This is a genomic window from Pedobacter sp. T50_32 (genome assembly GCF_057652195.1).
In genome coordinates this window covers 346029-403699 of record NZ_JBYFBY010000003.1, presented here as the reverse complement: position 1 = coordinate 403699, position 57671 = coordinate 346029, and the positions used below count along the sequence as shown (strand labels likewise).

Annotated in this window: 41 protein-coding genes, 1 tRNA gene, 1 other RNA gene and 1 pseudogene (2 of these 44 cut by a window edge); 29 read left to right on the top strand and 15 right to left on the bottom strand. The window is 36.8% G+C overall.

Translation table 11 applies throughout. From position 1 onward, the window contains the following. From AC23ME_RS12380 to AC23ME_RS12365, 4 genes are all read right to left on the bottom strand, one after another. Window positions 1-195 carry the 5' portion of a tetratricopeptide repeat protein gene (locus AC23ME_RS12380; RefSeq protein WP_487728078.1) on the bottom strand. Its footprint begins 1287 nt before the window's first position, so the window shows 195 of its 1482 coding nt (coding positions 1-195); its start codon is at window positions 193-195; its stop codon lies off the left edge, out of view. Window positions 196-739: 544 nt separating this feature from the next. Next, window positions 740-2968, bottom strand: a complete 2229-nt coding sequence (locus tag AC23ME_RS12375) for a S41 family peptidase (protein ID WP_487728077.1) — start codon at window positions 2966-2968, stop codon at window positions 740-742. 468 nt (window positions 2969-3436) lie between these two features. After that, window positions 3437-4561 carry a peroxiredoxin family protein gene (locus AC23ME_RS12370; RefSeq protein WP_487728076.1) on the bottom strand — a complete coding sequence of 375 codons (1125 nt, stop codon included), beginning with the start codon at window positions 4559-4561 and terminating at the stop codon, window positions 3437-3439. A gap of 55 nt (window positions 4562-4616) precedes the next feature. Then, a complete protein-coding gene (locus tag AC23ME_RS12365) occupies window positions 4617-5630 on the bottom strand; it encodes a redoxin domain-containing protein (protein WP_487728075.1) in 1014 nt (337 codons plus the stop codon). Window positions 5631-6548: 918 nt separating this feature from the next. Here AC23ME_RS12365 and AC23ME_RS12360 point away from each other — a divergent pair. The 3 genes and pseudogenes from AC23ME_RS12360 (at window position 6549) to AC23ME_RS12350 (ending at window position 7837) form a co-directional block, all read left to right on the top strand. Next, complete coding sequence (locus AC23ME_RS12360; protein WP_487728074.1) at window positions 6549-6812, top strand: hypothetical protein; 264 nt, start codon at window positions 6549-6551, stop codon at window positions 6810-6812. Beyond that, window positions 6761-7093: pseudogene (locus tag AC23ME_RS12355) on the top strand (OmpA family protein); the annotation flags it as partial. The gene AC23ME_RS12360 and the pseudogene AC23ME_RS12355, both read left to right, overlap by 52 nt. Window positions 7094-7120: 27 nt before the next feature. Continuing rightward, the gene (locus tag AC23ME_RS12350) at window positions 7121-7837 is read left to right on the top strand and encodes a Rossmann-fold NAD(P)-binding domain-containing protein (RefSeq protein ID WP_487728073.1); all 717 of its coding nucleotides are present in this window, start codon (window positions 7121-7123) and stop codon (window positions 7835-7837) included. 101 nt (window positions 7838-7938) lie between these two features. Here the strand turns inward: AC23ME_RS12350 and AC23ME_RS12345 are convergent, their stop codons facing one another. Together AC23ME_RS12345 and AC23ME_RS12340 are read right to left on the bottom strand one after the other, a co-directional pair. Continuing rightward, window positions 7939-8478, bottom strand: coding sequence for a M15 family metallopeptidase domain-containing protein (locus AC23ME_RS12345; protein ID WP_487728072.1), 540 nt, complete (start codon window positions 8476-8478; stop codon window positions 7939-7941). Between the two features lie 261 nt (window positions 8479-8739). Further along, window positions 8740-9411, bottom strand: a complete 672-nt coding sequence (locus tag AC23ME_RS12340; protein ID WP_487728071.1) for a response regulator transcription factor — start codon at window positions 9409-9411, stop codon at window positions 8740-8742. 219 nt (window positions 9412-9630) lie between these two features. Here AC23ME_RS12340 and AC23ME_RS12335 point away from each other — a divergent pair, with 219 nt between their 5' ends. The 8 genes from AC23ME_RS12335 (at window position 9631) to AC23ME_RS12300 (ending at window position 19474) form a co-directional block, all read left to right on the top strand. Next, window positions 9631-10044 carry a hypothetical protein gene (locus tag AC23ME_RS12335; RefSeq protein ID WP_487728070.1) on the top strand — a complete coding sequence of 138 codons (414 nt, stop codon included), beginning with the start codon at window positions 9631-9633 and terminating at the stop codon, window positions 10042-10044. Between the two features lie 2 nt (window positions 10045-10046). Further along, window positions 10047-10691 (top strand): hypothetical protein, encoded by a 645-nt coding sequence (locus AC23ME_RS12330; RefSeq protein WP_487728069.1) that lies wholly within the window; start codon window positions 10047-10049, stop codon window positions 10689-10691. Between the two features lie 22 nt (window positions 10692-10713). After that, window positions 10714-11331 (top strand): hypothetical protein, encoded by a 618-nt coding sequence (locus tag AC23ME_RS12325; RefSeq protein WP_487728068.1) that lies wholly within the window; start codon window positions 10714-10716, stop codon window positions 11329-11331. After that, entirely contained in the window at window positions 11324-12109 is a 786-nt protein-coding gene (locus tag AC23ME_RS12320; RefSeq protein ID WP_487728067.1) for a sensor histidine kinase, read from the top strand. Before AC23ME_RS12325 ends, AC23ME_RS12320 begins: the two co-directional genes overlap by 8 nt. 191 nt (window positions 12110-12300) lie before the next feature. Continuing rightward, a complete protein-coding gene (locus tag AC23ME_RS12315; RefSeq protein WP_487728066.1) occupies window positions 12301-15306 on the top strand; it encodes a TonB-dependent receptor in 3006 nt (1001 codons plus the stop codon). Window positions 15307-15340: 34 nt separating this feature from the next. After that, window positions 15341-16645, top strand: a complete 1305-nt coding sequence (locus tag AC23ME_RS12310) for a DUF4876 domain-containing protein (RefSeq protein WP_487728065.1) — start codon at window positions 15341-15343, stop codon at window positions 16643-16645. A 6-nt stretch (window positions 16646-16651) separates the two neighbouring features. Further along, window positions 16652-18265 (top strand): DUF6850 family outer membrane beta-barrel protein, encoded by a 1614-nt coding sequence (locus AC23ME_RS12305; RefSeq protein WP_487728064.1) that lies wholly within the window; start codon window positions 16652-16654, stop codon window positions 18263-18265. Between the two features lie 48 nt (window positions 18266-18313). Further along, window positions 18314-19474 carry a cytochrome-c peroxidase gene (locus AC23ME_RS12300; protein ID WP_487728063.1) on the top strand — a complete coding sequence of 387 codons (1161 nt, stop codon included), beginning with the start codon at window positions 18314-18316 and terminating at the stop codon, window positions 19472-19474. Window positions 19475-19547: 73 nt separating this feature from the next. Here the strand turns inward: AC23ME_RS12300 and AC23ME_RS12295 are convergent, their stop codons facing one another. Further along, the gene (locus AC23ME_RS12295) at window positions 19548-21323 is read right to left on the bottom strand and encodes an aminopeptidase P family protein (RefSeq protein ID WP_487728062.1); all 1776 of its coding nucleotides are present in this window, start codon (window positions 21321-21323) and stop codon (window positions 19548-19550) included. Between the two features lie 216 nt (window positions 21324-21539). Between AC23ME_RS12295 and AC23ME_RS12290 the strand changes: the two genes are divergently transcribed. Next, entirely contained in the window at window positions 21540-23021 is a 1482-nt protein-coding gene (locus AC23ME_RS12290) for an aldehyde dehydrogenase (NADP(+)) (protein WP_487728061.1), read from the top strand. 152 nt (window positions 23022-23173) lie between these two features. Next, window positions 23174-24394, top strand: a complete 1221-nt coding sequence (locus tag AC23ME_RS12285) for a sterol desaturase family protein (RefSeq protein WP_487728060.1) — start codon at window positions 23174-23176, stop codon at window positions 24392-24394. 127 nt (window positions 24395-24521) lie between these two features. Here the strand turns inward: AC23ME_RS12285 and AC23ME_RS12280 are convergent, their stop codons facing one another. After that, window positions 24522-24971, bottom strand: a complete 450-nt coding sequence (locus tag AC23ME_RS12280; protein ID WP_487728059.1) for a universal stress protein — start codon at window positions 24969-24971, stop codon at window positions 24522-24524. Between the two features lie 124 nt (window positions 24972-25095). On the opposite strand from AC23ME_RS12280, the gene AC23ME_RS12275 reads away from it, so the two are divergent. Next, window positions 25096-25875 (top strand): C40 family peptidase, encoded by a 780-nt coding sequence (locus AC23ME_RS12275; protein WP_487728058.1) that lies wholly within the window; start codon window positions 25096-25098, stop codon window positions 25873-25875. Window positions 25876-26020: 145 nt separating this feature from the next. Here AC23ME_RS12275 and AC23ME_RS12270 read toward each other — a convergent pair whose 3' ends face one another. Together AC23ME_RS12270 and AC23ME_RS12265 are read right to left on the bottom strand one after the other, a co-directional pair. Next, on the bottom strand, window positions 26021-26746 hold the full coding sequence (locus tag AC23ME_RS12270) for a carboxypeptidase-like regulatory domain-containing protein (protein WP_487728057.1): 726 nt from the start codon (window positions 26744-26746) through the stop codon (window positions 26021-26023). Window positions 26747-26787: 41 nt separating this feature from the next. Then, window positions 26788-27435 (bottom strand): YceH family protein, encoded by a 648-nt coding sequence (locus tag AC23ME_RS12265; RefSeq protein ID WP_487728056.1) that lies wholly within the window; start codon window positions 27433-27435, stop codon window positions 26788-26790. 161 nt (window positions 27436-27596) lie between these two features. On the opposite strand from AC23ME_RS12265, the gene AC23ME_RS12260 reads away from it, so the two are divergent. From AC23ME_RS12260 to AC23ME_RS12200, 13 genes are all read left to right on the top strand, one after another. Beyond that, entirely contained in the window at window positions 27597-28874 is a 1278-nt protein-coding gene (locus tag AC23ME_RS12260) for a hypothetical protein (RefSeq protein ID WP_487728055.1), read from the top strand. A 129-nt stretch (window positions 28875-29003) separates the two neighbouring features. After that, the gene (locus AC23ME_RS12255) at window positions 29004-33473 is read left to right on the top strand and encodes an alpha-2-macroglobulin family protein (RefSeq protein WP_487728054.1); all 4470 of its coding nucleotides are present in this window, start codon (window positions 29004-29006) and stop codon (window positions 33471-33473) included. 617 nt (window positions 33474-34090) lie between these two features. After that, window positions 34091-35605 carry a tagaturonate reductase gene (locus tag AC23ME_RS12250; RefSeq protein WP_487728053.1) on the top strand — a complete coding sequence of 505 codons (1515 nt, stop codon included), beginning with the start codon at window positions 34091-34093 and terminating at the stop codon, window positions 35603-35605. 78 nt (window positions 35606-35683) lie between these two features. Then, window positions 35684-37327, top strand: coding sequence for a UxaA family hydrolase (locus AC23ME_RS12245; protein WP_487728052.1), 1644 nt, complete (start codon window positions 35684-35686; stop codon window positions 37325-37327). Between the two features lie 145 nt (window positions 37328-37472). Beyond that, entirely contained in the window at window positions 37473-38303 is an 831-nt protein-coding gene (kduI, locus tag AC23ME_RS12240) for a 5-dehydro-4-deoxy-D-glucuronate isomerase (RefSeq protein WP_487728051.1), read from the top strand. A gap of 154 nt (window positions 38304-38457) precedes the next feature. Beyond that, complete coding sequence (locus AC23ME_RS12235; protein ID WP_487728050.1) at window positions 38458-39273, top strand: SDR family oxidoreductase; 816 nt, start codon at window positions 38458-38460, stop codon at window positions 39271-39273. Window positions 39274-39364: 91 nt separating this feature from the next. Further along, window positions 39365-40765: a glucuronate isomerase gene (gene uxaC, locus AC23ME_RS12230; RefSeq protein WP_487728049.1), complete on the top strand. Its 1401-nt coding sequence runs from the start codon at window positions 39365-39367 to the stop codon at window positions 40763-40765. A gap of 67 nt (window positions 40766-40832) precedes the next feature. Continuing rightward, window positions 40833-41846, top strand: a complete 1014-nt coding sequence (locus AC23ME_RS12225; protein WP_487728048.1) for a PfkB family carbohydrate kinase — start codon at window positions 40833-40835, stop codon at window positions 41844-41846. Further along, window positions 41839-42504 (top strand): bifunctional 4-hydroxy-2-oxoglutarate aldolase/2-dehydro-3-deoxy-phosphogluconate aldolase, encoded by a 666-nt coding sequence (locus AC23ME_RS12220; protein WP_487728047.1) that lies wholly within the window; start codon window positions 41839-41841, stop codon window positions 42502-42504. The genes AC23ME_RS12225 and AC23ME_RS12220 overlap by 8 nt, the downstream gene beginning before the upstream one ends. A 100-nt stretch (window positions 42505-42604) precedes the next feature. Continuing rightward, window positions 42605-44041: an MFS transporter gene (locus tag AC23ME_RS12215; RefSeq protein WP_487728046.1), complete on the top strand. Its 1437-nt coding sequence runs from the start codon at window positions 42605-42607 to the stop codon at window positions 44039-44041. A 90-nt stretch (window positions 44042-44131) separates the two neighbouring features. Next, complete coding sequence (locus AC23ME_RS12210; protein WP_487728045.1) at window positions 44132-45751, top strand: NADP-dependent glyceraldehyde-3-phosphate dehydrogenase; 1620 nt, start codon at window positions 44132-44134, stop codon at window positions 45749-45751. A 372-nt stretch (window positions 45752-46123) separates the two neighbouring features. Continuing rightward, window positions 46124-46196 (top strand) — tRNA-Lys (locus AC23ME_RS12205). A gap of 579 nt (window positions 46197-46775) precedes the next feature. Beyond that, a complete protein-coding gene (locus AC23ME_RS12200; RefSeq protein WP_487728044.1) occupies window positions 46776-49712 on the top strand; it encodes an N-acetylmuramoyl-L-alanine amidase in 2937 nt (978 codons plus the stop codon). Window positions 49713-49920: 208 nt separating this feature from the next. Here the strand turns inward: AC23ME_RS12200 and AC23ME_RS12195 are convergent, their stop codons facing one another. Next, window positions 49921-52125 (bottom strand): TonB-dependent receptor domain-containing protein, encoded by a 2205-nt coding sequence (locus tag AC23ME_RS12195; RefSeq protein WP_487728043.1) that lies wholly within the window; start codon window positions 52123-52125, stop codon window positions 49921-49923. 295 nt (window positions 52126-52420) lie between these two features. Beyond that, on the bottom strand, window positions 52421-53140 hold the full coding sequence (locus AC23ME_RS12190) for a helix-turn-helix domain-containing protein (protein WP_487728042.1): 720 nt from the start codon (window positions 53138-53140) through the stop codon (window positions 52421-52423). Window positions 53141-53662: 522 nt separating this feature from the next. On the opposite strand from AC23ME_RS12190, the gene AC23ME_RS12185 reads away from it, so the two are divergent. Further along, window positions 53663-53893: a hypothetical protein gene (locus AC23ME_RS12185; protein ID WP_487728041.1), complete on the top strand. Its 231-nt coding sequence runs from the start codon at window positions 53663-53665 to the stop codon at window positions 53891-53893. A gap of 8 nt (window positions 53894-53901) precedes the next feature. Here the strand turns inward: AC23ME_RS12185 and AC23ME_RS12180 are convergent, their stop codons facing one another. From AC23ME_RS12180 to ffs, 3 genes are all read right to left on the bottom strand, one after another. After that, complete coding sequence (locus AC23ME_RS12180; protein ID WP_487728040.1) at window positions 53902-54738, bottom strand: SMP-30/gluconolactonase/LRE family protein; 837 nt, start codon at window positions 54736-54738, stop codon at window positions 53902-53904. 112 nt (window positions 54739-54850) lie between these two features. Then, on the bottom strand, window positions 54851-55510 hold the full coding sequence (gene fsa / locus AC23ME_RS12175) for a fructose-6-phosphate aldolase (RefSeq protein ID WP_487728039.1): 660 nt from the start codon (window positions 55508-55510) through the stop codon (window positions 54851-54853). A gap of 124 nt (window positions 55511-55634) precedes the next feature. Beyond that, window positions 55635-55734, bottom strand: an RNA gene (gene ffs / locus AC23ME_RS12170) — signal recognition particle sRNA small type. Window positions 55735-56275: 541 nt separating this feature from the next. Between ffs and gltB the strand changes: the two genes are divergently transcribed. Then, window positions 56276-57671, top strand: the 5' portion of a protein-coding gene (gene gltB, locus AC23ME_RS12165) for a glutamate synthase large subunit (RefSeq protein WP_487728038.1). Its footprint extends 3113 nt past the window's final position; the window shows 1396 of its 4509 coding nt (coding positions 1-1396); the start codon lies at window positions 56276-56278; its stop codon lies beyond the right edge, outside the window.

Sequence of the window (57671 nt, the reverse complement as noted above, 5' to 3'; positions counted from 1 at the left end):
GGTTAAGCCGTCTTCGTATTTAATTGCTTTAGACATCTTAATCACCTCGTTGAGGATAAGCCTGCTTGAATCGAAATCAGTTGTTTGTTTGGCGAGAATATTTAAGCTGTCAATCTTTTTTGGAATAATTTGAGCCTGTCCCAAACCTATCTGGAAAATAACGCAGAATAAAACAAGTTTTAGGCGTAATTTCATATTTGTCTGGAATATTATCAAATATAATCATCATCAAGTTACAAAATAACTTCTAAATTATAAAAATGTAATTTTAAAAGATATTACTTTATTGAGATGTTGGTCTGTAGAAAATCTATTTTTTATTTGATAATAGGTTGTTTTTGTCCTGTCTTAATTTTTGTTAAGAAAAAAGTGTTATATCTTAATTCAGAAGTTTAGAGCTTGGGATGAATAAGCAATATGAGTTTTAACCTTGGTGATCATATTTAGGTTTAAACCATTTAGGTATTAAAAAATGTGAAATATAACTTGAATTGAAAAAATGAAATGCCATATAAACATCATTTGCGGAAATTCAATCTGATTAGATGATAGCACAGGAAGCATCTAAACATAACTAACTGAAGACGCAAAACGATATTTTAGCGATTGTTCTCGATTTCCTGAAACTGCAATTTGAACTGTTTTTGTTCCAGACCATAATTTGCACCGTTATCTTTTGCCGATAATGAGATTATTCAAATATCGTCAAATGTAAATGATAGCACTTTATGGCCAGTGGCTAGTTGTCTATCTCCCTAATTGCTTTTTCAAGCACTTCGTCTTTACCTTTTTTAATACCATCAATGGTCGGATTAACTACTATGTCTGGTACAATACCTACCCGCTGGGTGTCTTTTCCATCTGGATAATAAACACCAATTCCTGAAATCATAGTGCTAAGTCCACCTGGTAGGCTAATGTTAGAAACATTACCATCTGCGCCTGCAGTAGTGCTGCCAATAATTAAAGAGTTTTTTACTGCCCTAAAAGCCATTGCCGTATATTCCGATTGACTTTGGGAACTTTCATTTACCAAAACCACAAGTTTCCCCTGATAACGGTTCCTGTCGCTAGTGATTTTTGGCCCATCTCTAAATATAAATTCGCCAGGATGATCTGGGTTTCCGAAGCTGAATTTTACAAAAGACGTTGGCTCGGTTACAAAATACCCCCCTAAAGAAAAGGGAACAAAAGTAGTTGGATAGTTACGGATATCGATAATAATGCCTTTGGTGTTTTTAAATAGTTTCTTGATTTCGGGAATATCTTCATTCTTGATGTTGCCCAAGGTTAAATAACCTATATTTCCATCAAGCAATTTATAGCACTTTTCATTTTTGTCTACTTTCCAACGATAAATGTTCAGTTGCTTCATTTCATAAGTAGGTACTTCAAATTGTAGTTTCTTTGTCGCTGAAATATAAGCTAAGTGAACTGTATTCCCTGTAGTACGTAATAGATTGGCAGAAATGTCTCTTAACATTGCTGCACTATTAGAGGCAGGGTAGTAGGGTTTCAGACTATCAACAAGCGAAGTAACTGATTTTCCATTGATATGTGTAATGACATCTCCAACTTTTAATTTAGCAGCTTCGGAAAACTCTGGATTAAAGTAATCAGTTACTACCAATTGATCTTCAACAAAGGCAACTTTAAAAGGAGCATAGCGGCTTCCACGTAATTCTGCAATTTTGTTGCCCCCTCCCCAAAGATTGGCGTGAGTATCATTCACTTCGCCAATGAGTTGCAGCGCCGCAAGTTCGTAGGCAAGCTCATCTTTGGGATTAATAAATTTAGCTACATAATCTCTAAGTACTGTATCCCATTTTTTATCGGTTAGATGTTTATTAGGAAAAAAATAGTTGATCATGTTCCAGTAGCGATACAACGATAATAGCCTGAAGCCCGCATCTGGGTAAGGTATATCCGCGTAAGCACTTTCATTCGTAAAACTAGGATTGCCTATGCCTTGGTGCATACCAATATAGTATTGTTTGCCCTGGTGCCTATTCTCATAAATATTCATCAGCGATTTTTTTAATTCGATCGACAGGTCAGAAGCTCCAATCCACGTCAGGTCTGGCTTTAATATGGCATTGCTTGCCACGGGTTTGCAGGATTTACAAGTTGGAACTTCACCATATTTAGCAATCCAATTGGTTAACACTTTGTCACGTTGTAGTTTGTCTTTAACCTTAGCGTACTCGGGCAACAATCTAAACAGTTCATAGTCCCAGTTGTAATTACCTTTGGCAATCGCCGGATGATGATATTTCATTAATCCCCAGATTTTACCCAATAACTCTAAATTATCAAGTTGGGTCTGGTCTAAGTTGCTAAGAGTGATATTAGAGCCCTTATCAAAAGCTTTGTCTGTTTGTGCTGGTAACACTTCTTTAACACGGATTTTTAGTTTTGGATCATCCAGTTCCATTCCGTCGATAGTTACTTTCAGATCGTCTACCCACATTTTTCCGTGCCCCGCTAACAGTGCGCCTATAACAATCTGCTCGGTGGCGTTAGGGTTTAGGTTAAGGTTGATCTCGCAGGCGGTCCAATCTTGGGTTCCGGTAATTCCTCTTTTAGCCATGTTGTCAAAACCAACATTTGGATCAATCCTTACCCAAAGTCCGGCGTAACCTTGGCTCACATTCTCCGTTTTGATATATCCTGTTAACCGTATAGACTTTCCTTCATAATTGGCTGGAAGGTTAATGGATATTGCTCTAAAATCAGTCTTGGTCCCTTTATTTTCAATCATAGCAGAAAACTTACCACTCTTCCGATGTATAGAGTCGGCAGAAACCAAATAGTCTTTATCTCCATAACCCGTCCATTTAGAAGGATATCCTTTGTAAACTTGTTCAAAATCTAAATTTAGCTTTTCACTAGTTTTACTTGGGTTGTTCTGAGAGCAGGCGTTTAAAACGTAAAACGCGAATAGTAGGGTTAGGGCAAATCTATTCATGGGAATTTAATTTTTGTTGATTGGCTTTGATTGCTTTTAATCCGTAGATGATTGCTACTAATTGTAAGAGTAGTTGAATGATAAACGCAGTATAGAAAAAAGGAAATCGATCCAATACACTAAAATAGTATAGCAAATGATATAGGTTATAAGTAGTTAAGGCGATGAATAGATAGGTGCCCCATCTTTTCTTATTTTTTGTCAGTAGGGCACAACTAATATAAACCGTGGCATATAAAATTAGATTGAAGAAAAAAGATATTCTAAAATTACTGGTATGGATGGCAGTATTAATTATATAGATCGCAAGGGCAGCCATTATCAGGTAATAACTGATGAGTTGGTTTTGATTTATTGTTTCTTGAGGCATAGCGTTAAAATGACGGTCTCCAAATATAGGGGTTTTGTTCAATTGCCTTCTTGGTATTTAGCAGTTGTTTATGTTAAATTAACTGGTCACAATCAGAATCATTTAATTACTTTTCCCAAAACCTCCAACAATTCTTTGCCTCTTAAGTTCTTTGCAATGATCTTCCCGGAAGGATCTAATAGAAAATTTGCAGGTATCGCAAAAATGCCATAGTTCACGGAGACTTCATTGTCATATTTCTTCAGATCAGAAACTTGTGTCCAATTTAACCCATCGGCTTTTATGGCATCTAACCAAGCCTTTTTATTGTCGTCCAACGATACGCCTATAATACTAAAGTTCTTTTTGCCGTAAGTGTCAATAGCTGTTACCAAATGAGGGTTTTCGGCCCTGCAAGGTACACACCAGGATGCCCAAAAATCTATTAATACATATTTACCTCGAAAACTGTCTAGTCTCACTGCATTGCCTGCGGTGTCATTTTGTGTAAACCGAGGTGCATAACTGCCGATGAACAAGCTATCAATATAAAATCTTAAATTATCTCCATAGCTATTGTCGGCAATGCTTTTTGGAAATGAATTAAAGATTTCCTTTTTCTCTTGCTCGCTGAAACCTTGAGAGTTTAAGAGTGCTGCATTAGCATAAGAATTTGGATAGGCTTTAAAATGTGCCATGGCATTTTTCCTAGACACCTTATTCAGCGAATCCATCAGTTTTTCCGACAAGCTGATATCCTTGGCACTGTTCGAAACCTTGGCCGCTATCCTCGCATTGCCAGCGGCCTTATATATGTCACTTCCAAAGTAGTTTTTATAGTAGCTTTCGTAAGCCGCTGCAGTTTCGTTGCCCGTAAAAGTCGCTTCGCTTAAGCTTGTCCCTGGGATGTTAAATGCTATTGCTCCTTCGGCCAAACAGACTGTTTTGAATCCTTTAATATTCTTACCTCGTAAAGTATAGACTTCGCCATTTCTAACATTAACGGTTGTATTGAACTGTCCATTTTTAACAATCATTGATGGTTTTTCCATCACAGCTTTGCTTTCCCGTTTTTGCCTTTCTGTATATCGGTTAGGATACAAAGGCAAGAGGTAGATTTCGGTACTATCTGCCAAATTTGGTGCATGTCCAGTAATTTTCAACTGTTTTTGGGCATAACAGATTTCTGTGCAGATGGCTAGGAATAGGATAAGGGTGTTTCTGAATATGAATGTTGTTGGCATAAGAATGTTAATTAAATGTGATGGATTTTTAAGGTTATGCTTTGATAGGTTAAACTTATTTTGTTTCAAACACTTCCTTTAGTTTCTTTTCAAGTTCATTTCCTCTGAGATTTCTAGCTATGATTTTCCCGGTTGGATCAAGTAGAAAGCTTGCTGGGATCGAACCCAGTTTATAAAGTTTCCTAGAAACTACGTTTTCCCATCCGTTGAGATCTGAAACGTTAGCCCACACCATCTGATCCTTCTCAATAGCTTGAAGCCACAAACTGGCGTTATCATCCAGAGAAACACTTAGGATATCAAACCCCTTACTTTTAAAATTTTGATGGACTTTAATCAGATAGGGAGTTTCTGCTCTACAAGGTACACACCACGATGCCCAAAAGTCGATAAGGACATATTTACCACGATAATCTAATAAGGAAACTACCTTATGTTCACTGCTATTTTGAGAAAAAAGAGGCGCAGTTGCACCAATGCTTAAGTTTTCAACGTGATATTGTAATGCTGACCCAATTGAACCGAGAAGGTTTTCTTTTGGAATTAATTGATAAAAACGTTTCAGTTCAACGTCGGTTAGCCGTGGTATCAGTCCAAAGAGAATGCTTGAGGATAGTGGAGATGAGAGGTTTTCCTGTAGCCATTTTATTCTAGAAGCATGCTGTTCGTGTTTTGGTAATGAGGATAACTTAAGGTTGAATTCTTGTATTTCTTGATGAATGCTATTTCCCGTTAACTCATAAAGACTAAGGTCTGTGTTCTTAAAGTCTATCCTAGTATTTTGTGGAAGTAGGCGAAAGATTTTGCTGTGTCTTTCCTTGTTGCTGGTAATCTTGATCACATAAGCTTCGAGGCCATCTGCTTTAACTGTAAATTCAAATTTTCCATCTAGAATAGTGCACTCAGTTTCCTTGCTTTCCAAGCCTAACGAAGGTTGGTAAATAGGAAAGATGACCATTTTTTCGTTGTTGAGTTTAGGATCTATTGTACCACTAACGGTAAAGTTTGTAATCGCCATTACATTTATAATCCCAAAAAGCATTAGTAATAGAAGAGCAGTTTTTTTCATTTGTTTTCCATTAGTGCCCAACATCAGAGAAGGAGCAGTTTATTTGTCTCATAAATATGTATAATGCAAGCAGTTATCTAAACTAAGGATTTAGTTTTTTATTCGCAAGAAAAGCTTTACGAATAAATCACTTACGACCTTAAAATGCTTGTATTTGCTTATCTTTCTCTTCGGCCGTCTATCACTATTTTATGGGATACGTGCTTCACACTTTTTTACTTTAGAGAAGAAACTTTACTAGTTGTAGAATTGACATTGGATCTAGGGGCTTATGTTGTTGTAACGCAACTAATTTTGTTGTACCATTTCTTAATAGTTGGATAGAACAAAATTAATCCATTAAGCGGATAGAACACTTTTTAAAATATTGGTTTTCTAGCTAAGGAAATTGATATATCCTAATACACGCTATCCATATTCCCTAAATCTCTCATATTTTGCTAAAAATAAGCCTAGTGTGCTTAAACAAGGTTTTGCGTAGGAATAAAAATTTGAAAAGGATAGTACAATGATCTTACAGTTATCGTCAAGCGCTCCCCAACTCGATGGCAAAATGCAAAACGTCGAAGAAACAATATAGATACAATACCTGTGGAAACGAATCTATCCACCTTAAATGTCTCATTTTTCTTAAAACCTCAAGCTATAACTGGTAGGCGACTAATGCTGTTTAACTTGTTGATTATCATAGTGTTTATGAGGTGTGTGTAGATGTGAGTAGTCAAATTTTTTGTAGCCGATTTTATTCTATTTTTCTTTGCATCGTCAAAAAAAAGTTACAGTCTGTTGGGCTGTATAAACAAGATTAGCGATCACATTCTCGTCACTCTCTTAACAATTGATAAATGTTCCTAAGAACAGGTTTCAGAAAAGTAAAGGTTTTGATTTAGAAATGTGAGTTTAAGATAAAGATGATATATGAACAAACGTTTATTATTTGGTTTTAGTTTATTCTTCAGTTTTACTGTTGCGTTTGCGCAGCAAAAAGTAAAAGATGGGACAGCTGGTAATTCAAATTTACCAAACAAAGATGCATTGCTAGAATTGGAAAGCACAAAGAGAGGCTTGCTCCATGCAAGACTTCCTCTTGTAGCTACTACAAATCCAGCACCTTTGTCGGCTCACGTTGCTGGTATGATTTTGATAAATCTAACATCAGAAAAGATGCAGCTGTGGAACTAGATAAGTTAGTGAAAATTATGAAAGACAATCCTAACATTTGGATTGAGTTAGGTTCTCATACAGATAGCCGTGGAAATGATCAGTACAACCAGTGGTTATCGCAAAGTAGAGCAAATTCTGCTGTACAGTATATCATAGATAGGGGTGTTTCTAAAAACAGAATTACAGCTAAGGGCTATGGCGAAAGTAGATTGAAAAATAAATGTGCCAATGGAGTTAAATGTACAGAAGCTCAACATCAGTTAAACAGACGTACAGAATTCACAATTGTGAAGCAGTAGTGGTATTAACGCTTAAATTTTGAATCTATGACATATAAGGTAATCATAACTGGTGCCAATAATTTCGTTGGCGAGGGCATATTGCTAGAGTGTCTAAACGATGCATCTATCTCCGAAATTTTGCTGGTGAGCAGATGGGAAAATCCAGTACGGCATCCAAAGGTTAAGCAAGTGCTTATTCCAGATTTTTTAAATCTTGATGATTTTGAAAAGGAATTGACCGGTTATGATGCTTGCTTCTATTGTGCATCTATAGATTCGATGTATCTAAGTGAGCATATCTATAAACAGATTGTGTTTGATATTACACTGAATTTTGCAGTGAAATTATTGATGCTTAATCCAGATATCAAATTCAATTACCTATCACATAGCAAAGCAGATAGAACAGAAACCAGTAAACTAGCTTCGGCTAGAATGATAGGTAGAACGGAAGATGCGCTAAATAAACTACTCTTCAAAAGGCTGCATCATTTTAGACCGGGATGGATAAAACCTCTCCAATCACAGAAAATTTTTGGTTTTCGCCGTAACTTCAAAAAAATCTTACATCCATTTGCTGAAATTTTAATGCCAAATAAGGTGGTTACCATGAAACAAATTGCAGCAGCGATGATAAATGTTTTGACGAAAGAATATCCGGAAAGAACAATTAGATCAAAAGACATTAAGTTTTTAGAAAAACGTCATTACGATAAACTTTATCAAGTGAACAAGTTTAGCGAAGATGCTTTCGATTTGTGACTGGCTGATAAAATCGATTAAAACGTTAAAAGCTCTGACGGATCAGAGCTTTGGAAGTGGTTCTTTATAGGAACCGGTTGAGAGCTAAATATTTGAATGCTTTATGAAGCAATTAAGCTTATTTGAGCATCTTTTCTTCGATATAATTCACTGATCATTTCTTTTTCGCTCATGCTTGTAGCCCAAGTTGGACGAAGTTCGAAGTAACGTAAGTTAGATAAGAAAGGATGATTGCCAGCCCAGGTTAATCCTATAGTTTCTCCTATTCTACCAACCTTGTCATAAAACACCTGATGGTCTAAATACTTAAGCTGACCGCAAGCAGAACTTTCATATATGCCAATGCCGAAAGCTAAACCAAAATTGTGATAGGTAAAATCCATCTGGTTTTCAGTAGCTTCATAAGCTGCAGAAATATCAAAATTCAGATCGTTGATTAAGCATCTTCTTATCACCGTGTTCCTACTTAATATCTTAATGAAAAGCCCGTGGGCCGCACAATGGCTGATCAGTTCTTTCACTATCGGAAGAATCTCGTTCGAGATGTTACGAAATTGATCTTCTTCTGCGGTAAAACTACCTACAGATACCATATCATCGGCAACATGGTTGCTCATTGGGTAAGAAAAGTAATGCTTCATTTTATTCCTTGTTTGTTTAGCTGAGAGCCTTATTTTCAACACTACTAAGTGACAAAGAATAAAATGAGTTAACTAGAGCGGTTTTGCTTGTAGTGCTAAACAGGTAAGTTTACGTGATAACTAGGTAAAATTACGTGGTGGTAATCAGATAGGAATAAATTTGTGGGAAATATGAGTTTTATGGTCAAATTTCTAAAATCTTTTTCATTGCAAGGGAGAGGTCAATAGACGATCATCAAGATAAACTATTTTGGGAATGCTTTAGTTAGAAAGCTCGTCTATTTCTACTAGTTTATGTTTAAGTGCATACAAAACAAGACCAGCGGTATTTCTGCTGCCCGTTTTCGCTAAAAGGTTATTTCTATGTCCCTCTACGGTTCTATTACTTAAAAATAATTTTTCCGCAATTTCTACACTGCTGAACTGTTTACAAATCAGTTGCAGTACTTCAAGTTCTCGTGGCGAAAGCGGGTTTTCATTTTGATCTAGACTTAAAGGTTGAGGTTTTTTTATCAGCCCTTTTCTCATGATCTCTAACATTGGCATCGTGAAATAGAAATCATTTTTGTGAACTTCTCTAATTGCTTTTTCCACTTCTTCTGGTTCGGCATTCTTGGCAAGGTATGCATTTGCGCCCGCTTGTATGGTTGCTAAGATGTGGTGTTCAGCTTCGTGAATAGTTAAAATAATAACGCCAATAGAAGGATGTGTTTCCTTAATAACTTTTAAAGCTTCTAAGCCATTCATCTCTGGCATAGACAAATCCAATAAAATGATATTTGGTATTACTTCTGCTTGTTCCAAATTTGTTAACAGCTGTCTTCCGTTTTCAGCTTCGAATAATATCTTCATGCTTTCGAACGAATTAACTAATGCAATCATTCCTTTTCTGAATAATTTTTGATCATCTGCTATTGCTACGTTAATTGTCATTTAGAAATACGGCTAAAAAATTATTTTAAATATGAATTTGTGCAAATAAGCCTAAAAAAATTATTTATTAATTAAATTAATATGCTTGATATGCAACGATGAATAAAAACAAGTATTTTATTTCAATTGCAAATATCATTTTTTTATTAGATTCGACAAAAAATAAACCAAACTTAAAACTTTTAAAAGTGAGTTTTAAGCTACCCTCAATAACAAACGATGAAGTCTAAAATTAACATACCAACAGTTCCTCTTCAAGAGGCTATCGATCGCGTAACACGCTTTCGCAATCAATTAATTGACAAAGTTCCAGAAACCAACATTCCGAGAGCTGTATTTATTCCAATTGCAGATTTGATGGCTATTATCGAAAAATTTCAAAGTTTGGACGATCATGGCAATATCAGAAATTCGCTAACTGGCGTAAGGGCATATTTTGCAGTGAAAGAAGGTGATGAGGATTTGGCAGATGATGTTACAGCACTTATTGTACCTGTAGATCTAGCCGGATCAGACATTGTTGCCCATACAAATGGATTAGGAGGCGATGAAGAAGACGATAGTGATATCTATGATTTTACACAGCCCTGCCCAAGTAAATGTGATGAAGATAGTCCGCTTTTTATCCAGTAGTTTTGAATAATTTTTTCATGGGAATTCTCGTTCCCCTAACTATACTTTTGCCTATCGGTATGTTTATCTATAAGAACAACTATTCCGATAGGCCATTAACAATTATTTTTTGTTATTTAGTTGCCGCTGGACTTATTAATGCTGCCGCCGTTACTTTGGCAAAAAACGGCATACGTAACCTGCCCTTATTGCACCTTTATACTGTAGTAGAAACTGTTTTTTTTCTTAGTTATTTCTATCTTATTTTTAATAGTGCTAAAATTAAAAGGTTTTTAATATATGTGATGATTGCTTTTGCGATTTTTTGCATCATTAATTTAGCTTTCATTCAGAGTATCTTTACGCACAATACCCACACCCGGCCCTTAGAAGCCTTAATTATCACTTCAACTTGTTTATTGTACCTTTATAGAACTGGCTTTTCTGAAGATTGGTTGGGTTCGCCTATTAACTGGATAAATGTGGGAATACTAATGTATTTTCCCGCAGCTAGTCTCATTTTTATTCTGTCTAATTACTTTACTTTCATCATGACAGATGACGAGATGACCAGCTTAATCTGGAACTTGCATGCGTTTATGGTATTTGGTATGTATCTATTCTTTACAAAGGCTTTTAGTCTAATTAGGCGAAAGAAGAATGTTTAGGAGTATTTTGACCGGGTTTTTGGTGCCTTTAAGTATTCTTATTCCGATAGGCGTTTTTTTGCCAAAATATATTTATGCAAGTAGGGCAGAAAAGACACTGTTCTTTTATCTAGTTACTGCTGGTATCATCAATGCAATTGGGATATGTTTAAGTAATTATGGTATTAAAAATCTCTTCCTATTACACATTTACACTATATTAGAGACTGTTTTTTTTCTGCGGTTTTTTTTCTTTGCGTTTCAAGATAGTGGTATAAAAAAGGTTCTGCTTGTTGCTATTTTTGTATTACCCTTGCTATTTATTGCTAATTTTCTGTTTCTCCAAAGTATCAACGAGTTTAATACCTATACCAGACCAGTAGAGGCTATTATGATAACGACTATTAGTTTGTTATTTTTATATAGAAGCGGTTTTGTAGAAGATTGGTTGAAACACTCAAGTAGTTGGATTAATATTGGTATTTTAGTTTATTTTCCGGCAGCAACGCTCATATTTATACTTTCCAATTATTTTGTATTTGTAACCTCTAACAGACAGTTAAATCTTATAATTTGGGATATACACTCCATTTTAGTTTTGGGAATGTATTTAGCATTTGCCAAGGCTTTTGGTTTGATAAAAAGAAGTACAAATGGTTGATAACGTTTATTTGCTGGTATTCTACGGAGTAGTGTTGTTACTTGTTTTGGTGGCATCCTTTTTATTGTTCTATATTAGAAACCAAGGCGTGGTTTGGCGCCAGAAGAGAGAGATGCAAGAAACGCAGTTAGCGCAACAAAAGGAATTGCTAAGTGCGGTTATCGATTCGCAGGAGGTTGAACGTAAAAGGATAGGTCAAGATTTGCATGACGAAATTGGTGGAACGCTTTCTGCCATCAAATTAATGCTCAATTCCTTAAAAAACAAAGTAACCGAGCCCCAAGAAGAGGTGCTTACAGACGCCAAAGAACTAATAGATAAGATGATTGTTGATGTGAGACATATTTCGCATGATTTATCGCCTCCGGGTTTAGCTGTGTTTGGAGTTTTTGCATCTGTAGAAGCTTTTGTAGCACTGATTAACAATACTGGTGAAATTTCGATTTTATTGGAAAGTGACAGCGAAGTAGAGAATGTACAGCTGCCAGAAAAATCTTCATTGGCGTTGTTTAGGGTGCTTACCCAATTAGTTAATAACACGCTGAAGCATGCGCATGCCACTGAGATTGCTATTAAATTTACACTGTCTGATACGGAACTTTCTATTTTTTATAAGGATAACGGTAGGGGATTTGATATGCAGATTTTGGATCAGAGAAATGGTATGGGGATGCAGAATATCCAAAGTAGGTTGCAAATGATTAATGCTAATTATCAAATAACTACCGCCGTAGGCCAAGGTTTTGCGATATCAATGCAATGCCCCCTAGTTAATTAGTTAACTTAATTCTAAAAGATGTTTTCTCGATTGGTGTTGTCACATTGTACTTCTAAAAGTATGGCATCTAGCAATCTACATTAAATTAGTGGATTTTTATTTTGACTTAGTCTAAATAACCTTATATTTGCGGCAATTTGCTACGTAGCTATGCGCTCTCTAGTCTACTAGGCAAAATGATTTGCCGATAAATGAGTGTATTTACAAACTTTTCTGACGAAACTAAAAGAACTGATATAAAAAGTATTCTGCTTTTTTTTGCGGTTTTTGTTGGGTTTGTGGGTAGTGCTTCTGCGCAGTTTTCTATTTCAGGAAAGGTGCTTAATAGACGTAATCAAGAGCCTGTAGATTTCGCTATCGTAGCTGTTCCGAATAGCGGACTTTGGGCAAATGCAAATGCTAAAGGCGAATTCATCATTAAAAATATCCCTGCTGGTAAAGTAAAATTGAGTGTGCAATACCTAGGTTTTGTAAAACGCGAATATGAATATACACTTGATAAAAACATAAGCGGTTTAATTTTATTGATGGATGAAGACAACCTGACCTTGTCTCAAATTGAAATTACCGCAAAAAAAGGAACTGATTTAGCGACTTCGTTTCTGATGGATAGAACGGCGTTGGATCATATCCAGATCCAAAGTGTAACGGATGCTGCTGCATTATTGCCTGGTGGTAAAACAAGACAGCCTGTATCGCTCGCATCTACATCTGAGCAACGTTTTCAAATTAATGGGTACTCTTTAGAAAGAGGAAATGCAACATTTGGTGTGGGAGTAGAGGTTGATGGTGTGCGACTATCTAACAATGGTTTACGGGATCTATCTGCTTCTACTTCGGTTGTACAAGGCGTTGATACTAAGAATATTTCTACCAGCAATATCGAATCGATAGAAATAATCACAGGAATTCCGTCTGTAGAACATGGTGATATGACCAATGGAATGGTGAAGATTAATACGCGTAAAGGTTTGTCACCTTATTTATTAGAATTAGCTGCACGACCAAATACAAAACAAGTTGCGCTAAATAAAGGAATTAGTTTGGGCGAAAATAACGGGGTGCTCAATTTTGGAATTGATCATACCAAATCGATTGCTAACCTAGCTTCCCCGTTTACTATTTATGATAGAAATACTATCTCTCTCAACTATAACAACACCTTTAATAGAAAAAACGAACAGCCAATTACTTTTAACGTTGGTATTACTGGAAATAAAGGTGGATTTAATTCTAAACGTGATCCAGATTTGCTAAGAAATACTTACGAAAAACAAAATGATAACACAATTAGGGCCAATGTTTCTGCAAAATGGTTGTTGAATAAACCTTGGATTACCAATTTAGAAGCCTCTGGTAATATCAACTATAATGATAGAATAAGTGAGGTTAGCGTTCTTAAAGAAACGTCTTCCTCTACACCTTCTGTTCGTACCAGGCAAGAAGGATATCATGTAGGCCAGCCCTACGCCATTAATCCAAATGCGCCAATCATTTTAATTCCATTGGGCAGGTGGTACGAGGTAGAATTTCTCGACAACAAACTCATCAATTACAATGCCCGTTTAAAAGGGAACTGGTTCAAAAAAATCGGTAAAATAGATAATAACTTTTTGTTAGGTGGCGATTTCAGTGTTAGTGGTAACAATGGCCGCGGTAGGTATTATGGTGACATTGCTACCGCACCATCTTGGCGTGAATATCCTTATAGCCTAGAATCGTTTACCAATAACTATGCTGCTTACGCAGAAAACTCGATAACTATTCCCATCAATAAATCTACGTTACAAATAGTTGGAGGTGTACGTTCTGAAGTTACTTCTATCGGTGGATCAGAATATGGGGATATTTTAAACTGGTCGCCTAGAGCTAATGTGAAATATACGTTTTGGGAAAAGGAAAGTGGTTTGATGGAAGATCTGAGCGTAAAAGTTTCATGGGGTAAGACTGTGAAGTTGCCTGGGTTTGATGCCTTGTATCCAACACCTTCATTTAAAGATGTTAGAACTTTCGAGGCAGGTACAACTGCGAGTGGAGAAACTTTCTATGGTTACTACACGCTTCCAAGAACTAGGATTTTTAATTCTAATTTACAGTGGCAGAACAATGTGCAGCAAGAAATTGCAATAAGCACGACTATTGCCGGTAATCGTATTTACGTAACGGCTTCAAGAGATCGAACGAATAATCCTTATATATCGGGTAGTACTTATGAGCCCTTTTATCACAAATTCACTAGTCAAAAAGACTTAGAGGCATCTACAATTCCTCAAAACAACAGAATTTATACTGTAGATGCTACTGGAGTAGTCACTGTAACAGACGCTACCGGAGCAAGGCCTAGCGAGACGCTTTCATACACTGATAGGTATGAGTTTTTATCAAATGGATTTTATCAGAACGGTTCGCCCGTTACACGACATAGAATTACTTGGACCGTGGATTTTAAACAGATCAAAGCACTTCGGACAGCATTTAGGATAGATGGAAATTATTATCAATATAAAGGATTGGAAGAAACTGTAATAGCTTCTATGCCAAATTCTACCCAATTGATGAAAAATGGACTGGCTTATAAATATATTGGATTTTACGTTGGTGGTGCAAATTCAGCCAATGGCAGTATTACTAGATCTGTAGATATGAATTTTACTGTTACTACACATATTCCCGCAATTAGATTAGTTTTATCAGCTAGGTTGGAAGGCTCATTTTATAGCTTTTCTAGAAGTTTAAGCGAAGCCAATGGAAAAGAAAGAGGCATTGTATTAGATAATAGAGATGCTTATGAACCATCAACTACAATGTCCGGAATTTATGGAGGCAATCGCTTTGTAGCCACTTATCCGGATTACTACACTAGTCTTGACGATTTATCAGCCAAAATTCCATTTGCAGAAAAATTCTTGTGGGCAAAAACCAACGATCCAGATCTATATAATGAGTTGGCAAAACTGGTAGTTAAAAGTAATTACAATTATAACTTCAATGTAAATACTACATCTAACTATTATTCGGCCAACCTTAACGTAACAAAAGAGATCGGACGATTTGCTTCGCTATCGTTTTTTGCAAATAATTTCTTTCACAATATGGGCAAGGTACGCTTTTTAAATAACGGAAATGTGGCGTCTTTATTTAATAGCAGTTTTATCCCTGCATTTAATTACGGCGCATCATTAAGATTAAAATTTTAAACTCAATTATACAATATATATAAACTCAATTATTATGAAAAAAATAGCATACTTAATGCTTTTTACGGTTGCAGTTCTTTTTTCTTGTAAGAAAGACAAAGGCATCAGTGTACATTCAGTAACAGTTCAATTAACGTATCCTTCAGCAAGTGCCTTTAGTGTGGCCGAAGGTGTAACTGTAAAGTTAACAGGAAAAGGTACAGCTTTCGAAGCTACGACTAACGCTGAAGGTAAAGCAACACTTTCGGTACCAACGGATATCTATGAAATTTCTGCGAGTGATGTAAGATCTAGTGCGGGAACAGCATTTGTTTATAACGGATTAAAATCTAATGTAGCAATTGTTGATGGTTGGAATTCGAATGAAGTGATTAAGTTAGAGCTTACTGAAGCAAAAACATCACAATTGGTAATTAAGGAAGTTTTTGTTGGTGGTACTCCAAAAGGAGATGGTACTGCTTTTAGTTATGATGGCTACATCGTAATTTACAACAATTCAAATTACGTTGCAAACACTAATAATTTATGTATTGGTGCTATCGGTGCATTAAATGCACATGGAACAAATGCTTTTTATGTAAACGATAAGTTAATGTATGAGAACGAAGGCTGGATACCTGCAAACTCTGGTTTCTGGTATTTCCAACAAAACGTAACCATTAAACCAGGCGAACAAATTGTAGTGGCTTTATATAATGCTGTAAATAATACGCTTACGTTTGCCAACTCTATTAATTTTGATAATAAGGATTACTATGTAACCTATGATGTTGCTGGTCAATATAGGAACGTTAATTATTATGTTACTCCAGCTGCATCAATACCAACTTCACATTACTTAAAATCTGTAAGTTATGCAGCAGGTAATGCTTGGGTACCAAGTTTCTTAACACCAGGTGTATTTCTTTTCGAAACTAAAGATACAACTCCAGCAGCTTTCGGAGCTGATGTAACTAATGTTGTTTTATCTTCTAATAAGAAAGTGCCTGTAAGTTGGGTGGTTGATGGTATCGAGTCTTTCTTATTAAACAATACAAATAATAGAAAGCGCTTTTTGCCTTCTATTGATGCAGGTTATGTTTACCACGTTAATAGAGAAGGTTATTCTATTTACAGAAACGTAGATGAGGCTGCTACCAAAGCTATTGCCGGAAACGAAGCTAAATTGAAATACGGTTATGCATTGGGTACTACCGCAGCAGGAGGTACAACAGATCCAAGCGGTATTGATGCTGAAGCGTCTATCAAGAATGGTGCTCGTATCATTTACAAAGACACAAATAATTCTACCAACGATACGCATTTGCGTAGCAAAGCATCATTAAGAACTAACTGGTAGCTCGTAATGGGTTTAGGAAAAATATATAGTGCTTTATTGTTATTTATTGGCGGAGTATTTTGCTCCGCCAATATTATGGCGCAATCAAGCGATAGTACTTTTGCGGATATAGACTTTGTGCGCAAAAGTAACGTTTGGTCATTTTCGGATAATGCGGCAGGTTTGAAGTACTTTTCTATATCCCAAATATCCGAGGCACAGTTATTTTTTAGTAAAGCTGATGGAGATTTTAGAAATTACCATCAGTCTAGTAATAGCTATCAATATGGTCTACGTGCGCAATCTATTTATCGTATTAATCCCAAAATTGTTTTTAGTGGCGAAGTAGATTACACTAATTTTAAAGGAAAGCAAATGGGAGGATCTTCTTTTATCGATCCCTATTTGAATGCCATAGATATTACTGAGACAGATTTGGCGGATATAGGCACGAAACAATTAGAAAACTACCATTTAAAAGGAGCAGTTAGTGCCCAATTGAGCTCTAGGTTTACACTTGGAGGAAAAATTGATTACCAAACAGCAAATTTTGCGAAGATGAAAGATATCCGACATATTAATAAATTGTTGGATATGAATTTATCTGTAGGAGCTGCTTACAAATTGAGTGAGGCGATAGAATTTGGCGCAAATTACACTTACGATAGAAGGATTGAAAGCGTGATCTTCCGTGTGTTTGGAAACAGGGTGAAAGTATTCACTTCCTTGGTGAACCTTGGTGCCTTTTTTGGTAGATCAGAAACGTTTAGCGATTATGGATACACCGCAGATGGCAGTCTAAGACCCTTAACAAATTTTAGTCAAGGAGGTTCACTACAACTTAATCTTAAACTCAATGATAGAGTGAGATGGTTTAATGATTTTGGTTACAGCAAAATAAATGGCTTTTTTGGTGAAGAAGGCACGTCAGATATTAAATTTACGGACCATTCTGCAGATCAATTTGCTTATAAAGGTGTGATTTCAGTGTTGGGAAATAAAGATCAGCATTTTATTTCCGTTAATGCAACTTACCGAAACTTAATAAACTTAGAAAATGTGCATCGTAGAGAAACATCTGCCGGTGGTAATTCGGTTATTATTTATTACGGTACAAGTGAGGCTTTAGACCAACAGCAATTTAATGCCAATTTAGCATATAGTTTTTTCAGAGATGTGCAATCCAATAATCCAAAATGGGCTTTTGATGCTGCAGTAGATTATTTTCGTCGTCAACAAACCACAACTTTATACCCATTTTATCGAGATCAAACCATAAATAGTTACCAAGCTAAAGCAAATGTGAAACGAAATATCGTTAAAGCAAATGCGATGTACAGCTTTGCTATTGGTTTAGGCTATGGATCTGGTAGCGGTATTGCTAAGTATGATGGTTTATATGTTACGCCATCATCTTCCCAAGCGGCTCCAACTAGCATGGATATATACCTTTACCAAGAATTCGAATACTTTACCAAGCCTCGAGTAATGGCCAATGTAAGTTTACAATACACCAAAAAGATGAAGCAAAATATTGCTCCCTATGCGAAATTGAGCTACAATTACACTAAAGCTTTTGATACCCAATTTTTAGGCGGTAGTTTTGGCATTGCTGGAGCAAGTGTGGGCTGTAATTTTTAGTGCTCAAAATCAAAATTTTAAACAAAACATATTCTTATTTTTGCGGGGATGAACAAGATGAAGTTTTTTGTAGCGGCTGGATTATTAGTCATTTTTAGTTTGCTGCATTTTTCGTTTAGAGAAATTGCTTATACATCTAGCGGTGTGCTGGTGGATAGCTTACGTAATTTATATGAACGACCAGTTGCACAATGGCCAAAGCCAAATGTAGATAGTGGGGTAAAATGGCAAGAATTTAAAGCACTGCCAGAAGTTGATAGTAAAAAATACTTCACTACAATGGAGAGCGCACAAGTTGTGCTGGGCAAAAATCTTTTCTTCGATCCGATACTTTCTGGCTCGAATCAGATTTCTTGTAGCAGTTGCCATAACCCGCAAACTTCATGGGCCGATAAACTTTCTGTTTCTATTGGCCACGATCATGCTTCTGGTAACCGAAATACACCATCGCTCTTAAACGTAGCCGAGCGTAAAACTTTCTTTTGGGATGGTAGAGCTACTACTTTAGAAGACCAGGTGAAAAGTCCGATAGAGGCGCACAATGAAATGGCAATGAACTTAAAAGAATTGCCAACAAAGTTGAATAAAATAAAAGCCTATAAGGAACTAGTTAAGAAAGCTTACGGTACAGATAAAATTACTTTTGATCATGTAGCAAAAGCATTAGCGAGTTTTCAACGTACATTAACAAGTAGAAGAAGTCGTTTTGATAGGTTTCTAGAAGGCGAGTACAAGCAGTTAACAGATAAAGAAGTAGAGGGATTGCACTTGTTTCGCACCAAAGCTAGGTGTATCAATTGCCATAATGGACAGTATTTTACCGACGAAAGTTTCCACAACATTGGCTTAACTTACTATAAACGTAAGTACGAGGATTTAGGGAGGTACAATGTGACTAAAGATCCAAATGATGTGGGGAAATTCCGTACTCCATCGTTAAGAGATGTAATGAACACAAGCCCATGGATGCACAACGGTTTGTTTGATAACATTACAGGTTTGCTGAATTTGTACAACAGCGGTATGCAGATGAATACGGCAAAGCCAGAGCAAAAAGCCGCTGATCCAATGCATCCGGTTACCGACCCCTTGATGAAGAAATTGAACCTTACCAAAGACGAAATACAAGCGGTAGTTGCATTTTTAGATGCGATAACAGCAACACAATATAAAATGCATAGGCCAGAGCAACTGCCTAGAGACAAATAAAAAAAGCCGAGCAATTGCTCGGCTTTTTTTATTATTTAGCCCTCTGTGGCTACGCAATCTCTCCCGGAGGGGCTTATATCTCCTTCGTCATTTCCTTTAAAAAAGCTTTCTCATCATCATTTAATAAAGGACTTACCTTTTCATAAACCTCTTGATGATATTGATTTAACCAATTGATGTGCGAAGTTTCCAATAATTCCTTTTTAACTAATGTAGTATCGATAGGAGCTAGGGTCAAACTTTCGAAAGCATAAAATTCGTTAAATTCATTTGTTTCATCTTTAATCGTTAACACTAGGTTTTCGATACGGATACCATGTTTACCGTTACGATAAATGCCAGGTTCGATAGAAGTGATAGTGCCTAGCTCAATAGCAATTGGCGTTGCCGAAGCATTAAACACATGCGGACCTTCGTGAACATTTAAATAATAACCTACACCATGTCCGGTGCCGTGACCATAATTTAAAGCATAATCCCACATTGGTCTGCGGGTAATCGCATCAATTTGGTAGCCGCAAGTTCCTTTCGGGAAACGATTTTTACAGCCTTCAATCATCGCTTTTAGCACCAAAGTATAGTCTGTACTTTCTTCATCAGTGTTATTTCCCATTGGTATTACACGGGTAATATCTGTTGTTCCGTAAAGATACTGACCACCAGAGTCTACCAAGAACAAACCATCGGCTTCAATAGCTACATCGCTTTCTGGGGTAGCTGCATAATGCGGCAAAGCACCATGCGCTTTGTAACCTGCAATGGTATTGAAACTTTCACCCACAAAACCTTCTTGCTCAGCTCTAAAGTTTTTCAAAACCTCTGCAGAAGAAAGCTCCGTGATTTCAACCTTACCAATATTTTCTTTCACCCATTTAAAGAACTTGGTCATTGCTGCTCCGTCTTTAATCATCGCTTTGCGGGTATTGGCAATTTCAACTTCGTTTTTAACTGCTTTTAAGTAGGTAGATGGATTGGTTTCTATCACCTTTTGTACGGCAGCAGGTACCTGCTTATACATAAAATAGCAGTTACGTTTTGGGTCTATTAAGATATTGCTGTTTGCTGGCAATTGTTGTAAATCCGCTGCTAATGCATCATAAGCCGAGATAGTAACACCTTGATTAGCCAAAGTAGCCAAATCATCAGCAGTTAGTTTGTCCTTATCGATATAGATGGTTGCTTTATCTTCTGTAATTAAAGCGAAACTCAGTACCACTGGGTTATAACCTACATCTTGACCTCTAAGGTTAAAAATCCAAGCCATATCATCTAAGGAAGACACCAAATGATAAGCTACGCGTTGTTTTTTTAATGAAGCTCTAATCGCTGCCAATTTACTTGGCACAGATTGTCCAACTACTTCTTCAGTCAATAAAAAAGCAGGTTCGGCAGGTAGTGCAGGTCTTCCACTCCAAATTTGGCCAACGTAGTCTCGGTTTTCAAATTGGATATTTTTAAATGCTAGTTGCTTCTCTAATTGTAATCCTAGTAAAACAGAAACAGTCTTTTCATCGAAAGCAATTTTAGCACCTTCAGCTAGTTTGTCGCCTAACCAATCTATGTATTCGGCCATGCCTTGCGCTTGTAATTTTACCAGCTCAAAGCCACTGCCTTTTAATTGGTCTTCGGCTTGTACGAAATACCTAGAGTCTGCCCATAAACCAGCAAAATCTTGTGTAATTACTACCGTGCTAACCGAACCAGTAAATCCGGTTATAAAAGGAATACTTTTATAAAAATTGGGCAAATACTCGCTGATATGCGGATCTGCTGATGGAATAATATAGGTATCAACACCATCCTTTTTCATCAAATCACGGATGGCAGCTAACTTTTCTAAGTGTGTCATTTGTATAATATGTTAGTATTTCAAAGTAATGGATAATTTTTCAGTTTTTAGTTGATAATTGTCAGTTTACAGTTAAACAACTACAACGAAAAACAAAAGTAATGACCAATAACCAGTTTACAGTATGCAGTTAGCAATGCAAACAATTAACCGATTAAACAATTCAAACAGTTAACCATAATAACAATCCCTACCTTTAGCTGTTAATCAATAACTATGTATACAGACCACAGCACCACCGAAATCGATAATATCTTAAGCAAATCTCAAGCAGCGTTTTATCAATATAAAAATTCATCGCTTAAAGAAAGAGCTAATTTTATGCGTGCTATTGCTTTAGAAATAGAAGCTTTAGGAGAAGAACTGATTAAAACGGCGGCAGAGGAAACTCATTTATCGGAAAAGAGATTATACGCAGAGCAGAAGCGAACTATGTTTCAGTTAAATAGCTATGCAGATGCTACAGAGCGAGGCGATTGGTTGGAGGTTCGTATTGATGTAGGCAATGGAAACACTACTCCACCAAAACCTGATTTGAGAAAGATGTTGGTGCCTTTAGGACCAGTTGTAGTTTTTGGTGCAAGTAATTTTCCTTTTGCTTATTCAACTGCTGGTGGTGATACCGCCTGTGCCTTTGCGGCTGGCTGTCCGGTGATTGTAAAAGCGCATCCTGCACATGTAAAAACTTCAACCTTGGTAGCAAACGCTATTTTGGCAGCCACTGATAAATGTAAAATGCCAGCAGGGGTTTTTGCTCACGTGTACGGCGCTGATTTCAAAGTTGGAGAGTACTTGGTAAAACACGATGTGGTAAAAGCGGTGGGTTTTACAGGTTCTTACGGCGGTGGAAGAGCGTTGTTTGATTTGGCTTCGCAACGTAAAATGCCAATTCCAGTGTTTGCAGAAATGGGCAGCATTAATCCCGTGTTTCTGTTGCCGGACAAATTGGAAAAAGACCATCAATGGATTGCGGAACAATTAAGTAAGTCAATTACACAGGATATGGGACAGTTTTGTACCAACCCAGGTTTAATGATTGCTATTAAAAGTGAAGCTTTGGATTTGTACATCGAGCAGCTGACAGAGAAAATAAAAGAAGTAGCGCCTGCAAAAATGCTTCACAAAGGCATTGCCAAAAACTTTACCGAAAATAGAAATAAGGCAGTTGCTCAAGAGGGGGTAGAAATGATTTACGAAAGTGGAAATCAAGCTGACAATGAAAATGGAATTATTACCATTACTAAAGTTACTGCGAAGTCGTTTTTAGCAAACCATCAATTGCATGAAGAGGTATTTGGACCGTATTCGTTATTGGTAATCTGCGATAACGAGCAGGAGCTATTAGCAGTTGCTGAGCACTTAGAAGGTCAGCTAACTACTACTTTAATGGCTTCGCCTGCAGATATCAACCAACATCAGCAATTGCTCGATATACTCAGAGAAAAGTGCGGGCGTTTTGTGCTGAATGGCGTTCCTACTGGTGTTGAAGTTGTGTTGGCGATGCATCACGGAGGTCCGTTTCCATCTTCTACCGATAGCAGATTTACGGCGGTAGGGGCAGATGGTATCAAACGTTTTGCTAGACCAGTGAGTTTTCAAAACTGGGATGACGAGTTTTTGCCGCAGGAATTGAAAAACGAAAATCCATTGGATATTTGGCGTACTGTCAATAATAATTTAACAAAGGACTCTATATAAAAAAAATAAGCCACAGATACACAAGTTATTTACACTACGCTTTTCAATGAAATCTGTGTATTTGCGGCTAAAATATAAAAGTCTATAGAAATAGTAGTTTTTAATTTGTTTTCCTATTTTTGATTTTCAATCTGTTTTTTTAAACTTTGAATATGGAAAATGTAAACTACCTAGCATTTGCTATACCCGCCTTCTTTCTATTCGTCTATTTAGAATATAGACTTGCCGTGAGCAAAAAGAAGGCACACTTGTTTAAATACGAAAGTTCGGTTTCTAATTTCAGTATTGGCATTGCAGAAAGATTATTGAACCTTTTCATCGCTGCCAGCTTTTACGAATTGTTCAACTACGTCTATCAAAATTATGCTTTGTTCAACATCTCCAATGCTTGGTGGGTGTGGATTGTACTGCTTTTAGCCACCGATTTTGTCTGGTATTGGTATCACCGATTAGGTCATGAAGTGAATTTCTTTTGGGCAGCGCATATCGTTCATCACCAAAGTGAAGAATTTAATCTGACCGTTTCCGCACGTATTACAACATTTCAGGCACTAATTAGAGGTGTTTTTTGGTGTGCGCTGCCGTTTTTAGGTTTTCATCCGTTAATGGTGGCGGTAATTTTAACCGTACACGGGGCTTATTCGTTTTTCACGCATACGCAGATGATTGGCAAACTCGGTTGGTTAGAAAACATTCTGATAACACCATCTCTACACGGTATACATCACGCCAGTGACGACAAATATTTGGATAAGAACTATGGGGACGTATTTACTTTTTGGGATAAAATGTTCGGTACGTATCAAAAGGAGGAGGAGGCGCCAACTTATGGTTTAACACATCCCATAAAAAGTAACAGTTTTTTGTGGCAACATTTTCATTATTACTTAGAGATCATAGAAGCTTGCAAAAGAACAAATGGTTTTGCCAATAAATTAAAAGTGATTTTCGGTAGTCCGGCATTATTAGACCAAGATATTCGGCCTGTATTAGAACGTAGGTATCTGCAACATAAAGTGAAACCAACAGCTAAATTTAAACTGAAGGGTTATATCAATATCCAGCTGGTGTTGAGTGTTTTAATATTAACATTTGTGACTGCTTTTTGGTCTTATTTAGATTTAGAGGATGGTATTTTGATTGCATGCTTTGTGCTTATCACCTTGATTAATTGCGGTGCATTGTTAGAGCAACGTAAATGGATTTATTACTTAGAATGTTTTAGGTTAATCTTGTTATTCGGCTTTGTTTTCTATAAACTAGATTGGGTAGAGCTAATATTCTTGCCTACCATTATCCTCATTATATTAGAGCGAACTTTTGCGCTGAGCAGCTTGTACAAAAGCTATGTGTTGAGATATGAAGAAGCGTAAAAAATTAGTCACAGATACACAGATGATTATTGAAAAATAAAAACGTAATCTGTGCATCTGCGGCTATACTATACAATGTTATAACTATTTTTTGTTGGGTTAGCAGCTCCCCTTTAGAGGGCTGAGGTTAAACCTCTGCCTTGTTTGGTACAATTAACACTGGGCAGGCGGATTTCCTAGCTACGTGTTCGGCTACGCTGCCCATTAAAAAGTGGTTTAATCCGGTTCTGCCGTGGGTGCCGATAACGATCAAATCTGCTTGCCACTCTTCCGACTGTTGTAAAATACCATTTGTAGCAGTGTCTAAAACAGATAAATAGGTGGTTTTTCTATCGTTACCAAATCTGCCCTCAATTTCTTTCAATAGTACATGGCTATTTTCAACGCTGTTATCGTATAGGTCTACTATTGCAGGGGTAAATCCAAAATCTGGATTTGCTATTGGTGGTGCAGGTTCTACGATGTTCAATAAGGCTACCTCGGCACCATATAATGAAGCCATTTCATAGCCAACTTTAGCTGCTTTTTCTGCAGAAACACTGTTGTCTACTGCAATTAAAATTCTTTTATAATTCATGGCATTGTTCTTTTGTTTCAACTAAGTAACAAAAAGTCAGCTATAAAGTTTCCCACAATTGGGCATAAAATAGGCTGATAGTTATCACTTATTTCATTATTTTTAACGCATTACAATTTAATATATGGATAAGTATCACGTTTGTCGCATTGCCGTAGCACCTTTAAGAAGTGAACCTTCTGATAGAAGCGAAATTGTTTCTCAATTGCTTTTTGGCGATAGAGTAGTTGTGTTAGAAAAGACCGAAAAGTGGTGTTTGGTAAAAACGCATCATGATAATTACGAAGGTTGGATGGACCATAAGCAATTGCAGCAAATTACTGCTTTGCAATATAATGACGAGCAGAGCTATAAATATGTAACTGCCATTAACTTTGATAATCGTTTAGTAACTGATAGCGGCGAAGTGTATTACCTAAGCCAAGGAAGTACGCTGCCATTTTACGAAGATGGTTACTGTTATTTGGGCGATAACCGTTTCGAAGTGAAAACTGAGCCTTTTGTTCCAAATCCAGCAGAATTTACTAATAAAGTAGAAGCAACTGCAAAGTTCTTTCTAAACTCTCCATACTTATGGGGCGGTCGCACATTCTTCGGTATCGACTGTTCTGGCTTTGTGCAAACCGTTTACAAATTGTTAGGGAAACAACTGCGCAGAGATGCTTCGCAGCAAGTGGAAGAGGGCGAGTTGGTAGATTTTCTAGCTTCTGCGAGAATGGGAGATTTAGCTTTCTTTGATAACGAAGAAGGAAAAATTATTCACGTAGGGATGATGTTAGGCAACGATAAAATTATACATTCGGCTGGCAAAGTGAGGATAGACCCAATAGATAACCAAGGAATTTATAACATGGAACTGGATAGGTATTCGCACAAGTTGAGAGTGATTAAGAGGTTTGTTTAAAAGCCTTTTAAAGCGCCCCTCAATGTTTAAGTTAGGAAGGTTTAATCCGTTGGCGGGACGCCAACGTTTGCAAAAATCAAGTGTTGGCGTCCTCGCCAACGCTTAACTTTATAATAACACTGAAATCTCCCCTAAGGGGAGACTTCTACCATTTCCAAAACTTCCACCACTTCTTTTTACTGGAAACAATTACAACTTCACCCATTAAGGTTGCATCTGTACACATTTTAAATTCTTTCTGACCTGTTAAATCAGAAGGTGTTATCTGCGCTAAAAGTGTTTTGAAGCCCAGGTATGTAAATTCTAATTCGATTTTTTTACCATATAAATTTTCAGGTATGAATAATTTGAATTTTCCTTCACTATTTGTAAGTACTCCAGAATTTGTGCCTTTGATTTTTACAGGAACTCCTGGAAGCGGTTGCTTATCTTCTTCGGCTATTACCTTGCCTTCAATGATTTGAGTTAGGCTATCTTGCTTATTTTTTTGTGAGGCATTGATACTTTTTATATTTTCACTATTATGTTTTGACGTTTCGGTCTGGTGTTGCGAAGGCTGAGTTTGAGCAAGAGTGCTTTTTGCAGCGCCAATCAGAAATAAAGTAGTAATGATTTGGTTAAATCTATTTCTTTTACTTTTATTTAAATCAGCCTTTATAATTCTTTCTAACTGATGTGGTTCCAGCCTTCCACAGGTCTTAGCTGAGTTATTTTTTGATAGATATTTAATAATCTCGCTATCATTTAGCTGAGAAAAATCTATAATGTTTTTATTGCAACTTTTACAATGTCTTCCTGTATCATTTTGCGACATCGCTGCCCAACTTTCTGTGCAGGGATTTTCGATTTTTAAAATGTAATTAGTTTTCATTGTAGGTAATTTACTTTATCTAAAATACTAAAATCTAATCACTAATAAAGCTCCTTCATCAACTTATCCAGTTTTTCAGTCACTTCTGCCAATTCAATTTCTAACTTGGCTACTCTTTCTTCCAAAGCGGAATTAGACCTAGTCGAAGTTTCTTCATTCGCAAAATCTTCTTCAACAAATTCTACATCGCCATTAAAAAGATGCATATAGCGTTGTTCTTTTTGTCCGGGGCGTTTTGGCAGTTGTTTAATGTAACCTTCTGTAGCTAGCTTTTCTAAGGTTTGGTTCACTTCTTCTAAAGTTTCAAACTCATGCAGCCTGCCAGAATTTGTATTGATTTCGCCTGGAGTTTGTGGTCCACGTAGAAACAATAAACACATCACAGCAACTTCCGAAGGCAAGATTGGATAAGCAATGGCGAAATTATGCTTGTACTTTGTCGCTCTGCTAGAACCACCTGTTGCGGTAGAAATCAATCCACCTATTTTTAAGGAGTTAAGTGCAGCACCAATGGTTTCTTCATCGTAATTAACTACAGGTTTCCTCGAAGTTTTTTGGTTACACGCCGCAACCAAGCCGTTCATTGTCATTGGATAATAGTCGGGGGTAGTTTTTGCTTTTTCCATCAAAGCGCCCAACACTCTAATTTGTTCTTGGTTAAGTACTGGTATTTTTATTTCGTTCTCCATTTGGCTAATTTAATTCATCGCATGCTAAAAACAAATGATTAAAGAAAATCAAATTCCAAAAAGTGTTACTTTAAGCTAGAAATAGAAAAAAATAGCTTTATTTATCAACTGATGTTATGGAAAATCACATGATGTAACATCCAATAATAAAACAATTGCTTATGAAATTACGCTTACTTTTTCTATCTATTCTTTTCTCGTTTAACGCAATCGCCCAGAATAAACTTTCTAAAAGTAAACAGGTCGGTGAAGTTACTGCTGTTTATAAAATTACCGATAAAGAAGTTGTTAGTGTGTTAAAAGACAAGAAGGTAAATGATAACTTCTTTCACACCTTAACCAGCGCCGATTACTATAAAGAGTACCGAAAAAAGGATTTGCCATTTGGTAATTATCTGATGGTAAGCGCAAGTGGAGGTTATTTGCATACCAGTTTAAAAACTCAAAATAACGTTTCACTGCAGTTCATCAATAACCAAAAAGATTTTCAGTTTTACATATTAGACGCGAAGGGAAACCTAGTAGAAAATGCCGTAGTAGAAATTGATGGAAGACGAAAACCGCAATATGATAGCAAAGCGAAGTTGTACCGCAGTACTTACAGCAAAGAAGAAGGCAAACCAAAAGAAGAAGGGCTGATTAAAGTAACGCATGATGGCGTGAGTAATTTTTTCGAGTATGAATTGGATGATAACAACAGGTATTACGACAAAGAAGAACGAGAAGATTGGCCATTTTTCAAAAAAGTTGCGTATGCTTTTCCTGTTAAATATTTCTGGCAGCCATTCAAAAAAACTTTCAAAAAGAGAAGAACGAAAAAACCGATTTATGCAGGCTACATGGTTTTTAGCAAGCCAATTTACAAACCATTAGACACTGTAAAGTTTAAGGCTTACCTCATTAATTATAAAGGTGGCGATATTAAAAACAAGCCAGCAAATGTTATTTTACAAAATGGCGGAGATAAAACCTTGGCTACTATAAATCCCTACAAAAATGGCGGTTACGAATACAGTTTTGTACTTGCAGATAGTTTAAATTTAAAACTCGATAGAAATTACAGTATCAGCTTAGAAGAGAAAGCCAAGAATAAGAAGAAAGCATTTCGCATTGCCAACAACTTCCGTTACGAAGACTACGAGCTAAAAGCACTTGACTTTGCCCTTAGAACGGATAGGAACGAGCAGACAAAAGACAGTTTAATCACGGTTTATTTTAAAGCAACTGATGAAAATGAATTGGCAGTTCCCGATGGGAGAGTGGAGTTAACTCTGACCGCTGGTCATGTAAGTTATTATGCTGATAAAAAGGTTTTTGTGCCCGATACGCTTTGGCAAAAGAACATTACGCTAGACCCCGTTGGCGAAACTAAATTGGTATTGCCAGCCGATATTTTTCCAAAAGCAAACCTGAGTTTCTATTTGGAAGCTAAATTTTGAAACAGCAATAATGAGGTTAGAACGGCGTCAAGTTCCTTAACCTATAACTACACTAATCTCTCGAAAAAAGTAATTAAACCTATTCAGATAAAATCTGATTTTAAGAAAGATAGTTTAGCAATTTCGTATTTGATAGATGGAAAAAGTACAAGCCAGGCTGCCAAACTAATTAGCTACACTTCAGAAGATGTGGTTATCAATTCGCAACAAATAACTTTGCCTTTTAAGGTTAAAACCGATTATCGTGCCGAGTATTACGAAGTAGAAACACCTAAAGATACCACAACAATTTACGTAACTGCGTTAAAACCTCAATTGCAAATTAATGCGGTACAAAACAAAGATAGCTTGCGTGTGGCGGTTATTAACGAACATAAAATCCCATTTTGGTATACCGTTTTTGCAAATAACAAAGTGTTTTTGAGAGGCTACACCACTCAATTAGATACGCTGATTAAAAACGACAGCAAAAAGGCGAGCCATATTCGCATCAATTACGTTTGGGATGAAGATGAAAAGTCCGAAGAAGTAAGTGCCGTTTATAACCCCAACCAATTGAACTTAAAACTGATTGCACCAGAAATGGTTTATCCTGGGCAAAAAGTGAATATGTTGGTGCAGGTAACCGATATCAACCATAAGCCGGTTGCCGAAACTGATGTAACTGCACAAGCCTTTACTGCTAAATTTAAAGATGCTTCGGGTGTTCGTATGCCTTATTTGGGCAGGACATATTTAGTCCGTAAAAAGAACAATATCAAAGTAGAAGCTGACGAAGCTTATGGTAGCGTAAGTAAAAACCTAGACAAACTTGCTTGGACAAAATGGAGCAAAAGTTTGGGCTTAGACAGTATCGAGTACTTCAAGTTTACCCATCCAAACCCAATTTACAATGTAATTGAAGCCAGCAACGACACCACCACACAGGTTGCGCCATTCGTAGTGTGGGATGGACAGATTTTGCCAGCTAGCATCGTTTATATCGATAATGTGCCAGTGTTTTTCAGCCAGTCGCATCAACTACAGCGTTACTCTTTTCTGGTTAAACCCGGTTTTCACGATTTTAAAATACGCACAGCGGATAAATTGATAACCGTTAAAAATTATCACATCACTGCTGGTAAAAAGACAATTTTTAGTGTGCTGGCAGATACTACCAATAAGCTGATGGCGGTAAACAAACCGTCAACACTTACGCCAGAAGAAAGCCAAGAGTTAGATAACTACATGATTAGAGTTGCTAATCATGCTAATCTAAATAAAACAACGGTTGCTGCACAGCTAACCGATACCCGTTTGCTCATCAATCCAAATAACCGTAATGATAGAGAACTTTTGGTTGGCCCAATTAGAGAAAATCATTTGATATTTGATAACGAAAAGTGGCGTCTAAATTTCGTGAAGGAAGCAGGCTACACTTATACTTTTGAGCCGGGTTTAATCAAGCAGAAATCAAACAAAACCAAATATGCATTTAGTACGAAGTTAGACTACGGTGCAAGTAACAGGAATACAAATTTTGCTTACGAATATGCTTTAAAGAAAAAGGAAATAGACCAAATTTGGCTCGACTTCTTAAATCTGCGCAGTCGTACTACGCAATTGTTTGATGTTGATTACAAGAACACTAAGCCTTTCGGGAAACTGCGGTTTGACATTGACACCGCTTTTACCAATCATATTCCCTACATCAAAAATGTAATAGTTTTTAAACCTAATCAACCTCATTTTTTAAGAATTTACAAAGGTGAAATTAATACCGATAACTTTGAAAATGGAAAATATAAACTGCTTTTTCTGCTAAGAGACAATAGTTATTTCATTACCGACAGTATTACCGTTAAAACTAACGGAGCCAATTACTTCAGTTGGAGCAGTTTCAAAATCACACCTGCTGATGTTTTTAGTACGAAACTAGATAGCATTATCAAAGCTACGCCAAGTGTTGGCAGACAAATGATTTTAGAACATCACCGACAGTTCTTCAATAGCTACATGTTCGATAAAAACGAACTGAAAAAAACGGTAAAAGGTAGGGTTTTATCAAGTGAAACCAACAAGCCTTTAAAAGGTGTTACCGTAAAAGTATTGGATTTGGAAGTGGAAACCATCAGCAATGCTAAAGGGCTGTTTGAATTAACAGTACCAGAGTTAGCTGCCTTAAGAATAGCTGCTGGCGGATATTACAGCAAAGTAATCGACCTAAATAATACTGAGATTGGAGATGTTTTTCTAGATACAATTGGCTATGTATTGAAAGGAATAGAAGTGATAGGTTACGGCACGATGAGAAAGCAAAATCTAACTGGAAGCGTTGCTACTGTAACATCAAATGAACTTATGGGTTCATTACAAGGGGTAGTTGCAGGAGTTTCACTGCAAGAGGTAATAACGATTAGAGGCGCTAACAGTTTCAGTGGAAACCAAAAGCCGTTAATCATTCTAGATGGTGTGCCTTACGATGGAGATATTACCACTTTAGATAAGGATGTGGTGAAAGACATTACAGTACTTAAAGATGCCAGTGCCACTGCAATTTATGGTGCCAGAGCGGCAAATGGCGTAATTATTATCAAAAGTAAAACTGGTAATTTGGTTACAAACGTTACCGGAGAAGTGGTTGCGCAACAACAAACTCTCCGCACTAATTTTAACGACGAAGGTTTCTGGCAACCTAAATTAATAACCGATGAAAATGGCATCGCTAAGTTTACCGTAAAATTCCCAGATGATATTACCAGATGGATTACCCGTGTAATGGCGATGAACGGAAATAAGCAAACCGGTTACACCGAAGGCAGCATCAAGTCGTTTAAATCGCTTAGTGCCAACTTTGTATCGCCACTTTTTGCCGTAACCGGCGATAGCATTAATGTGATTGGAAAACTGATGAATTACACACCGTTAGAAGAAACTGGCGTTCGTAAGTTTTTATACAATGGACAGGAATTGAGAAACTCAACAGTTAAGTTCAAAAACTCATTAATTGATACTTTGGGCATCGTCGTGAAATCAAAAGATAGCTTAAACTTCGAATACACTTTAGCGCAAGAAAATGGTTATTTCGATGGCGAGCGCAGAAAAATTCCAGTGTTCGAAGCTGGTGTTAAAGAAACCAAAGGCTATTTTTCAGCTTTGCTTAGAGACACCACGCTCAATTACACTTTCGACAACCAATTGGGCAAAATCACATTAAGGGCAGAGGCTTCTGTTTTTCCAACATTGTTGGACGAAATGACCAAATTGCGTAATTACGAATACTTATGTAACGAGCAATTGGCTTCAAAACTAAAAGGCTTGTTGCTAGAGAAACGTGTTCGTAAATACTTAGACCAAAAGTTTACACACGAAAAAGACATGGCTTTTATCCTTAAAAAACTACAACAAAATAAAAGCCCACAGGGAACTTGGGGTTGGTGGCAAAACACGCAAGAGCAAATGTGGATTAGTCTGCACGTAGTTGAAGCCTTGTTGCAAGCACAAAAAGATGGCTATACGGTAGACTTAAATAAACCATTGCTGCAACGTTATTTGGTAGGTAAATTAACCGATTTGCCAAATTACAACGATATCCAAATCATTAAATTGCTGCACTTGTTAGATGGTAAAAATTACATTAAAGACTGGGTTGTAGCTTACGAGCAACAGGAATTAGAAAGGCAAAAGCTGCGTGATGCAAATTTACCTGCTGAACTTTTAGCGCTAAAACAAAGAGAAACCAAAGTTTCGCTTCATGCTACTTTAGAAATGATGGAATTGAGACAATTGGCAGGTTTAAAAGTGGATTTGAATGCTTTACTCAAACTAAAAAAGCAAACTATGTTCGGCAGCATTTACTGGGGCGAAGAAAACATTCGTTTTTGGGATAATAGCATCCAAAACACATTATTGGCTTATCGAATTTTGAAAAATGCTGGTGGTTACGAAAATGAACTAGAAAAAATTGCGCTTTACTTTTTAGAGCAACGTAAAGATGGGCAGTGGCGCAACACGTATGAAGCGTCGTTAATTTTAGAAACCATTTTGCCGGCTTTTATTGCTACCAATGCTAAGGCAGAACCTGCATCAATTAAAGTGAACGACCAAATGGTAACTCAGTTTCCGTTCGATAAGACGATAGAAAATATTACAGATTTGAAGGTGCAGAAAAGAGGAAAAACTGCGGTGTACTTTACCGCATATCAGCAGTTTCAAAATGCAAAACCTAACAAAGTTGATAAAGATTTTAAGGTAAGCTCAACCTTGTTGCAAAACGGAACAGCTACAACTAAACTAAAAGCAGGTACTTTGACCAAGTTGAAAGTAGAAGTAGAGGTAAGGGCAGATGCAGATTACGTGATGATTGAAATCCCAATTCCAGCGGGTTGTAGTTATGAGAACAAAATGCAGAACTTTTGGGGCGTAGAAACGCACAGAGAGTATTTTAAAAACAAAACCTCAATTTTTTGTACCAAGATGAAACAGGGCAAATACACTTTCGAAATAGATTTAATGCCACGTTACACGGGTAGTTATGTGTTAAATCCAGCAAAAGCAGAGCTGATGTATTTTCCAGTTTTTTATGGCAGGGAAGGAATGAAAAAGGTGGAGATTAAGTAAACGAATATCCGGTTCTTATATCGTCATTGCGAGGCACGAAGCAATCTTACTACTATAGCCATGATGCTTTAAGATTGCTTCGTGCCTCGCAATGACGTACCATTTAAATTAAACTATATTTTTGAAGCGCAAAGCTAGCGGTTCGTCGGCTAGGGCATTCCCGCCAATACTCCAATCTTTTGATTAAAGTTTTTGCTGTTTCTATGGTAATTGCAACCAAAAGTATTTTCGTGTTTGTCGGGGCTATTTTACCGAATGCATTGCCGGTGGCTATTTTTTTGGAACACAGACCTTTTGTGCTTAAACCCGATTGTAGCCAAATAGCCCGCAGTGAGGAACGAACAAGGACTATAGGCGAAAGCGGGACTGAACTCCGCCAAACATACTTACGTTAATTTTCAAAAAAAAAAGAAATAGCTTAAGGCTCAGGTTGTATTAAATATCAATTTCGAACATCTTTAAACTGCCCTACGTTATCGGGAACGATTGCGCAAATATTTGCACTTAAATCAAAGCTTTACTAGCATAAATTATGTAGAATTGTTTCGACCAAATGCTAGTAACGGTGCTTTATTTCTGTTGGCTAGCTTAAAAAAAAATGAAAAGCTAGGAAAGAAATGATTTTATCAAAAGATAATTTGAAATTCGTTGCCACAGATAAAGTGGCTGTGCCAAATCAGCAAATATTCGATTTACCAGAGAAAGTTTTGCAGTTTGGAACGGGAGTGTTGTTACGTGGGTTGCCAGATTATTTTATCGATAAAGCAAATCGTGAAGGCGTTTTTAATGGTCGTGTTGCTGTGGTAAAATCTACAGGCGGCAACACTTCAGAGTTCGATGCTCAAGATGCACTTTACACACTTTGCGTTCGTGGTATCGAAAACGGACAACCAGTTTCAGAGAATATCATTTCATCAGCTATTAGCAGAGTAATTGCAGCCGAAAAAGATTGGCAAGCTATTTTAGACATCGCTAAATCAGCTGATTTACAATTAGTGGTTTCTAATACTACAGAGGTTGGTATTCAGTACGTTGAAGAAACTATCGAAAGTAATCCTCCAGCATCTTTTCCAGCAAAATTATTAGCAGTTTTATACGAACGTTTCAATGCCTTTAATGGCGATAACAGCAAAGGTTTAGTCATTGTAGCTACCGAATTAATTCCCGATAACGGAACTAAATTGGGAGAAATCGTTCTTAAACTTGCGCATTACAACAAATTAGAGGCAAACTTTATCGCTTGGTTAGCACAAGCAAATACTTTCTGTAATTCGTTGGTTGATAGAATTGTGCCTGGCAAGCCAGATGCAGCAACTATCCAAGCTTTGCAAGAAGAACTAGGTTACGAAGATGCTTTGTTGTCGATGACAGAACCTTATCGCCTTTGGGCAATTGAGGGTGGTAAAAACGTAGCCGATGTGCTTTCTTTTGCAACGGTAGATGAAGGTGTAATTATTGCAGAAGACATCGAAATTTACAGAGAACTTAAAGTACGTTTGTTAAATGGCACACATACATTGAGTTCGGGTATTGCCTTCCTTTTAGGAATTGATACCGTAAAAAATGCCATGACTAACGAATTGATGGTAAATTACATCGAAACATTAATGGCTACAGAAATAGCTCCGGCAATTCCATACGAAGTAGATAAAAAACAAAGTGATGCTTTTGCAAATGCAGTGAAAGATCGTTTTGCCAATCCATCTATCGAACATTTTTGGACAAGCATTGCGTTTCAGTACACAATGAAGATGAAAATCCGTATTCTTCCATTGCTATTGAATTACTATAAAATATTTAATCAAGTTCCTGCGCATATTGCCCTTGGCTTTGCAGCTTACTTGGCCTTCTCTCGTGCTCAGAGAGAAGAGAATGGTCTATATTTTGGTTTGGATAACGGTGCGAGTTATCGGTTAAACGATGACTCTGCACCTTATTTATTTGAAAAGTACAGCCAAAATTCAAACGATTTTGTGGAGCAAGTTTTAGCAGATGAAAACATTTGGGGGGTAGATTTGACGCAATTGGCTGGGTTTATTCCGGAAGTGAAGGCCTTATATTTGGACATCATTAACCAAGGTGCTGCGGCTACATTGTCAAAATTTTTAGCTATAGAACTCAAAGAAGCTTAATAGCAATAGGCTTTTCCAATAATTCGATAATAATCGGATTAGAATATCATCTAACCGATGAAAGAATAAAATATTTAAATGAAACAACAAGTTTTAAAAGTACACCCAAAAGATAATGTTTTGGTAGCCTTAACCGACCTTAAAGCTGGTCAATTGGTGGGTTATCAAGGTTCAAATTATCAATTGGTTGATGATGTGGATGCCAAGCATAAATTCTATATGCAAGATATGCAGGCAGGTGAAGAAGTATATATGTATGGTACTTTGGTGGGTAAAATCCAGTTTCCCGTTAAATTGGGCACTAGAATGACCACCGATAACCTTAAACATGCGGCGGCTCCTTACGAGTATCGCCCGTATCAGTATGAGTGGCATGCGCCAGATGTTTCTAAGTTTGAAGGAAGAACTTTTAACGGTTACCACCGTGCAGATGGCAAAGTGGGTACAGCCAATTATTGGTTGTTTATCCCAACGGTTTTCTGCGAAAATAGAAACTTGGATGTCATCCGCGAAGCGCTACATAACGAATTGGGTTATGCAGTAACTGCGAAGTACAAAAACTACACGCAACATTTAATAGAAGCTTTTAAAAACGGAACGGATATTTCTTCTTTAGATGCGCCAATGGCATTTGAAGGTTCAAGAAATGAACGTGTTTTCAAAAATATAGATGGCATTAAGTTTTTAAACCATCAAGGTGGATGTGGCGGTATCAGACAAGATGCGGCTGTTTTGAGTAAATTATTGGCGGCTTATGCAGACCATCCAAACGTAGCGGGAGTAACCGTTTTAAGTTTGGGATGTCAGAATTTGCAAGTGCAAGATTTTACTGCCGATTTAAAAGAACGTAATCCGAATTTTGATAAACCACTTTATATTTTCGAGCAACAGCAATCGCAAAGCGAAGAAAATATGATTGCTTTGGCAATTAAAAAAACCTTTGAAGGTTTGGTGGAAGCTAACAAAATTGAAAGAGCACCTGCGCCGTTAAGTAAAATGAACTTAGGAGTGAAATGTGGTGGTAGCGATGGTTTTAGTGGTATTTCTGCAAATCCGGCAGTAGGTTATTGTTCAGATTTGCTAGTAGCTTTAGGTGGTACAGTCTTATTGGCCGAATTCCCTGAGTTGTGCGGTGCAGAGCAAAACATGATTGACAGAACGATTGAAGAACAATCTGCCAAGAAATTCATGAAGTTAATGGGAGCCTACAGCGATGCGGCGGAAAATGCAGGCTCTGGTTTCCACATGAACCCATCTCCAGGTAACATTAAAGACGGATTGATTACCGATGCGATAAAAAGTAATGGTGCTGCCAAAAAAGGTGGTACTTCGCCAATTGTTGATGTTTTAGATTACACAGAACCATCGGTTAAACCAGGTTTAAACTTGGTTTGTACTCCGGGTAACGATGTGGAAGCGACTACAGGTAAAGCTGCAAGTGGTGCTACACTAATTTTATTTACTACAGGATTAGGTACACCAACAGGAAATCCAGTTTGTCCGGTAATTAAAGTAGCTACCAATAATGCCTTGACCAAACGTATGGGCGATATCATCGATATCAATACCGGTGCGGTAATAGAAGGGGAGAAGACCATTGAAGAAATGGGAGAAGATATTTTAGAGTATTGCATTAAAGCAGCAAGTGGAGAGGTAATTCCGAAAGCGGTATTATTAAACCAAGACGATTTTATTCCGTGGAAACGCGGCGTATCGTTGTAGAGACGCAAATCTTTCGTTCTTACAACGTACGTGAGTAAACAATCGTTTGTCTAAAATGGCGTTTACGGGTATATTAGCCAAAATCGTTTGTCATTAACATGAGGACCAAACCAAAACCTCTAATGACAGACCCAAAATATAGAAAATGAAACAAATACAAGCAGTACACTCAGAAGATTTCAAGAGTTATGACACTGAAAAAATCAGAGAAAGATTTTTGTTGGATGACTTGAAAACTACAGACAAAGCAAATTTTGTCTATTCACACTACGATAGAATGATTACGGGATTAATTACACCAGTAAACAGCGTAGTAGATTTAGGTAATTACGATATTTTACGTGCCGATTATTTCTTGGAAAGAAGAGAATTAGGTATCATTAACGTAGGTGGCGCAGGAACTATTGTTGCCGACGGCACTAGTTACGATTTGAACAAAAAAGACTGTTTATATTTAGGTAAAGGTGTTAAGGATGTGAGATTTAGCAGTAAAGATGGCAGTAATCCTGCTGTTTTTTATGCACTTTCAGCTCCAGCACATACCAGCTATCCAACAGCGTTTGCTAGTCATGCAGATGTTTTCTCTGCTGATTTAGGTGCGGTAGAAACTGCAAATCAACGTACAATTTCTCGTTACATCCACAAAGATGGTATCCAAAGCTGTCAGTTGGTAATGGGTTTAACTTCGTTGGCTACAGGTTCTATTTGGAACACTATTCCTCCTCATACACACGATAGAAGAATGGAAGTTTATTTCTATTTCGATGTAGAGGAAGACCAAAGGGTAATCCATTTTATGGGACAACCGCAACAAACTCGCCACATTGTGATGGCTAACCACGAAGCTGTTTTATCACCATCTTGGAGTATCCACTCTGGTGCTGGTACCAAAAACTACAGTTTTATTTGGGGTATGGCTGGCGAGAATTTGGATTATGCAGATATGGACACATTTGCAGTAGGAGAATTAAGATAAGTAATAACTTTCCTATTTCGTCATTGCGAGGAACGAAGCAATCTTAAAGCGATTAGGATAATTAAATTAACCACAAAGACGCAAAGAACACCAAGAAAATAATAAATAAATCGCCTTTGTGTCCTTGGTGCCTTCGTGGTAAAATAAACATAAAATGGAACAATCATTTTCATTAAAAGATAAAGTTATCGTTGTAACAGGCGGTACAGGAATTTTAGGTAAAGCCTTTATCGACGCTATTGTTGAGGCTGGTGGAACCGTAGGTATATTGGGTAGAAACGAAAAAGTAGCTAACGAACGTGCCGATGAAATTAACAATAACGGTGGTAAAGCAATTGCTTTAATCGCTGATGCGATGAACGAAGAGCAGTTAATTGCTGCTCGTGATAAAGTTTTAGCTGCTTACGGTAAAATAGACGGATTGGTAAACGCAGCAGGTGGTAACATGCCTGATGGTGTATTGTTACCAGAGCAAGACATCTTTGAGATGAAGATGGACGGAATGAAAACCGTACTAGATTTAAACCTTTGGGGAACTTTAATTCCTACGCAGGTTTTTGGTAAAGCAATTGCCGAAACAGGTAGAGGTAGTATCGTGAACATTTCATCAATGAACTCAAAAAGAGCGGTTACTAGAGTGTTGGGCTACAATATGGGTAAAGCTGCAGTAGATTGCTACACACAATGGTTCGCTGTAGAATTAGCTAACCGTTATGGCGATAAAATTAGAATGAACGCCCTAGCGCCAGGCTTCTTCTTAACTGAGCAAAACCGTAATTTATTAACTACACCAGATGGTGGTTACACGGCTAGAGGTGGTGCGGTAATCAATCAAACTCCTTTTAAACGTTTTGGTAACCCAGATGAATTGAAAGGTGCTTTAGTTTGGTTATTGAGCGATGCTTCGCAATTTGTAACCGGAGCAATGATTTGCGTAGACGGCGGCTTCTCTGTTTTTGGAGGAGTATAAATAGGTTACGAGTTTTAGGTTTTGAGTTATAGGCTCGAAACCCAATGAACAAATGACCAATGAACTAATAAACAAATAAAAACCAGTATAAGTGAAAAAGTTTTTAGACGAGAATTTTTTATTGCAAACGGAGACTGCACGTACTTTGTATCATGATTATGCAAAGCACATGCCCATTATTGATTATCATAATCACTTAATTCCGGAGCAAATAGCGGAGGATAGACAGTTCGAGAATATTACTCAGGTTTGGCTATATGGCGACCACTATAAATGGCGTGCCATGCGTACTTTTGGTATTGATGAGTATTTCATTACCGGCGGTGCATCAGACTGGGAAAAGTTTGAGAAATGGGCAGAAACTGTTCCTTATACTTTGAGAAATCCATTATATCACTGGACACACTTGGAGCTACAACGTTATTTCGATATCCACGATTTACTTTCTCCTGCAACGGCTAAGAAAATTTGGGATGAGTGTAATGCCAAACTTCAAACTAAAGAATACAGCGTTTTAGGTTTATTGAAAAAGATGAACGTTAAAACTTTGTGTACTACAGATGACCCATTGGATAATTTGGAATTTCACCAACAAATTAAAGCTAGCGGTATCGATTTAGTGGTTTTACCTGCGTTTAGACCAGATAAAGCAATGAACGCTGATGATGTTGCAGGTTTAAATCAGTATGTAGATAAGTTGGCTGCGATAGTGGAGAAGCCAATTACCAACTATCAAGAATATCTATCAGCATTAAAATCTCGTCATGATTTCTTTGTAGAAAACGGTGCATCAGTTTCTGACCATGGTTTAGAGCAAATTTACGCAGAAGATTATACAGAAGAAGAAATAGCTCAAATTTTCCTTAAAATTAGAAAAGGAGATACCATTACCAAAGAGGAAAACTTGAAGTTCAAATCAGCTATGCTATTCACTTTTGCCCTTTGGGATCACGAAAGAGGATGGGTGCAGCAATACCATTTAGGTGCTATCCGTAACAATAATGATCGTTTGTTAAGTTCATTAGGTCCAGATACAGGTTTTGATTCTATCGGAGACTTTTCTCAGGGCAGACAGCTATCTAAATTCTTAAATAAATTAGATGCTGGTAATCAATTGACGAAGACCATTTTGTACAACTTAAATCCGGCAGATAATGAATTAATGGCAACCATGATTGGAAATTACCAAGATGGTACCGTAGCTGGAAAAGTGCAGTGGGGTTCTGGATGGTGGTTTTTAGACCAGAAAGATGGTATGATCAAACAATTGAATACTTTATCGAATATGGGATTGTTAAGTCAGTTTGTTGGGATGTTAACCGACTCTAGAAGCTTCCTTTCGTTTCCTCGTCACGAGTATTTCCGTCGTATTTTATGTAACCTCTTAGGAACGGATATAGAAAACGGAGAAATTCCGAATGATATAAAATTGGTTAGCCAATTAGTTGAAAATATTTGTTATAACAACGCAAAAGCCTATTTTAGCTTTTAAATGAAGAATTCGTGGTCAATTTTCTGTTGACCACGCCTTTAATCACCGTTTTAACTGCAAATATTAAATGAAAGTTTTAAGTTTTGGGGAATTATTGTTGCGCATTTGTCCGGATACGGATGGACAATGGTTAGCAGATAATCAATTACCTTTTTATGTTGGAGGCGCAGAATTGAATGTGGCTACAGCATTGGCACTTTGGGAGGTCCCATCTGCCTATTTTTCGGCATTGCCTGATAATTTCATGTCAGAGCAAATTCTTAACTACGTTAACAAATGCAACATCGATTCGTCGAGAATGCAGTTAAGTGGCGATAGATTAGGTTTGTACTATCTGCCGAAGGGTAAAGACCTTAAAAACGCAGGTGTAATCTACGATAGAGCTAATTCATCTTTCGCTAGCATTAAACCTGGAACTTTAAACTGGGATGAGATTTTTCAAGATGTTTCTTGGTTTCACTTTAGCACTATTTGCCCAGCATTAAATCAAGATGCAGCAGATTTATGTTTGGAAGCGGTAAAGGCTGCTGAAGAAAGAGGTATCACTATATCTATTGATTTGAATTACAGAGCAAAACTTTGGAAATATGGCAAACAACCAATTGATATTGTACCAGAGCTAGTTAAATATGCAGATTTGGTAATGGGTAATGTTTGGGCTGCAGAGCAAATGTTAGGTATTCCGGTAGCTACAGATATTCATGAAGTGGGAACTAAAGAAAATTACCTTAAGCATGCAGAAACTACCTCAAAAGAAATCATCAACAAGTTTCCAAAATGTAAGCATGTAGCCAATACTTTTAGGTTCGATTATAAAGCGGGTATCAGATATTATACTACTTTGTTCACCGAAAATCAACTATTTGTATCTAAGGAATATCTTTCGGAGCAAATTTTAGATCGCGTTGGAAGTGGCGATTGCTATATGGGAGGCTTAATTTATGGCTTCTACAATCAGCACGAGCCTCAGCAAATTTTAGAGTTTGCTACTGGCGCTGCCTACAACAAATTGTACATCCCTAGCGATGCTACAACTGCAACTGTTCAAGACGTTCACCAAACTATTGCCCAAAATGACTAAGAATAAAGAAACTGCTATACAAGCGATACAAAAACAAGGATTGTTACCGCTATTTTATTATGAAGATGCTCAAATCAGCTTAGAAATTATCAGGGCTTTGTATAAAGGTGGTGTTCGTGTTTTCGAATACACCAATAGAGGTGCAGCAGCTTTAGAAAATTTCAAGATTTTCAAAGAAGCGCTAAAAACTGAAATGCAGGACTTGTTCTTAGGTATTGGAACAATTAAAACTGCAGAACAAGCTAAAGATTTCATCGCAGCAGGCGCTGATTTTATAGTTTGTCCGATTGTAAATCCTGAAGTAGCTAAAGTTACTCACGAAGCAGGTTTACTTTGGATTCCAGGTTGTATGACGCCAACAGAAATTGATTTGGCGCAACAACACCAAGCAGGGATCATCAAGTTATTTCCAGCGAATATTTTAGGACCAGATTTTCTTTCATCAATTAAAGAATTGTTCCAAGGACAATTATTTGTACCAACTGGCGGTGTAGAAATTGAAGAGAATAACATTGCTAGCTGGTTTAAAGCTGGCGTATGTGCTGTAGGTATGGGTAGTAAATTGGTAAGCAAGCCAATTATCGAGCAAAAAGATTACAAAAAAATAGAAACATTAACTAAGACCACCTTTGAAATTATCAATAAAGTAAGAGCTTAGTTTTCAGTTAACAGTTGTCAGTCGGTATAATGACAATCAACAATTAACCAATAAACTCCCAATAGCTATAGGGATAAACAGTTAACCAAATAACCAAAATATGAACCAAACCAAGCAAACCAAATACAGATGGACCATTTGTTCGCTTCTGTTTTTTGCAACTACAATTAACTACCTAGATAGGCAAGTACTCTCCTTAACATGGAAAGATTTTATCAGTCCGGAATTTCATTGGACAAATAATGATTATGGAAACATAACCGCTTTGTTCTCTATTTTCTACGCAGTTAGTATGTTGCTTGCTGGTCGTTTTGTAGATTGGATGGATACCAAAAAAGGTTTCCTTTGGGCAATTGGCGTTTGGTCTGTGGGTGCCGTTTTACATGCATTTTGTGGTATTGCAACTTCTGGTATTATCACCGGAAATTGGTTTGTAGGTTTTGAAGGTGCTAAGCATGCTATCGAGCAAGTTAACGATGTAGCCTTGATTATCAACGTAAGTGTAACCTTGTTCATCTTTGCTCGTTTTGTGCTGGCAGTAGGAGAGGCAGGTAACTTTCCAGCGGCTATAAAAGCAACAGCAGAGTATTTTCCTAAGAAAGACAGAGCATTGGCAACCAGTATTTTCAATGCTGGAGCAACCATTGGCGCATTAGCGGCTCCATTAACTATTCCGGTAATCGCTAAGTATTACGGATGGGAAATGTCGTTCATTATCATTGGTGCTTTGGGTTTTGTGTGGATGGGTTTTTGGGTATTCTACTATAAAAAGCCAGAAAGCAACCCAAGAGTTAACGCCGAAGAATTGGCCTATATCAATCAAGATGATAAAATTGAAGAAATAGTTGGCGAGCCAGTAGTTCAAGAAAAAATGTCTTTTGCTAAGGCCTTCAGCTATAAACAAACATGGGCGTTCGCTTTTGGTAAATTCATGACCGATGGTGTTTGGTGGTTTTATTTATTCTGGATGCCGGCTTACCTGTCAGAAGTTTATAATATCAAATCATCTGATACAGAAGGACAGCTAGCAATTTTCATTTTATACGCCATCACTTTGTTATCAATTTTTGGAGGTTGGTTGCCTACTTTCTTTGTAGATAAAAAGAAAATGAACCCTTATGAAGGTCGTATGAAAGCGATGTTGATTTTTGCATTTTTTCCATTGTTGGCGTTGCTAACACAACCATTAGGTCATATTTCGTATTGGATCCCGGTAATCATTATCGGTATTGCTGGTGCAGCACACCAATCTTGGTCGGCAAATATATTTTCTACCATCGGAGATAGCTTTCCTAAATCAGCCATTGCAACCATTACTGGTATTGGCGGTTTAGCTGGTGGTATTGGCGCAACAATCATCAATAAATCTTCGGGTGTATTATTTGATTACTCTGCTAAAACTCAAATGAAATTTATGGGTTTCCAGGGAATTGAAGCAGGTTATTTCGTGATTTTCTCGGTTTGTGCAGTGGCCTATCTCATTGCTTGGGTTGTGATGAAAGCCTTGGTGCCTAAAATGCAAATCATAAAGCTTTAAGATAAATATATCCTCTCCTTAAACCAGAGGGGATATATTATTAATAATAAAATCTAGTAAATCTATAAACTAAGTAATAAATCAAACAAAATGTCACTAAACCTAGAAAATCTGTTTCCTAAAGAAGCAGACATCCCTGCAGCGTATGCACTGGATGGTCCACTAGATCAGCGTAGTTACCTATCTAATGGCGACATGTTAACCTGGTCTGGCGATGTGCACACCGTGCTGTCTCCAATTTGTATTAAAACTGCTAAAGGCTTAGAGCGAAAGTTGATTGGCACTTATCCACTTTGTGGCGAAAAGGAAGCTCAGATTGCGCTAGATGCGGCAGTAGCAGCTTACAACAATGGAAGAGGAGAGTGGCCAACCATGAGCGTAGCGCAACGTATTGAATGTGTAGAGAAATTCACTCGCGACATTATTGCCAAGAAAGAGGAAGTGGTAAAACTGATCATGTGGGAAATTGGTAAAACCTACGGCGACTCGGTGAAGGAATTCGACAGAACCATCGAATACATCAACGCTACTATCGATGCTTTGAAAGATATCGACAGACAATCGGCTGGTTTTACCATTGAGCAAAGCATTGTTGCGCAAATCCGCCGTTCGCCATTAGGAGTAGTGTTATGTATGGGGCCATTTAATTACCCGTTAAATGAGACTTTTACTACGTTAATCCCCGCGTTAATTATGGGAAATACCATTTTGTTTAAACCACCTAAGCATGGTACTTTATTGTTCTATCCGTTATTAAAAGCTTTTAGAGACAACTTCCCTAAAGGCGTTGTAAATACTATTTACGGTCGTGGCAATAAGATTATCCCTGGTTTAATGGAATCTGGAAAGATCAATGTATTGACTTTAATTGGTTCTAGTAAAGTAGCGAATGAGTTGAAGAAGATGCACCCTAAGGTAAATCGCTTACGTGCAATTTTAGGTTTGGATGCGAAGAATGCGGCTATTATTACAGCAAATGCTGATTTAAGTCTAGCAGTAAAGGAAACTGTCCTTGGCTCACTGTCATTCAACGGACAGCGTTGTACAGCTTTAAAAATCATCTTTGTACATAAGAAACATGTAGATAGTTTTGTAAAAGAACTTTCCGCAGAAATTTCAAAGTTGAAATACGGGATGCCGTGGGAAGATGGCGTTTCGCTAACACCGCTTCCTGAACCGCAAAAACCAGCTTATTTAAAAGAGGTTATTGATGATGCCATTGCTAAAGGTGCGCAAGTAGTGAACGAAAATGGAGGACAAACCAATGAATCATTTGTATTCCCGGCAGTGGTATATCCTGTAACTAAGGAAATGAAATTATATACCGAAGAGCAGTTTGGTCCGGTAATTCCAATTGTTACTTTTGATGATATCGAAGAACCGATCAATTACTTGATAGAATCTACGCATGGTCAGCAAGTAAGCATTTTTAGTGATGATGACGAGGAAGTGGCAGCGTTGATTGATCCAATCGTAAACCAGGTTAGTCGTGTAAATATCAATTGCCAATGCCAACGTGGACCAGATGTTTTCCCTTTTACAGGAAGAAAGGACAGTGCAGAGGGAACCTTGTCGGTTGTAGATGCGTTAAGATCATTTTCAATTAGATCTTTAGTTGCGGCAAAGCTGAACGATAATAACAAACGTTTGCTTAATGAAATTATAGACGGGCATAGCTCTAATTTTTTAAGCACAAAATATCTATTTTAATAATCGAAGGAGTAACCAGAGTTGTTTTTGTCACATTCTTGTATCAATTTAATTTTCTTTCAATTTTTTTTAATAAAAGTTCGGAATATTAAAAAAATGTTTTTACATTTGGGCTTACCCTTTCGGGGGTATGTTTTTCATAGGTAGATGTAGGGTCAGGAACTTGTTCTTGGCCCTTTTTTTATTTACATCATTTTTCCTTCAAAAATCAATGTTTCTGCTGCTTTTAATACATATTTTATAATGTAAAATAGCGCTAGATTTTGGTGTGAAATATTTATCTATTTATTTTTAAAAAATAGTTTGATGGAATAATATAAATTTCTATATTTGCACCTCCTTAGAACGAAGTAATTATTTCAAAACAAGGAAGATTCCGTAGCTCAGCTGGTAGAGCATTACACTTTTAATGTAGTGGTCCTGGGTTCGAATCCCAGCGGGATCACAGAAATAACTAACAAAGCGTATAAAACCCTGCAATCGTACGATTAGCAGGGTTTTTGCTTTTATAGCTTTACCAAAACTCACACGAATTCTCGTCATTCGGAGAGTTGCAGAAGTTTTCGTTAAGACTCACCGAATACGTACTATCCATCTATTAAAAAGCTATAAATTAAAGAATCTTGGTTGCAAGATTTCAATATAAAAACAATCTGCAATCCATACGATTACCGCAAAGCTTACAAATTAAATTCCAGCATTGTTATTGAATTTATCTTTTGAACTCATTTTTCAATATTTATTTAATCGACAACTCAGCCATTTTTTTTCATCGCTCATAATTATTGCGCTAAATGAGTTGTTTATAATGATATGTCAAATATTGCCAGTTATTATGTAGAGCAAAATATAAATCTTTAAATTTTTCTGTGCGGGTTTTTACGTTGTTTTAATGAAAAACCGCATTAACTTGCATTTTTAATTTATTATCCTTACAATTATACTATCAATCAGCTTTCTAAGAGGAATGATATGCTCTTTTTTGCATGAATTTTAATTAACCTAACCCTAAAATATATTCAGTATGAGAAGAAAATTACCTTTTATTCTAACTATTGCTCTGGTTTTTGCAGTATCAAGTAGCGCCATTGCACAAGTCAAAAGAACCAACGAAGACTTGATTAAATTGGCAGATAAACATTTAAGCTCGCCAATAAAAAAAAGTGTCTATGGAAATGGTGATGTGTTTTTGCAAAGAGACATGAACGACTTTCTTTCAAATACCGACCGCGACCGGAAAGCTGCAATAGAAAAACAAAATCAATCAACTAAAACCCAAGGAGTAGTTATTGAATATGAACATGGTGACGATGGCCATGGCCATGAAAACCTAGCCGAGATTTTAAATCGCCCGCATCCCTCTGTGGCAACAACAGAAAAATATATCGATGACGCAGCAGCTGAATTTCGAGTACCGGCAATCATATTGAAAGCAGCCGCTCAAGTACAAAGCAATTGGGCACAAACAGGCCCCTCTTTTTATGGCTCTTACGGAATGATGGGTTTGATAGAAACGGATCGTATAAAACAAATTACACTTGCTGAAAGTTTGACGAAGTCAAGTGCTGAAGATATAAAAAATCAAGCCAAGGCAAATATTAGAGCTGCAGCTGCGTTATTAGCCTATTATCAAAAAGGCAAACCTAAATCAGATGATTTAGCGGATTGGTTTGAGGCAACTAGAGATTTGACGGGTTTAAGTGACGAAGAAATGAAGACTTCGCTAGCAACAAGTTTTTACAACGTGATCAAAAATGGAAGTAAAACGGTATCGCTTTGGAGAGAAATTATTCAAATTGACGCTAAACAAATAACTATTCCTGAATATAAAAACACACCTGAAAAAACAAATAGAAGTGTTCAAAATGTTCCTAATACAACTACCGATTATCCAACTGCAATAAACAGAATGGCTACTTGTAATTATGCTACAGGGCGAAACGGATTTAACATCGATTACTATTTTGTTCATTACATTGCAGTTGGAACTTATGCTGGTTCAATATCTTGGTTTAGAGATTGTACACGTACTAGTGGACTATCGAGTGCAAATTATATTATTCGAAATTCTGATGGTGAAATATCGCAGGTAGTGAGAGAAAGCGACAGGGCTTATGCACAGGGTGTTACACAGTATAATGGTGGAGGTATAAGTACAGAACATGAAGTTTTAACTACCAACTTAGCTATGTGGGATAGCGAACCCATGTTAGTTGCTGCGGCAAACCTAGCTATAGATGTTTGTAATAGAAATAACATTCCAAGAGTAAGAAGAGTAACTAATGGCGACCGTGGCATATATGGTCATAGTGACGTTAGAGCTACCCTTTGCCCTAATTTGACTGATGCACGTTGGACAAATTTATTAAACAGAATTGCCGGCGGCGTTGTAATTCCGTCAGTTTCATTACCAACGCTATATTACATCACCGGTACAGGAGGTTCTAATGTAGTAAATGCAGCGTGGAAAGCCAACACCGAGCCTACGTTAAAAGGATATCGTTTATATTATGCCTTAGATGACGATCTTAGTGGTTGGGCCTTAGCTGCTGATGAATCTACGTTAACCCCCGCTACAACAAGTGTCAGTTTAAATCCAAGTCAATTTTTAGTACCGCCTACAACTACCGCAGTTCATTTTAAGCTTACTGCAGTTGTTCCAAATGGCGTTAATCCCGATGTTGAAAGTGCTCCAAGTGATGTTTATAGCAGAACTTTAAATACTACTACAGGGCCAAGGGTGCTTATTGTTGATGCATTTGATCGAATTAACGATTATAAAGCAAAGTCGCATAATTTTGGCGCCATTTATTTTAATACGTTAAAAGATAACGCAACATTGCGAATTAATTCTGCTGCCGACGAGATGATAGACGCAGGAACCATTTTATTAACTGAATACGATATTGTGTTATGGTTTACCGGTGATGATTCTAGCGCTAACATGGTCTTTAACGGCACAAATAAGGCAAAAGTCAAAGCTTTCCTGGATAATGGTGGAAAACTGCTCATTACAGGATCAGAGATTGCATACAATTTAGGCCGAACTGCTACACCTCCTGTAGCTGAGTACGACTCAGATTTTATGAACAACTATTTGAAGGCATCTTATGTTAGTGATGGCGCTGTAGCCATAGACAATCCCGTAACGGGCATAGCAGGTACTCCATTTGAGGGCTTAACGCTAAATCTTGGAGAGAGTTATGTAGCAAGATTTCCTGATAATATTAACAGTTCTGGCGGTGGAACGCGAATTTTGAGTTACAATAATTCAACACGTTATGCTGGAGTTGCCTATAAAGGTACATTTGGATTGGGAACTACCCCTGGTGCAATTATTTATCTTGGATTTACCTTAGAAACAGCACCTCAAGAACAGATTACAGCTTTTATGGCAAAAGCACTGGCCTATTTCGATGTAACTTTGCCAGTTACACTACTTGACTATAATGTAAAGCTACAAAACACAGGAGTTGTTAAATTACAATGGCAAACCGCTTCTGAAACTGATAACAAAGAATTTATCATCTCCCGCTCAGTGGATGGGCAGCAGTTTGATGTTGTTGGTAATGTTGTAAGTTTTGGAAATACAACAACCGGTTATAATTATGTTTATTATGATAAAAAACCAGTTAATGGTATTAATTATTATCGATTAGAACAAAAAGATTTTGACGGTAAAAAAACAGATTTAGGGGTACGAGTGGTTAATGTGTCTTTAACTGACAACAAAGTAGAAATCTTTCCAAACCCTACGCAAGATATCATTAACGTTGCGTTTGTGGCAGGTCTTTATAATCAAATACAGCTTATAGATAGCAACGGTAAAATATTAAAACAAATCTCATTAGACAGCTCAATAACGAAAACAGCTATCAGTTTAAATAATGTAGCTTCGGGCATCTACTTCCTAAAATTTAACGGCAATATACCTCTGGTAAAAAAGATTTTAAAAAACTAGAGTTAATGATTTTTAAAAATACCGTAGGTGTTATCCTACGGTATTTGTTTAATTATGGTATTAAACTTTTAAAATTAAATGCTAATTATTACCCTAGGTTCACGACCTATCGGGATTACAAAAGTCCTCAGATTAACCCTGAGGACTTTTGCGTGTGTTGTGATTTGAAATTGAAATACTTGTTTAAGCAAGGTATTGCACTAACCAGTTAGTTTCCAGTCCTTGCTCTCTCTTCTTGATTTCCTGTCTGACGGTTTCTCACGTTAATTTTCTTACTTCCGAACTTGTAATTTACAGATAATTGTACCAATTGCGTATCGAAATAATAGTCAGAACTTCTTTTAACACTATTTACATTAGAGGCAAACTTATATCGGTCTGTTTTGAAAATGTCATTAGCTTTTAGATTTATTCTTAAATCTTTATTAAACAGAAAATATTGTATGCCTAACGAAGTAGAAGTGAATGGTTTTATCTTATCTATTCCATACGCTCCTAAAAAATAATATTCAAAACCTACATTAAATAATAACGTTTTTGCTTTGTTGACGCTAAAGTCATTATTGCTGGTTACAAATGAAGTGAAACCATTCACGGCTATCGCTATTAAATCTATTGTTTCTGCGGTGGTATAGTTAATGTTAAATAAGTTGTTACTATTCCACCACTTGATCTTGTCAAATGTAAATGTTTCTGAAAATCCGTATCTTTTTAGTTTAAAGATGTTCTTATAAACCAAACGTATCTGGTTAGTGTTTAGGTCTGGCAAGCCTAATTGGTTAAATACATCGTTTTCAATACTGTGATATAATTTACTTTCTAATTTTTTATAAGAATAGATGAATTCGAAATTATCTACAAAGTACGGCCTTAAAACTTGATTGCCCTCAACAGTTAGAAAAGGAGTTATGTAAGTAACATTTGGGTTCAGTTCTGAGAAATTAGGTCTTGCTATTCTTCTTCCGTAACTGAACCGATAAGATGAATTTGGGGTAGCGGTATATGATAAATTAATGGTAGGAAATAACTTTGTGTAGTTTGTATTCAAAGATCGGTTCAAATTTCCATCGTAAGACTTCGTTTGCGTAGCTTCCATTCTTAACCCTATTTGAGCTTCTAGATTATTCTCGAATTTCTTATGTCCAGAAAAATATATCGCCTGAATATATTCGCTATAGTCAAATTTATAGGCCATTTGTGGCATACTAGTGATTGGACTGTTAACCAAACCACTATTGAATGCCATGATATCATTTGCAGCGTTAGAAACAGAAATCTTTCCTCCTGTATTCCAATTGGCATATTTTGAAGGTAACTCAATGTCTATTTTACCAGAATAATTGTTTGTTCTCTGTGAGTTGTCGTTAATTCCTTTGAAATACTGAACGATACGAGGATCGTCTGTCACAGAAGTGCCCTCATAAGGTCTGGTGTCATTGTTCGAGTAGTTGAAATAGTCTAAATTGAAAATTATCTTCCTCCCAATAGAATCTAGTTTAAACTCATTAAAAAGGTTTATCGAATTGAAATTTGGTTTTTGACCGGCAGTAGTATATGAGGTAATATTGTTAAGTAGGGTGCTGGTATTATTTCGATAAACAGATGACTGTGTGTTTCTATTAGAAAGGGTTTCGTTAAAATTCGCAATATATTGAAAACCGAAAGCCCAATTGGGAGCTGCGGAATACTGTACGCCTAAAACTCCATTAAGCCTTTTGTAGTCTCTATTGAATCTTTGATTGGTATTCCATAATTCAGTAGGAAAGGAGTTGTAATCTTGATAATTGAAAGTTTCTCCGCCGCTTCTGTAATTTAATGAAGTGCTCAAGCTTAACTTATTTTTGCTGTACATGAAGTTGCTGGTAATTGCATTTTCTCCCTCATCGTATCTTCGCAAATAACTACTTCCTAAAGATAGATTCCAGTTATCGCTTTGTGCTTTTTTAAGTTTAATGTTGATCAATCCACTTCCACCAGCCGCATCATATTTTGCAGGTGGTGTTGTAATCACTTCAATATTTTTAATGTTATCAGCAGGTATTGATCTGAGGAAGGTTGCTAAATCTCCTTCTCCCAATTCGAGTATTTTGTCGTCTACCATAACCCTAATCGATTGTTTTCCAACAATGGTTACAGCCTCATTACGAACTAGTACGCCTGGTGTAATTTTTAATGCTTCTAAAGCATCGCCACCAACAGCACCAATGGTATTTTCAATATTGAAAACCAACCTGTCAATTTTTCGTTCAACTAGCTCTTTCTTTTTAGATATCTCTACGGTTCCTAAAGTATTTGTGGCATCTACATTAATGGTACCTATATCAAGGTCGTTACTTAATTCAATGTTTTTTGTAAATAAAGTCTGTTTAAACTGACGTACTTCTAATTTGTAGTTACCTTTCTGAAATTCCATTATAAATTCACCTTTTTCATTTGTTATGCGATTAATTAAGGGAATTGCTTTTTCAGAAAAGAGGATTACTTCAGCGTATTCTAAGGGGTTATTGTCAGACGTAATTATCCGCCCAGAGACTTTGACCTGAGCAATTGATGTAATACTTGATATAAGTAAAATAAGCACAATTAATGAAAACACTTTTCTCATTTTTAAAATTTTATTTTTTAATAATGAGGGCAAATATCCCGTCTAGGTATATTTAAAAGGTTCTCAAATCATAATTTAGAAGTTCGATTCTATAATCTAGAACTCATTTTGATAGTGTTTTCTGATATTCTGCAGGAGTTAAACCTGTAATTTTTTTAAAGGCGGTAAAGAAGGTTGATTTTGAATTGAATCCACTGTCATAACCTAAACTTTCTATGGTGTAATTTGTTTTAGCTTCTAATAGCTTTTTAGCTTTTTCAATCCTGTATTCCTTAATCAGATGAGAAAAAGACTTGCCTAAAATTTCGTTTATGTACTGAGATAGTAGATGCTTTGTCAACTTCAGTTCTTTAGCCGCTTCTTCGAGGCTGAAATTTGGATTAAGAAATAGCTCTTTTTCAATGATGGTGGTTAGCTTTTGATTAATCAGATCCTGTGTCTCCTTATCCATTCCTTTGTTCTTGTATTTTTCCTTTTCATGGAAAAAATTAGACTCTTGACTGTTCTTGAAAAATAAAAGTAAAGTAGCTAAGTACAATACAAAGGTAAACGATAGCGCTCCTACTATATACGATGTATAGGCTGCTGTACTATAGGCCAACCATATAAATGCAACTCCGAAATAGATGCTCAATAGCCAGATATCTAATTTCTTTAAGTTCTCTTTCGCTTTAATTCTTTGAAAAATCTTTTGAAGGAATTTAGCAGATGTTACAGTGTAAATGAGCCACTGAAAATAAATCGCTTTTATAATCCAGCTACTCCAAATTGCAGCATGTTCATCGTATGGATAGAGATAGCCTGATACAGTAATTATTACCAAAAAAGGAATAATATGTATTTTCCAATTTGGTTTGTCTACCGTATATGATTTTAGATATAAAAATAGAAATGGGCCAATTAGGATACAGGCAGAAAGTCCTATCTGAATAAAAATATTAGATAAGTTAGGGTTGAAATAGAAGAATACTGATTTGGCAATTCTAATACTTAATACGAATAGTAGCAGCGATAAAAAATAATTTGTGAAATTTTTCTTTTTAGCATTTATGACAAAGTATAGCGAAAGTATGAATCCATTGAACGCCCCTAGAGCACTAAAAAAGAAAAGAAAAGTCATTTAGATAAATAACAAAATTGGTTCTTGATTTTTCGAAAATAGGTAATTTATAAGATATTATTAGAAAAAAACCATCCTCCTCAATTCTTTAATTCCTCAATCGGTAGGGGTTAAGTAATAGCTTATTTCATATTGGGGTAAATGTCATAAGTTTAATGCGTCCTGTTAATTTTATGATGATTTTTGGTTAACATTAAATTAACATTATGTTTCTACTTTTAACGTATGAACTATCCAGTATTTATTTTTCACGAATTAGTGCTCCGTTTTTCATATATCAATCGCCAGGTTGGTAGATATATCTCTAGTACGGTAGAGAATGGTATTTGCTTAATAGAAACTACCAGTGGTAAAATCTCTATTGCTCAAGATTTGCTAGAAAAGCAATATCGAGATCCTAGTGAAATCTCTGCAGAACAACTTAGAGAATTAGCTTCAACATTTAAGTTAGCTTAGTAAGTAGACTATTTTAATTGATAGGCGATTACGCTGTTTTGATTAAACGTAGGAATGTAAATGATCTTGTCGGTAGGGTTGTAGCCAAGGTCTGCTGTGTTCATTTTGCCTTGTACGTCCTGTAGTTTTTCAATGGAACCGTCTTTCTTTATATGGTAAATAATTCCTGCCCAGCAAGTAGCTATAAATTCACCATTGCCAATGGGCTCTAATCCATCGCCAACTTTTTCAAATCCCTTAGCTACAACAGTAATCTGTTTATTTTTATTGATCTTCCATAATTCGGTTCCAGCCAAAACAAATAGCTCCTTATTTATCCATTTTAGGCCATTAGCACTGGTCGCATTATCGATATAAAGCTCGTAGCTATTATCTTTTATTTGATAGATTTTATTGGTACGGGTATCAGAAACGTAAAGTGTTCCCTTGTTATCTACCGTCAGGTCATTTAGAAATACCGCTTTATCGATCTCTAGCTTGTTTTTTACTTTGCCCGTAAGTAAATCAATACTTACAACTGCGGTTATATCTGCTACGTATAAGGTATTTTTAAAAATCGCTAATCCTTTTGGGGCATTTAATCCAGTTACCCAATTGGCATTTTTCATCGTGCCGTCTAAATTAAGGATCGCAATGCCACCTTTTCCGTCTTTGACATTGCCTGCGCCATCAATTAAACTCACGTATAATTCTTTGGTCTCGCCTTTGTAGAGCACGGATTCTGGAATAGGTAGATTGGTTTTTGCTTCCCATAATGGCTCTGATAATTTCATTTGAGCAATTGAAGAATTGCTAAGTAAACCTAATGTGATAAATGCAATCGAAAAGATTTTTCTAGTTCTCATTAACGTAAAGATAATAAACTGTTGAATACAGAACAGTAAAAACCGAATAAAGTTCAAATAAAAAGCCCTTAACTGTTAAATTAAGGGCTTTTTTATATCAAAATACTAATTGTTATTTTCCTGCTGCTTTAGCGTGATCTGCTAAGAAAGTAGCCAAACCGCTATCAGTTAATGGATGTTTCAATAAACCTGTAATAGCAGAAAGAGGGGCAGTAATTACATCGGCGCCAATTTTAGCACAGCTTACAATATGTAATGGGCCACGGATAGAGGCTGCTAAAATCTGAGTTTCAAAACCGTAATTGTCAAAAATCAAACGGATATCTTCAATTAAAGTCAAGCCATCAGTAGAAATATCATCTAGTCTGCCTAAAAATGGAGATACGTAAGTAGCGCCAGCTTTTGCAGCTAATAATGCTTGGGCAGGAGAGAAGATTAAAGTACAGTTAGTTCTGATGCCTTTGCTGCTAAAATATTTGATAGCTTTTAAACCTTCTTTAATCATAGGTACTTTAACCACAATTTTTGGGTTTAACGCTGCTAAAGCTTCGCCTTCTTTTACAATGCCATCATAGTCGGTAGCGATTACTTCAGCACTTACATTATCATCTACGATGTCGCAGATAGCTTTATAGTGGTTAATTACGTTTTCATCACCAGTAATGCCTTCTTTGGCCATTAAACTAGGATTGGTAGTTACGCCATCTAATACGCCTAAATCTTGTGCTTCCTTAATCTGGTCTAGATTAGCAGTGTCGATAAAAAATTTCATGATGTTTAATTCTTATATTGGTTTAAAGGTTAATCGTATGGAACCTGAAGAATTATATCCCCCTTCAGAATTTAACTCCGTTCCGATAGTTGTCGGAATTTCGGATGGGGTATAAGGGGAGTAAAAAGGGCAAGCAACTTCTATCGCATCGCTACAACCTTCTACCCTTGCTTTGTTCCCAACCTGGGGGAGTTCAAAGGGAGCTGATCGTAGAAGACTTGCCCGGCACAAAGGTAGTAAAAACAGCCATTTTATAAAATGAATTTTGAGATATTTTTAATTACTTGTTAGTCAGATTTTTAAATTAACAGATACGTTTAAATGACAGTTTATGGAACTATATAAAGAAAACCTAAACTTAATTTTCATCGAGTCTAACCGGAATTATAATTAACTTATAATAGCATCACTTCAAATGTCGGAACGAGGATAATATGCATTGCTTGCTGTTATATGCGGTTTTTGTAGTGTATTTTCTGATTTTTAAAATTATTTAATTAATTGATTTTTAATTATTTATATTTATTGATAATTATGATTAAGGTAGTTGAAATCTATGTTTAAACGATTTAAAGCGGGTAATTACTGATTGTTGTCTTTGATAATATTTCAATTGGTATCGTTATCTTTTGCCATATTGATAATTTGATGCGTTTTTTTTATATATAATATCTTTATTTAATAAATATTTTATCAATTATATAATTTGTAAGATATTTTTCTTATCTTAGTGTTCACTACACACTAACTACAACCAACTAATAAATGGAAAATTTAAATGAACAACAAGGGTTGTATCGTAGCAGCTTTGAGCATGATGCCTGCGGTATAGGTTTTGTTGCCCATGTGAAAGGGAGAAAATCACATCAGAACATTACAGATGCGCTGACCATTTTGGAGAATTTGGATCACCGTGGCGCATGTGGTGCTGAGCCTAATACCGGAGATGGTGCTGGTATCATGATACAGGTTCCCCACGAATTTTTATTTGACGAATGTTTACGTACAGGTTTTAGCTTGCCGCAATATGGCGACTATGGCGTGGGTATGCTTTTTATGCCTAAAGAAATTAGGGCTAGAGAAGAATGTCGTGAAATTATTTATCGCACAGCAGAAAAGCTGGGTTTTGAGGTGCTTGGATTTAGAAAAGTTCAAGTAGACACTACGGATATAGGTAATATGGCCCTTTCTGTAGAGCCAGAAATTGAACAAGTTTTTGTTTCTCGCCCTTACCACATTGCTGCTGGTGCCGATTTTGAACGTAAGCTTTTCGTGCTTAAAACTTACGTAACCAAAACCATTTACAATTCTGTAAAGGATAGTAAGCAAGACTTTTACATAGCGTCGTTTTCGTCGCGAACCATTGTGTACAAAGGTCAGTTGACTTCTTTGCAAGTACGTACCTATTATACCGAGCTTAGTGATAAGCGTATGGTTTCGGCCTTCGGTTTGGTACACTCACGTTTTGCAACCAACACTTTCCCGTCTTGGCGTTTGGCGCAGCCATTTAGGCATATTGCCCATAATGGCGAAATCAATACGTTGCAGGGTAATTTGAACTGGTTTCGTTCTAGTGTGAAATCATTTGCATCACCGTATTTTACTCCGGAGGAGTTGAATATGATTTTGCCAGTGATCGACGAAACGCAGTCAGATTCGGGATGTTTAGATAATGTAGTTGAATTACTATTGCATGCTGGTAGATCTTTACCGCATGTGTTAATGATGTTAATACCAGAAGCATGGGACGGAAACAAGGATATGGATCCAACCAAGAGTGCTTTCTATCAATTTCACGCTTCGTTAATGGAGCCTTGGGATGGGCCAGCAGCTATCGCCTTTACAGATGGTAATTTGATTGGTGCTACTTTAGATAGAAATGGCTTACGCCCTTCGCGTTATGCACTTACCAGTGATGATAGAGTGATTATGGCATCTGAATCGGGAGCGGTTGAGATTGACCAGAGCACTGTAATCGAAAAAGGTAGGTTAACTCCTGGGAAAATGTTTGTAGTGGACATGGAACAGGGGCGTATCATTAGCGATGATGAGATTAAGCAACAAGTTTGCGGTCGTCGTCCATATGCAGATTGGATTAACCAATATCAGATTAAATTGGAAGAACTGCCTGAACCTAGGGTAATGTTTACCAACTTATCAG

What these genes read in the sequence shown, in the direction of transcription:
- AC23ME_RS12375 (WP_487728077.1), bottom strand. Translation starts at nt 2,968, where the DNA reads ATGAATAGATTTGCCCTAACCCTACTATTCGCGTTTTACGTTTTAAAC.
- AC23ME_RS12370 (WP_487728076.1), bottom strand. Translation starts at nt 4,561, where the DNA reads ATGCCAACAACATTCATATTCAGAAACACCCTTATCCTATTCCTAGCC.
- AC23ME_RS12365 (WP_487728075.1), bottom strand. Translation starts at nt 5,630, where the DNA reads ATGAAAAAAACTGCTCTTCTATTACTAATGCTTTTTGGGATTATAAAT.
- AC23ME_RS12360 (WP_487728074.1), top strand. Translation starts at nt 6,549, where the DNA reads ATGAACAAACGTTTATTATTTGGTTTTAGTTTATTCTTCAGTTTTACT.
- AC23ME_RS12350 (WP_487728073.1), top strand. Translation starts at nt 7,121, where the DNA reads ATGACATATAAGGTAATCATAACTGGTGCCAATAATTTCGTTGGCGAG.
- AC23ME_RS12345 (WP_487728072.1), bottom strand. Translation starts at nt 8,478, where the DNA reads ATGAAGCATTACTTTTCTTACCCAATGAGCAACCATGTTGCCGATGAT.
- AC23ME_RS12340 (WP_487728071.1), bottom strand. Translation starts at nt 9,411, where the DNA reads ATGACAATTAACGTAGCAATAGCAGATGATCAAAAATTATTCAGAAAA.
- AC23ME_RS12335 (WP_487728070.1), top strand. Translation starts at nt 9,631, where the DNA reads ATGAAGTCTAAAATTAACATACCAACAGTTCCTCTTCAAGAGGCTATC.
- AC23ME_RS12320 (WP_487728067.1), top strand. Translation starts at nt 11,324, where the DNA reads ATGGTTGATAACGTTTATTTGCTGGTATTCTACGGAGTAGTGTTGTTA.
- AC23ME_RS12315 (WP_487728066.1), top strand. Translation starts at nt 12,301, where the DNA reads ATGAGTGTATTTACAAACTTTTCTGACGAAACTAAAAGAACTGATATA.
- AC23ME_RS12310 (WP_487728065.1), top strand. Translation starts at nt 15,341, where the DNA reads ATGAAAAAAATAGCATACTTAATGCTTTTTACGGTTGCAGTTCTTTTT.
- AC23ME_RS12305 (WP_487728064.1), top strand. Translation starts at nt 16,652, where the DNA reads ATGGGTTTAGGAAAAATATATAGTGCTTTATTGTTATTTATTGGCGGA.
- AC23ME_RS12300 (WP_487728063.1), top strand. Translation starts at nt 18,314, where the DNA reads ATGAACAAGATGAAGTTTTTTGTAGCGGCTGGATTATTAGTCATTTTT.
- AC23ME_RS12295 (WP_487728062.1), bottom strand. Translation starts at nt 21,323, where the DNA reads ATGACACACTTAGAAAAGTTAGCTGCCATCCGTGATTTGATGAAAAAG.
- AC23ME_RS12290 (WP_487728061.1), top strand. Translation starts at nt 21,540, where the DNA reads ATGTATACAGACCACAGCACCACCGAAATCGATAATATCTTAAGCAAA.
- AC23ME_RS12285 (WP_487728060.1), top strand. Translation starts at nt 23,174, where the DNA reads ATGGAAAATGTAAACTACCTAGCATTTGCTATACCCGCCTTCTTTCTA.
- AC23ME_RS12280 (WP_487728059.1), bottom strand. Translation starts at nt 24,971, where the DNA reads ATGAATTATAAAAGAATTTTAATTGCAGTAGACAACAGTGTTTCTGCA.
- AC23ME_RS12275 (WP_487728058.1), top strand. Translation starts at nt 25,096, where the DNA reads ATGGATAAGTATCACGTTTGTCGCATTGCCGTAGCACCTTTAAGAAGT.
- AC23ME_RS12270 (WP_487728057.1), bottom strand. Translation starts at nt 26,746, where the DNA reads ATGAAAACTAATTACATTTTAAAAATCGAAAATCCCTGCACAGAAAGT.
- AC23ME_RS12265 (WP_487728056.1), bottom strand. Translation starts at nt 27,435, where the DNA reads ATGGAGAACGAAATAAAAATACCAGTACTTAACCAAGAACAAATTAGA.
- AC23ME_RS12260 (WP_487728055.1), top strand. Translation starts at nt 27,597, where the DNA reads ATGAAATTACGCTTACTTTTTCTATCTATTCTTTTCTCGTTTAACGCA.
- AC23ME_RS12250 (WP_487728053.1), top strand. Translation starts at nt 34,091, where the DNA reads ATGATTTTATCAAAAGATAATTTGAAATTCGTTGCCACAGATAAAGTG.
- AC23ME_RS12245 (WP_487728052.1), top strand. Translation starts at nt 35,684, where the DNA reads ATGAAACAACAAGTTTTAAAAGTACACCCAAAAGATAATGTTTTGGTA.
- kduI (WP_487728051.1), top strand. Translation starts at nt 37,473, where the DNA reads ATGAAACAAATACAAGCAGTACACTCAGAAGATTTCAAGAGTTATGAC.
- AC23ME_RS12235 (WP_487728050.1), top strand. Translation starts at nt 38,458, where the DNA reads ATGGAACAATCATTTTCATTAAAAGATAAAGTTATCGTTGTAACAGGC.
- AC23ME_RS12225 (WP_487728048.1), top strand. Translation starts at nt 40,833, where the DNA reads ATGAAAGTTTTAAGTTTTGGGGAATTATTGTTGCGCATTTGTCCGGAT.
- AC23ME_RS12220 (WP_487728047.1), top strand. Translation starts at nt 41,839, where the DNA reads ATGACTAAGAATAAAGAAACTGCTATACAAGCGATACAAAAACAAGGA.
- AC23ME_RS12215 (WP_487728046.1), top strand. Translation starts at nt 42,605, where the DNA reads ATGAACCAAACCAAGCAAACCAAATACAGATGGACCATTTGTTCGCTT.
- AC23ME_RS12210 (WP_487728045.1), top strand. Translation starts at nt 44,132, where the DNA reads ATGTCACTAAACCTAGAAAATCTGTTTCCTAAAGAAGCAGACATCCCT.
- AC23ME_RS12200 (WP_487728044.1), top strand. Translation starts at nt 46,776, where the DNA reads ATGAGAAGAAAATTACCTTTTATTCTAACTATTGCTCTGGTTTTTGCA.
- AC23ME_RS12195 (WP_487728043.1), bottom strand. Translation starts at nt 52,125, where the DNA reads ATGGAATTTCAGAAAGGTAACTACAAATTAGAAGTACGTCAGTTTAAA.
- AC23ME_RS12185 (WP_487728041.1), top strand. Translation starts at nt 53,663, where the DNA reads ATGAACTATCCAGTATTTATTTTTCACGAATTAGTGCTCCGTTTTTCA.
- AC23ME_RS12180 (WP_487728040.1), bottom strand. Translation starts at nt 54,738, where the DNA reads ATGAGAACTAGAAAAATCTTTTCGATTGCATTTATCACATTAGGTTTA.
- fsa (WP_487728039.1), bottom strand. Translation starts at nt 55,510, where the DNA reads ATGAAATTTTTTATCGACACTGCTAATCTAGACCAGATTAAGGAAGCA.